The sequence below is a fragment of the Amycolatopsis sp. lyj-23 genome, assembly GCF_046549135.1.
Classification (GTDB): Bacteria; Actinomycetota; Actinomycetes; order Mycobacteriales; family Pseudonocardiaceae; genus Amycolatopsis.
The window spans coordinates 617,556-673,457 of sequence record NZ_JAJPWN010000003.1 but is presented as its reverse complement, the minus strand read 5'-3'; the positions used below and the strand labels follow the sequence as shown (position 1 = coordinate 673,457).

General features: G+C 69.0%; 52 protein-coding genes and 1 pseudogene (2 of these 53 running past the window's edge). 23 read left to right on the top strand and 30 right to left on the bottom strand.

Features of this window, described 5'->3' with window-relative positions; all coding sequences use genetic code 11:
• From ACLJPY_RS09260 to ACLJPY_RS09245, 4 genes are all read right to left on the bottom strand, one after another.
• Window positions 1-1,711, bottom strand: partial view of an oxidoreductase gene (locus ACLJPY_RS09260; protein ID WP_410587583.1) — the 5' portion only. It extends 605 nt beyond the left edge of the window; the window shows 1,711 of its 2,316 coding nt (coding positions 1-1,711); its start codon is at window positions 1,709-1,711; its stop codon lies off the left edge, out of view.
• Window positions 1,712-1,792: 81 nt separating this feature from the next.
• Window positions 1,793-2,566 (bottom strand): amino acid ABC transporter ATP-binding protein, encoded by a 774-nt coding sequence (locus tag ACLJPY_RS09255; protein WP_410587582.1) that lies wholly within the window; start codon window positions 2,564-2,566, stop codon window positions 1,793-1,795.
• On the bottom strand, window positions 2,563-3,465 hold the full coding sequence (locus tag ACLJPY_RS09250) for an amino acid ABC transporter permease (RefSeq protein WP_410587581.1): 903 nt from the start codon (window positions 3,463-3,465) through the stop codon (window positions 2,563-2,565). Before ACLJPY_RS09250 ends, ACLJPY_RS09255 begins: the two co-directional genes overlap by 4 nt.
• Before the next feature lie 59 nt (window positions 3,466-3,524).
• On the bottom strand, window positions 3,525-4,466 hold the full coding sequence (locus tag ACLJPY_RS09245) for an ABC transporter substrate-binding protein (RefSeq protein ID WP_410587580.1): 942 nt from the start codon (window positions 4,464-4,466) through the stop codon (window positions 3,525-3,527).
• A gap of 146 nt (window positions 4,467-4,612) precedes the next feature.
• Between ACLJPY_RS09245 and ACLJPY_RS09240 the strand changes: the two genes are divergently transcribed.
• From ACLJPY_RS09240 to ACLJPY_RS09230, 3 genes are read left to right on the top strand one after another with little or no spacing between them, the layout of a single operon-like run.
• Window positions 4,613-6,262 (top strand): circularly permuted type 2 ATP-grasp protein, encoded by a 1,650-nt coding sequence (locus ACLJPY_RS09240; RefSeq protein WP_410587579.1) that lies wholly within the window; start codon window positions 4,613-4,615, stop codon window positions 6,260-6,262.
• Between the two features lie 11 nt (window positions 6,263-6,273).
• Entirely contained in the window at window positions 6,274-7,221 is a 948-nt protein-coding gene (locus ACLJPY_RS09235; protein WP_410587578.1) for an alpha-E domain-containing protein, read from the top strand.
• Complete coding sequence (locus ACLJPY_RS09230) at window positions 7,218-8,060, top strand: transglutaminase family protein (protein WP_410587577.1); 843 nt, start codon at window positions 7,218-7,220, stop codon at window positions 8,058-8,060. Before ACLJPY_RS09235 ends, ACLJPY_RS09230 begins: the two co-directional genes overlap by 4 nt.
• On the opposite strand, the gene ACLJPY_RS09225 is transcribed toward ACLJPY_RS09230, so the two are convergent.
• Complete coding sequence (locus tag ACLJPY_RS09225; RefSeq protein WP_410587576.1) at window positions 8,057-9,061, bottom strand: hypothetical protein; 1,005 nt, start codon at window positions 9,059-9,061, stop codon at window positions 8,057-8,059. The two genes, ACLJPY_RS09230 and ACLJPY_RS09225, sit on opposite strands and share 4 nt — an antisense overlap.
• 80 nt (window positions 9,062-9,141) lie before the next feature.
• Between ACLJPY_RS09225 and ACLJPY_RS09220 the strand changes: the two genes are divergently transcribed.
• Entirely contained in the window at window positions 9,142-9,714 is a 573-nt protein-coding gene (locus ACLJPY_RS09220; RefSeq protein WP_410587575.1) for a TetR/AcrR family transcriptional regulator, read from the top strand.
• A gap of 5 nt (window positions 9,715-9,719) precedes the next feature.
• On the opposite strand, the gene ACLJPY_RS09215 is transcribed toward ACLJPY_RS09220, so the two are convergent.
• Window positions 9,720-11,138, bottom strand: a complete 1,419-nt coding sequence (locus tag ACLJPY_RS09215) for a M20/M25/M40 family metallo-hydrolase (protein WP_410587574.1) — start codon at window positions 11,136-11,138, stop codon at window positions 9,720-9,722.
• A gap of 358 nt (window positions 11,139-11,496) precedes the next feature.
• Between ACLJPY_RS09215 and pdhA the strand changes: the two genes are divergently transcribed.
• The 5 genes from pdhA to ACLJPY_RS09190 all read left to right on the top strand — a co-directional run bounded on the left by pdhA (window position 11,497) and on the right by ACLJPY_RS09190 (window position 17,701).
• Window positions 11,497-12,702 (top strand): pyruvate dehydrogenase (acetyl-transferring) E1 component subunit alpha, encoded by a 1,206-nt coding sequence (gene pdhA / locus ACLJPY_RS09210; protein WP_410587573.1) that lies wholly within the window; start codon window positions 11,497-11,499, stop codon window positions 12,700-12,702.
• Window positions 12,702-13,694, top strand: coding sequence for an alpha-ketoacid dehydrogenase subunit beta (locus ACLJPY_RS09205; RefSeq protein WP_410587572.1), 993 nt, complete (start codon window positions 12,702-12,704; stop codon window positions 13,692-13,694). Before pdhA ends, ACLJPY_RS09205 begins: the two co-directional genes overlap by 1 nt.
• A 16-nt stretch (window positions 13,695-13,710) precedes the next feature.
• A complete protein-coding gene (locus ACLJPY_RS09200) occupies window positions 13,711-15,003 on the top strand; it encodes a dihydrolipoamide acetyltransferase family protein (RefSeq protein ID WP_410587571.1) in 1,293 nt (430 codons plus the stop codon).
• Between the two features lie 146 nt (window positions 15,004-15,149).
• Complete coding sequence (locus tag ACLJPY_RS09195) at window positions 15,150-15,734, top strand: TetR/AcrR family transcriptional regulator (protein WP_410587636.1); 585 nt, start codon at window positions 15,150-15,152, stop codon at window positions 15,732-15,734.
• Between the two features lie 20 nt (window positions 15,735-15,754).
• Window positions 15,755-17,701, top strand: coding sequence for an ABC transporter ATP-binding protein (locus ACLJPY_RS09190; protein ID WP_410587570.1), 1,947 nt, complete (start codon window positions 15,755-15,757; stop codon window positions 17,699-17,701).
• On the opposite strand, the gene ACLJPY_RS09185 is transcribed toward ACLJPY_RS09190, so the two are convergent.
• On the bottom strand, window positions 17,698-18,597 hold the full coding sequence (locus ACLJPY_RS09185) for a quinone oxidoreductase family protein (protein ID WP_410587569.1): 900 nt from the start codon (window positions 18,595-18,597) through the stop codon (window positions 17,698-17,700). The two genes, ACLJPY_RS09190 and ACLJPY_RS09185, sit on opposite strands and share 4 nt — an antisense overlap.
• 80 nt (window positions 18,598-18,677) lie before the next feature.
• Here ACLJPY_RS09185 and ACLJPY_RS09180 point away from each other — a divergent pair, with 80 nt between their 5' ends.
• Complete coding sequence (locus ACLJPY_RS09180; RefSeq protein ID WP_410587568.1) at window positions 18,678-19,229, top strand: TetR/AcrR family transcriptional regulator; 552 nt, start codon at window positions 18,678-18,680, stop codon at window positions 19,227-19,229.
• On the opposite strand, the gene ACLJPY_RS09175 is transcribed toward ACLJPY_RS09180, so the two are convergent.
• Window positions 19,210-20,379, bottom strand: a complete 1,170-nt coding sequence (locus ACLJPY_RS09175; protein ID WP_410587567.1) for a hypothetical protein — start codon at window positions 20,377-20,379, stop codon at window positions 19,210-19,212. The genes ACLJPY_RS09180 and ACLJPY_RS09175 overlap by 20 nt on opposite strands.
• Before the next feature lie 215 nt (window positions 20,380-20,594).
• On the opposite strand from ACLJPY_RS09175, the gene ACLJPY_RS09170 reads away from it, so the two are divergent.
• Complete coding sequence (locus ACLJPY_RS09170; RefSeq protein WP_410587566.1) at window positions 20,595-21,062, top strand: FxsA family protein; 468 nt, start codon at window positions 20,595-20,597, stop codon at window positions 21,060-21,062.
• A 76-nt stretch (window positions 21,063-21,138) separates the two neighbouring features.
• On the opposite strand, the gene ACLJPY_RS09165 is transcribed toward ACLJPY_RS09170, so the two are convergent.
• A complete protein-coding gene (locus tag ACLJPY_RS09165; RefSeq protein ID WP_410587565.1) occupies window positions 21,139-21,597 on the bottom strand; it encodes a very short patch repair endonuclease in 459 nt (152 codons plus the stop codon).
• Between the two features lie 53 nt (window positions 21,598-21,650).
• Here ACLJPY_RS09165 and ACLJPY_RS09160 point away from each other — a divergent pair, with 53 nt between their 5' ends.
• Window positions 21,651-22,943, top strand: coding sequence for a DNA cytosine methyltransferase (locus ACLJPY_RS09160; RefSeq protein WP_410587564.1), 1,293 nt, complete (start codon window positions 21,651-21,653; stop codon window positions 22,941-22,943).
• On the opposite strand, the gene ACLJPY_RS09155 is transcribed toward ACLJPY_RS09160, so the two are convergent.
• From ACLJPY_RS09155 to ACLJPY_RS09145, 3 genes are all read right to left on the bottom strand, one after another.
• Window positions 22,936-24,636, bottom strand: a complete 1,701-nt coding sequence (locus ACLJPY_RS09155) for a DEAD/DEAH box helicase (RefSeq protein WP_410587563.1) — start codon at window positions 24,634-24,636, stop codon at window positions 22,936-22,938. The genes ACLJPY_RS09160 and ACLJPY_RS09155 overlap by 8 nt on opposite strands.
• A 126-nt stretch (window positions 24,637-24,762) precedes the next feature.
• Window positions 24,763-26,172: a transcriptional regulator gene (locus ACLJPY_RS09150; RefSeq protein ID WP_410587562.1), complete on the bottom strand. Its 1,410-nt coding sequence runs from the start codon at window positions 26,170-26,172 to the stop codon at window positions 24,763-24,765.
• A 62-nt stretch (window positions 26,173-26,234) separates the two neighbouring features.
• Window positions 26,235-26,879 carry a hypothetical protein gene (locus ACLJPY_RS09145; RefSeq protein ID WP_410587561.1) on the bottom strand — a complete coding sequence of 215 codons (645 nt, stop codon included), beginning with the start codon at window positions 26,877-26,879 and terminating at the stop codon, window positions 26,235-26,237.
• A 1,085-nt stretch (window positions 26,880-27,964) separates the two neighbouring features.
• On the opposite strand from ACLJPY_RS09145, the pseudogene ACLJPY_RS09140 reads away from it, so the two are divergent.
• Window positions 27,965-28,057: pseudogene (locus ACLJPY_RS09140) on the top strand (hypothetical protein); the annotation flags it as partial.
• A gap of 942 nt (window positions 28,058-28,999) precedes the next feature.
• Here ACLJPY_RS09140 and ACLJPY_RS09135 read toward each other — a convergent pair.
• Window positions 29,000-29,554, bottom strand: a complete 555-nt coding sequence (locus tag ACLJPY_RS09135) for an SCP2 sterol-binding domain-containing protein (RefSeq protein WP_410587635.1) — start codon at window positions 29,552-29,554, stop codon at window positions 29,000-29,002.
• A 61-nt stretch (window positions 29,555-29,615) separates the two neighbouring features.
• On the bottom strand, window positions 29,616-30,278 hold the full coding sequence (locus tag ACLJPY_RS09130) for an SCP2 sterol-binding domain-containing protein (RefSeq protein ID WP_410587560.1): 663 nt from the start codon (window positions 30,276-30,278) through the stop codon (window positions 29,616-29,618).
• A 126-nt stretch (window positions 30,279-30,404) separates the two neighbouring features.
• Here ACLJPY_RS09130 and ACLJPY_RS09125 point away from each other — a divergent pair, with 126 nt between their 5' ends.
• Window positions 30,405-31,061, top strand: coding sequence for a TetR/AcrR family transcriptional regulator (locus ACLJPY_RS09125; protein ID WP_043787198.1), 657 nt, complete (start codon window positions 30,405-30,407; stop codon window positions 31,059-31,061).
• On the opposite strand, the gene ACLJPY_RS09120 is transcribed toward ACLJPY_RS09125, so the two are convergent.
• Window positions 31,053-31,895 carry a MaoC family dehydratase gene (locus ACLJPY_RS09120; protein ID WP_410587634.1) on the bottom strand — a complete coding sequence of 281 codons (843 nt, stop codon included), beginning with the start codon at window positions 31,893-31,895 and terminating at the stop codon, window positions 31,053-31,055. The two genes, ACLJPY_RS09125 and ACLJPY_RS09120, sit on opposite strands and share 9 nt — an antisense overlap.
• Window positions 31,896-31,897: 2 nt before the next feature.
• Window positions 31,898-33,232: a 3-oxoacyl-ACP reductase gene (locus tag ACLJPY_RS09115; RefSeq protein ID WP_410587559.1), complete on the bottom strand. Its 1,335-nt coding sequence runs from the start codon at window positions 33,230-33,232 to the stop codon at window positions 31,898-31,900.
• 93 nt (window positions 33,233-33,325) lie between these two features.
• Here ACLJPY_RS09115 and ACLJPY_RS09110 point away from each other — a divergent pair, with 93 nt between their 5' ends.
• Window positions 33,326-34,615 (top strand): acetyl-CoA C-acetyltransferase, encoded by a 1,290-nt coding sequence (locus ACLJPY_RS09110; RefSeq protein WP_285987386.1) that lies wholly within the window; start codon window positions 33,326-33,328, stop codon window positions 34,613-34,615.
• Between the two features lie 54 nt (window positions 34,616-34,669).
• On the opposite strand, the gene ACLJPY_RS09105 is transcribed toward ACLJPY_RS09110, so the two are convergent.
• A complete protein-coding gene (locus ACLJPY_RS09105; RefSeq protein WP_410587558.1) occupies window positions 34,670-35,215 on the bottom strand; it encodes a DoxX family membrane protein in 546 nt (181 codons plus the stop codon).
• Window positions 35,216-35,386: 171 nt separating this feature from the next.
• Here ACLJPY_RS09105 and ACLJPY_RS09100 point away from each other — a divergent pair, with 171 nt between their 5' ends.
• The 5 genes from ACLJPY_RS09100 to ACLJPY_RS09080 all read left to right on the top strand — a co-directional run bounded on the left by ACLJPY_RS09100 (window position 35,387) and on the right by ACLJPY_RS09080 (window position 39,654).
• Window positions 35,387-36,115: a MerR family transcriptional regulator gene (locus ACLJPY_RS09100; RefSeq protein ID WP_410587557.1), complete on the top strand. Its 729-nt coding sequence runs from the start codon at window positions 35,387-35,389 to the stop codon at window positions 36,113-36,115.
• Between the two features lie 155 nt (window positions 36,116-36,270).
• The gene (locus ACLJPY_RS09095) at window positions 36,271-37,461 is read left to right on the top strand and encodes an AAA family ATPase (RefSeq protein ID WP_410587556.1); all 1,191 of its coding nucleotides are present in this window, start codon (window positions 36,271-36,273) and stop codon (window positions 37,459-37,461) included.
• A 259-nt stretch (window positions 37,462-37,720) separates the two neighbouring features.
• Complete coding sequence (locus ACLJPY_RS09090) at window positions 37,721-37,870, top strand: hypothetical protein (protein ID WP_364275848.1); 150 nt, start codon at window positions 37,721-37,723, stop codon at window positions 37,868-37,870.
• Between the two features lie 217 nt (window positions 37,871-38,087).
• Complete coding sequence (locus tag ACLJPY_RS09085) at window positions 38,088-39,014, top strand: GNAT family N-acetyltransferase (protein WP_410587555.1); 927 nt, start codon at window positions 38,088-38,090, stop codon at window positions 39,012-39,014.
• A 46-nt stretch (window positions 39,015-39,060) separates the two neighbouring features.
• Entirely contained in the window at window positions 39,061-39,654 is a 594-nt protein-coding gene (locus ACLJPY_RS09080; protein ID WP_410587554.1) for a hypothetical protein, read from the top strand.
• On the opposite strand, the gene mctP is transcribed toward ACLJPY_RS09080, so the two are convergent.
• On the bottom strand, window positions 39,651-41,306 hold the full coding sequence (gene mctP, locus ACLJPY_RS09075) for a monocarboxylate uptake permease MctP (RefSeq protein WP_410587553.1): 1,656 nt from the start codon (window positions 41,304-41,306) through the stop codon (window positions 39,651-39,653). The genes ACLJPY_RS09080 and mctP overlap by 4 nt on opposite strands.
• Window positions 41,303-41,581 (bottom strand): DUF3311 domain-containing protein, encoded by a 279-nt coding sequence (locus ACLJPY_RS09070; RefSeq protein WP_410587552.1) that lies wholly within the window; start codon window positions 41,579-41,581, stop codon window positions 41,303-41,305. Before ACLJPY_RS09070 ends, mctP begins: the two co-directional genes overlap by 4 nt.
• Window positions 41,582-41,769: 188 nt before the next feature.
• Here ACLJPY_RS09070 and ACLJPY_RS09065 point away from each other — a divergent pair, with 188 nt between their 5' ends.
• Complete coding sequence (locus tag ACLJPY_RS09065; protein WP_410587551.1) at window positions 41,770-43,389, top strand: alpha/beta hydrolase; 1,620 nt, start codon at window positions 41,770-41,772, stop codon at window positions 43,387-43,389.
• Window positions 43,390-43,503: 114 nt separating this feature from the next.
• The gene (locus ACLJPY_RS09060; protein ID WP_043787181.1) at window positions 43,504-43,776 is read left to right on the top strand and encodes a helix-turn-helix domain-containing protein; all 273 of its coding nucleotides are present in this window, start codon (window positions 43,504-43,506) and stop codon (window positions 43,774-43,776) included.
• Here ACLJPY_RS09060 and ACLJPY_RS09055 read toward each other — a convergent pair.
• From ACLJPY_RS09055 to ACLJPY_RS09005, 11 genes are all read right to left on the bottom strand, one after another.
• Window positions 43,773-44,351, bottom strand: coding sequence for an EndoU domain-containing protein (locus ACLJPY_RS09055; RefSeq protein WP_410587550.1), 579 nt, complete (start codon window positions 44,349-44,351; stop codon window positions 43,773-43,775). The two genes, ACLJPY_RS09060 and ACLJPY_RS09055, sit on opposite strands and share 4 nt — an antisense overlap.
• A gap of 31 nt (window positions 44,352-44,382) precedes the next feature.
• Window positions 44,383-45,663 (bottom strand): hypothetical protein, encoded by a 1,281-nt coding sequence (locus tag ACLJPY_RS09050; protein WP_410587549.1) that lies wholly within the window; start codon window positions 45,661-45,663, stop codon window positions 44,383-44,385.
• The gene (locus tag ACLJPY_RS09045) at window positions 45,657-46,262 is read right to left on the bottom strand and encodes an ATP-binding cassette domain-containing protein (RefSeq protein ID WP_410587548.1); all 606 of its coding nucleotides are present in this window, start codon (window positions 46,260-46,262) and stop codon (window positions 45,657-45,659) included. Before ACLJPY_RS09045 ends, ACLJPY_RS09050 begins: the two co-directional genes overlap by 7 nt.
• Window positions 46,259-47,134 carry an LLM class F420-dependent oxidoreductase gene (locus tag ACLJPY_RS09040; RefSeq protein WP_410587547.1) on the bottom strand — a complete coding sequence of 292 codons (876 nt, stop codon included), beginning with the start codon at window positions 47,132-47,134 and terminating at the stop codon, window positions 46,259-46,261. The genes ACLJPY_RS09045 and ACLJPY_RS09040 overlap by 4 nt, the downstream gene beginning before the upstream one ends.
• A 14-nt stretch (window positions 47,135-47,148) precedes the next feature.
• On the bottom strand, window positions 47,149-47,991 hold the full coding sequence (locus ACLJPY_RS09035; protein ID WP_410587546.1) for a TIGR03621 family F420-dependent LLM class oxidoreductase: 843 nt from the start codon (window positions 47,989-47,991) through the stop codon (window positions 47,149-47,151).
• An 83-nt stretch (window positions 47,992-48,074) separates the two neighbouring features.
• A complete protein-coding gene (locus ACLJPY_RS09030; protein WP_410587545.1) occupies window positions 48,075-49,895 on the bottom strand; it encodes a phosphoenolpyruvate carboxykinase (GTP) in 1,821 nt (606 codons plus the stop codon).
• Between the two features lie 294 nt (window positions 49,896-50,189).
• On the bottom strand, window positions 50,190-50,885 hold the full coding sequence (locus tag ACLJPY_RS09025) for a hypothetical protein (protein ID WP_410587544.1): 696 nt from the start codon (window positions 50,883-50,885) through the stop codon (window positions 50,190-50,192).
• A 101-nt stretch (window positions 50,886-50,986) separates the two neighbouring features.
• Window positions 50,987-52,816 carry a dynamin family protein gene (locus ACLJPY_RS09020; RefSeq protein ID WP_410587543.1) on the bottom strand — a complete coding sequence of 610 codons (1,830 nt, stop codon included), beginning with the start codon at window positions 52,814-52,816 and terminating at the stop codon, window positions 50,987-50,989.
• The gene (locus ACLJPY_RS09015; RefSeq protein ID WP_410587542.1) at window positions 52,813-53,199 is read right to left on the bottom strand and encodes a nucleotide exchange factor GrpE; all 387 of its coding nucleotides are present in this window, start codon (window positions 53,197-53,199) and stop codon (window positions 52,813-52,815) included. Before ACLJPY_RS09015 ends, ACLJPY_RS09020 begins: the two co-directional genes overlap by 4 nt.
• A gap of 47 nt (window positions 53,200-53,246) precedes the next feature.
• Complete coding sequence (locus tag ACLJPY_RS09010; RefSeq protein WP_410587541.1) at window positions 53,247-53,894, bottom strand: hypothetical protein; 648 nt, start codon at window positions 53,892-53,894, stop codon at window positions 53,247-53,249.
• Window positions 53,895-53,953: 59 nt separating this feature from the next.
• A complete protein-coding gene (locus ACLJPY_RS09005) occupies window positions 53,954-55,468 on the bottom strand; it encodes a dynamin family protein (RefSeq protein ID WP_410587633.1) in 1,515 nt (504 codons plus the stop codon).
• A gap of 218 nt (window positions 55,469-55,686) precedes the next feature.
• On the opposite strand from ACLJPY_RS09005, the gene ACLJPY_RS09000 reads away from it, so the two are divergent.
• A protein-coding gene (locus ACLJPY_RS09000) for a sensor histidine kinase (protein WP_410587632.1) crosses the window boundary here: on the top strand, window positions 55,687-55,902 show its beginning. Its footprint extends 939 nt past the window's final position; only the first 216 of its 1,155 coding nucleotides appear in the window; its start codon is at window positions 55,687-55,689; its stop codon lies beyond the right edge, outside the window.

Genomic DNA, 55,902 nt, shown 5'->3' with positions numbered 1-55,902 from the left:
CCTTCTTCAACGCGTCGTAGCGGAAGTCGTCCAGCTCGATGCCCTCGGACGCGGCCCAGAACTGGTTGTTGTCGCTCAGCGTTCCGCAGTGGGCCCGGCGCAGCACCACGCGGCCGGCCGGTGGCGAACTCGGCGTCAGGACGAACTCGTCCGCAGCGACGTCGCCCGCGTCCAAGGCCACGCCGAACGGCGGCAGCGAGCCCAGCTGGGAGCCGCGCAGGTCGACGCGCCGGGCCACCTGGGCGCCGTCGAGGTTGACGCCGCCCTCCGCCACGAACGGGCGGCCGTTGTTGTCCCGCAGCGTCAGGTCGCGGCCGACGCGGCCGGTCCGGACGTCGAGGGAATAACTGCTGGTCGCGCGGCGGCCGGGGTCGGTCAGGCGGGTGCCCGCCAGGTTGATGCTGCCGCCGACGTCCACGCCCTGCAGGCGCAGCGTGCCGTGGATCGTGGCGTCCGTCAGCTGGAAGTTGCCCGCGATCTTCGACCGGCGCGCCGAGAACACGTCCCGGCCGGGGTGGCGGAACATCGAGTTCCAGGCCAGGAAGTTGCCGCCGATCGTGACGTCGGCCAGGCGCAGCTGGCCGGCCGGGACGCGCAGGCTCGTCGCCTCGATGTCCCCGCCGATCTCGGTGCCGTCCAGGTGCAGGGCGCGGTCGTAGTACGGCACGGTTTTGCCGCGCTCGACGCGGATCTCCGCGCCGGCCAGCCGCAGCGAGCCGCCGATGCGGGCGTTGACCATCCGCAGCGTGCCCAGCGCCTGCAGGCCGTCGGACAGCTCGACGTTGCCGTCCACGCGCATCCGGTCGGCGACCAGCGCCGGGCGCGGGTCCAGGTACGGGTCGTTGGACTTCCAGGCGTCGACGGCGATCGGGCCGTGCTGGGACACCGTCAGCTTCGCCTCGCGCAACGAGATGTCGCTGTCCACCGTCGCGCTCGGCAGGTACATGATCCCGGTGGCGGAGAAGCGCTTGCGCTGGCTCGCGGGCCCGTAGTTGTCCACCTCGCACAGCAGGCTGCCGCCGATGTGCAGGCCGTTGCCGTTGAGCGCGAAGCCGTCCGGGTTGTTCAGCGTCGCACCCGAGAAGTTGACGTTACCGCCGGTCCGCACGCCCGGGAGCCGGACTTCGCCGTTCGCGACCATCCGGTAGGCCAGCAGCGCGCCGGTCAGCACGAGCCGGTCCGCCTGGATCGCCTTGCCGTGCGGGTGCGAGATCACCGTGCGGGTCAGCACCATCGACCCCTCGATGACCGCGTCGGTCAGGTTGACCGCGGCGTTCGGCATGCCGCGCTCGCGGTCGTCGCCGCGCTGGACGGTCGTCTCCTCGATCTCCCGCCGGTCGCCGTCGACCTGCACGACGCTGCGGATCAGCCGGACGTCGTTGCGGCTGCGCATGTTGCGGGCCTTGAGCCCCGGCAGCCAGCACTTGCGGAACACGAGCCCGAGCAGGTTCGCCTCGCGCACGTCCGGCGGCTGCTCGAACCGGCACCGCTCGAACCGGAACAGGTACTTCAGGTCCGCGGCCCGCAGGTCCAGCGTCCCGGTGATGTAGGCGTCCTCGACGTAGACGATCGGGGCGTTCGTGGCCTGACGCCGCCAGCGCATCAGGCCCGCGTTGCCGGGTTTCAGCAGTTCGGAGGCCTTGACCTCGTACCGGCGGTCCGGGATGCCCGCGAAGGGGTCGAGCGGCGGCAACGCGCTTTCCGTCGACATGACCCCTCCCTCACCCCGCCATCAAGGTAGCGAAAAAACGGCGGAAACGGTGCCGGAACACCGTTTCCGCCGTCGGGCTCCTCAGGCGTTGGGGTTGAGCACGCGGGCGAGGAACGACTTGGTCCGCTCCTCCCGCGGGTCCCCGATGACCTGGTCGGGCGGCCCCTCTTCGACGACGACGCCGCCGTCCATGAACAGGACCTTGTCCGCCACCTCGCGCGCGAACTGCATCTCGTGCGTGACGACGACCATGGTCATGCCGTCCTTGGCGAGCTGCTTCATCACGCCCAGGACGTCGCCGACGAGCTCGGGGTCCAGCGCGGACGTCGGCTCGTCGAACAGCATCAGCTTCGGCTGCATCGCCAGCGCCCGCGCGATCGCGACGCGCTGCTGCTGCCCGCCGGACAGCTGCGCCGGGTAGTTCTTCGCCTTGTCGGCGAGCCCGACGCGCTCCAGCAGCTCCAGCGCACGCTGCCGGACCTGGGCCTTCGGCTCGCGCCGGACCTGGATCGGCGCCTCCATGACGTTCTCGAGCGCCGTCATGTGCGGGAAGAGGTTGAAGCGCTGGAACACCATGCCGATGTCCTTGCGCTGGAGCGCCACCTCCTTCTCGCGCAGCTCGTGCAGCTTGTCACCGCGCTGCCGGTAGCCGACCAGCACGCCGTCGACGTAGAGCCGGCCGGCGTCGATCTTCTCGAGGTGGTTGATGCAGCGCAGCAGCGTCGACTTGCCCGAGCCGGACGGCCCGATCAGGCAGAGCACCTCGCGTTCGTGCACCTCGAGGTCGATGCCCTTGAGGACGTCGACGCTGCCGAAGCTCTTGCAGATCTTCTGCGCGGAAACGACGGGGGTCATGCGGTCCCTCCTCCGCCCCGGCCGAACAACCGGCTGCGCAGGCCGGTCCGCGGGGTGACGTCGCGCGCGGTACCCCGGGCGAAGTACTTCTCGATCTGGATCTGGACGAGCGTCAGGATCGACGTCATGAACAGGTACCAGATCACCGCGGTGAGCAGCAGCGGGATCGTCTTGAAGTTCTGTGCGTAGATGGTCTGGACGGCGACCATCAGCTCGAAGTAGCCGATCGCGACCACCAGCGACGTGGTCTTCAGCATCGCGATGGTCTCGTTGCCGGTGGGCGGCACGATCACCCGCATCGCCTGCGGCAGGATGATCCGCCGCAGCGTGGTCGTCCGCTTCATGCCGAGCGCGGACGCCGCCTCCAGCTGACCGCTGTCGATCGACTGGATGCCGCCGCGCACGATCTCCGCCATGTACGCGGCCTCGTTGAGCCCGAGGCCGAGCAGCGACGCCGTGAACTGGTTGATCAGCGTGTTCGTGTCCCACGAGACGAACTCCGGCCCGAACGGGATCCCCAGGCCGAGCCGCGGGTAGGCGAACGCGAGGAAGTTCCAGAACACGAGCTGGGTGATCAGCGGGGTGCCGCGGAACAGCCAGATGTAGATGCCGGCGGCGCCCTTGGTCAGCGGGTTCGGCGACAGCCGCATCACCGCCAGCAGGACACCGCCCACGATGCCGATGAGCATCGAGATCACGGTCAGGATCAGGGTGTTCTGCAGACCGCGCAGCACGCGGTCGTTGAACATGTAGTCCCAGACGACCGGCCAGCCGAGGTTGTCGTTCGTGACGATGCTTCGAACGACGATGAAGGCGACGAAGAGGACGACCACCCCGGCCGCCCAGCGCCCGTAGTGGCGCACCGGGACGGCCTTGATGGGTTCGGTGTCGACGGGCACCCGTTCACCAGGGGGCGCGTCGGGGGAACTGGACACTTGCTGAGCCCTCTCTGCCCGGCTCAGGAGGCCGCCGGGTTGAGTTCCGACTTGGTGACCGCGCCGGCCGCCGACAGGCCCCACTTGTCGAGGATCTTCTTGTAGGTGCCGTCGTCGATCAGGGCCTGGACGGCGCTCTGGACCGCCTTGGCGTAGTCGCCGCTGCCCTTCTTCAGGATGATGCCGTAGGGCGCCGTGTCGTACGGGTCGCCGACGACCTCGAGCTGCCCATTGGTCTGCTTGACCGCGTAGTCGACGACCGGGGAGTCGGCCAGCTCGCCCTGCACCCGCTTCGCGGTCAGCGCGAGGTTCACGTCGGTCTGGGCCTGCAGCTGGGTGACGTCGATCGCCGGCTTGCCCGCCGAGGTGCACTTCTGCGAGCGGGTCTGCAGGTCGTCGACCTGCGTGGTGCCCTTCTGGACACCCATCTTCTTGCCGCAGAGGTCGTCGACGTTCAGCTTGTCGGGGTTGCCCTTGAGCACGCCGAGCGACGTCCCCGCCTTGTAGTAGCTGACCATGTCGACGATCTGGAGCCGTTCGGCGTTGACGCTGAACGACGACATCGCGAGCTCGTACTTGCCGGCCTGGATGCCCGGGATGATCCCGTCGAAGGCGGAGTTCTGGAACTCCATCTTCAGGCCCAGCTTCTGCCCGATCGCGGTGCCGAGGTCGACGTCGAAGCCGGTGACCTTGCCGCTTTCGTCCTGGAACTCGTTCGGCGGGTAGCTCTGGTCCTGGCCGACCAGGATCTTGCCGTCGGCCTTGATCGCGTCGGGGACCATGGCCGCCAGCTTGTCGTCCTTGGCGACCGTGCCGATGTCACCCGATCCGGTGCCCGGGGCGGCCGCGGAGCTGGAGCTGACGTTGCCCGCGCCACTGCCTCCCGCTCCGCACGCCACGGTCAAGCCGACCAGGGCGAACGCCGGCAGCAGGGCGATCGCCTTCAGCTGGGTTCCTCGGGCCACGTCGTCACTCCTTGTAGTTCTCAGGTTCTGAGAGCACGCATATTGCCACTCATCCATACCAAAGCACAGCACCGTGAAGTTACAGCGGTGTTTACAGCAGCGCGCGAGTGTCGCGTCCGAAGCACACGGTGAGCGAGGATGCGTCCATGAACGCCACCCCGCCGCGGCTGCCCCCGTCCGGTCGACGCGCGAGGAAGGCGGCGACCAGCCGGATCACCCGTCCGGGCGCCCGATTCGACGGATATCTCTCGCCCGAGCGGCCGCACGCCGGCGCCTACGACGAGATGTTCGCCGCCGACGGCACGGTCCGCGGCCCGTACCGGGCGCTGTACGAGTCGATCGCGGCCCTCGACGCGCACGACCTGCACTCGCGGGCGCAGGCGCTGGACCGGGCGATGGTCGACCAGGGCATCACGTTCTCGCTGTCCGGCCAGGAGCGCCCGTTCCCGCTGGACCTGGTGCCGCGGGTGATCCAGGCGGCCGAGTGGGCGAAGCTCGAGCGCGGGGTCGCCCAGCGCGTCCGCGCGCTCGAGGCGTTCCTCGCCGACGTCTACGGCGACCGGCAGATCCTGCGCGACGGCGTGCTGCCGCGGCGGCTGATCACCTCGTGCGAGCACTTCCGCCGGGAGGCCTTCGGCATCACCCCGCCGAACGGCGTGCGCATCCACGTATCCGGAGTGGACCTCGTGCGTGACGAAGAGGGCACGTTCCGCGTGCTGGAGGACAACCTGCGCAACCCGTCCGGGGTGTCGTACGTGATGGAGAACCGGCGCACGATGGCGCGGGTCTTCCCGGACCTGTTCGCCCAGCACCGGGTGCGCCCGGTCGGCGACTACGCGTCGCACCTGCTGCGGGCGCTGCGCGCGGCGTCCGCGGCGAACGTCGCCGACCCGACGGTCGTCGTGCTCACCCCCGGCGTGCACAACTCGGCGTACTTCGAGCATTCGCTGCTGGCCCGGCTGATGGGCGTGGAGCTCGTCGAAGGCCGCGACATGTTCTGCCGCGACAACGTCGTCTACCTGCGGACCACCGAGGGCGAGCGCCAGGTCGACGTCATCTACCGGCGGATCGACGACGAGTTCCTCGATCCGGTGCACTACCGGCCGGACTCCGTGCTCGGCGTCGCGGGCATCCAGAACGCGGCCCGCGCGGGGAACGTGGTGATCGCGAACGCGATCGGCAACGGCGTCGGCGACGACAAGCTCGTCTACACCTACGTGCCGGAAATGGTGAAGTACTACCTGAACGAGAAGCCGCTGCTGCCCAACGTGGACACCTTCCGGTGCTGGCTGCCGGAGGAGTTCGACCACGTCATGGCCCACCTCGACGAGCTGGTCGTGAAGCCGGTCGAAGGCTCCGGCGGCTACGGGATCGTGTTCGGCCCGGAGGCGACCCCGGCGGAGCTGGCGACGCTGCGCCGCAAGGTGCGCGCGAACCGGCGCGGCTGGATCGCGCAGCCGGTGGTCCAGCTCTCGACCGTGCCGGCCAAGGTGGACGACCGGCTCGCGCCGCGGCACGTCGACCTGCGGCCCTTCGCGGTCAACGACGGCAAGGAGATCTTCGTGCTGCCCGGCGGCTTGACACGGGTGGCGCTGCCGGAGGGCAGCCTCGTCGTGAACTCCTCGCAGGGCGGCGGTTCGAAGGACACGTGGGTGCTGGCGTCCCGGGCGTCGACGGCCGAACGCGAGCTGGAGCAGCCCGCGCTCGGTGCGGTGTCCACTTTGGACGGGCTGGCCGCCGAACAGGGGCCCGAGCTGACGACGTCCCAGCAGCAGCAACAGCAACAGCAGAGTTAGGGAGGGTACGCATGCTCGCGCGCAACGCGGAGTCGCTGTACTGGATCGGCCGGTACGTCGAACGCGCCGACGACACCTCCCGCATCCTCAACGTCTCGGTCCACCAGCTGCTCGAAGACGCGACCGTCGACCCGGACCACGCGAGCCGCCAGCTGCTGGCCGTCCTGGGCATCGACCCGGCGGGCACCGAGTCGCTCGACGTGTGGAAGCTGACCGAGCTGGTGGCGTACGGGAAGGACAACCCGGCGTCGATCGTCGGCTCGATCAACTCGGCGCGCGAAAACACGCGCGGTGCCCGCGAAGTCGTCTCGACCGAGCTGTGGGAGTGCCTGAACGCGACCTGGAACGCGGTGCCGGACCGGCAGCGCTACGCCCGGCGCGCCGACCCGCACGCGTTCCTGTCGTTCGTCGAGGAGCGCGCGGCGATGTTCGCCGGGCTGGCCGACTCGACGATGAGCCGCGACGAAGGCTGGCTGTTCATGGTGCTGGGCCGCTCGATCGAACGCGCCGACATGGTGGTGCGGCTGCTGCTGTCCCGGGTCGCCGACCGCGCGTCTTCGCCCGGCTGGATCACCGTGCTGCGCTCGGCCGGCGCGCAGGACACCTACCTGCGGACGTACCGGGGTGCCTTGGACGCCGGGCGCGTCGTGCAGTTCCTGTTGCGGGACACGCTGTTCCCGCGTTCGGTGTTCCACGCGCTGCGCCAGGCCGAGGAGTGCCTGCAGCGGCTCGACCCGGGCGGCGGCTCGCGCGGCAACGAGAAGTCCGAGGCGCTGCGAGAACTCGGGCGCGCCCGCAGCGAGCTGGAGTTCCTCCGCCCCTCGGACCTGCTCCCCGACCTGCCGCGGCGGCTCGGGGCGTTGCAGACGTCGATCCGGGAGATCGGGGAAGCGGTTTCGTTGCAGTACTTCAGCACGTCCCCGTGGGTGGCGTGGAGCGGCGCGGAGGTTTCGCTGTGACGTGGCAGCTGCGCGTGGCGCACCGGACGGGCTACCGGTACGCGACCCCGGCGACGCAGTCGTACAACGAAGCCCGGCTGACCCCGCGTTCCGACCGCCGCCAGACGACGGTGGCCACGCGCATCGAGACGACCCCGGCCACCCGCGCCTACCGGTACACGGACTACTGGGGCACGGTCGTGACGTCGTTCGACCTCCACGCGCCGCACACCGAGTTCACCGTCCTCGCTACCTCCGTCGTCGAGACCGCGGACGAGGCCGAACCGATCCGGACGGCGTCGTGGAAGGACCTGCGGTCCGAGACGGTGATCGACCACCGCACCGAGTACCTGACCCCGACCGACTACACCCCGCGAGACCTCACCCTGGCCCGCGAGGCCCGGGCGCTGCGGACGGGCCTCGACCCGGCGGACGCGGTGCTCGCGGTGTGCGAGTGGGTCAACGAGCAGCTCAAGTACCAGCCGGGCACGACCGGCGTCCACTCGACGGCGACCGACGCCTGGCAGGCGCGCGAAGGCGTCTGCCAGGACTTCGCGCACGTCACGCTGGTGATGCTGCGGGCGATCGGCGTCCCGGCCCGGTACGTGTCCGGTTATCTGCACACGAACCCGGAGGGCAAGCTCGGCGAGGTGGTCGAGGGCGAGTCGCACGCCTGGGTCGACGTCTGGACCGGCGGCTGGTGGGCGTACGACCCGACGAACGCCATCCCGGTCGGCCCGCGGCACGTGTGGGTGGCGATGGGCCGGGACTACGCGGACGTGGCGCCGCTGAAGGGCATCTTCACCGGCGGCGGGCAGTCCACTTTGGACGTCTCGGTGCACCTGACGCGGCTGGCTTAGAGCAGGAAGGTCCCGCCCGCCGCCTCGGCCAGGCCGGCGCCGAAGACCGCCGCCGGCGTGTACGCGCCGGGCTTGCCTTCGCCGCGCGCGAGGCGGGCCGCGGTTTCGGCCACGACCGCCGCGGTGAAGTCCATGGCTTCGTCCGCGCGGAGCCAGCCTTCGCGTGTCGAGCCGTCGGGCCAGGCGATGACGGCACGGCCCCACGTGTGCGTGCGGGGGCGGGGTGCCGCCTTCGTCCGGACCGCGGCGAGCCGCCGGACCGCGAACCGGCGCACGGCCGGGATCGACACCAGCCGCGCGAGCAGCGGAAGCAGGGCACGGACCACCGGGGCGGTCGGGGCGAGCCCGGAGAAGACCGTGACGTCCGCCGCGCCGCTCGCGCGCCGCGCGGCGATCAGCTCACCCGAGTCGACACCCGCCACCTTCGCCGTCTCGCCGTCCGACAGGACGAGGGTGCGCGGCTTCGCCCCTCTGGCCGAGACCGCGGTCACGGCGTCGACGATGCTGGCGGCCAGCGCGGCCCCCACGGCCCCCTCTTCGGCGGCGACGGAAGCCAGCGCGTCGACCTCCACACGACTCGGCGTGTCACGCCCCTCGCACAGCTTCGCGACGACGGCTTCGGTGGCCAGCACGCCGAACCCGGCCCCGGTGACGAACGTGCTGCCGCCGGCCAGGGCCTCGTCGTGCAGGTCGAGCAGCCGCCGGACCGCGAGCGGGTCCGCGGCCATGTCGACGTAGTGGCCGCCGGGCAGGCACGCCCGCGCGATCGCCGAGGCCGTGGCGGCGTAGTCGCCGATGGTGCTGATCACGACCGCCGGCCGCTGCCGCCGGATCTCCGCCGCGATCGCCTCGACGCCGTCGGCGACGACGTACTTCGAGCCGGTCGCGGCCAGCCACTCGCGATTGCGCCCGACCAGCACGGCGGGCAGTTCGCGGGCGGCCAGCTCGGCGGTGATGGCCCGGCCGGTGCGGCCCGAAGCGCCGAGTACCCAGATCTCCATGTCGACTCCCGTGACGTCTCAGTGTGTCATCACCGAGGCTAGCACGTGATGACACACTGAGACATCAGCTAGGGTGAGCCGTGGCCAGATGGGATCCCGGAACCGCGGACCGGCTGCGGAAAGCCGCGCTGGAGCTGTACGCCGAGCACGGATACGACGCCGTGACGATCACGCAGATCGCCGAGCGCGCCGGGATCACGCGCCGCTCGTACTTCCGCTACTTCCCCGACAAGCGCGAAGTCCTCTTCGCGGGTGCGGAACAACTGCCGCCCGCGGTCGCCGAAGCCGTCCTCGCGGCCGAAGAAGGCGAGTCGCCGCTGAGCACGGCCCTCGCCGCGCTGGCCGAGGTCGGGACGCGGGTCACGCAGCTCATCGACCCGTCACCGGAACGCCGGGCGGTCATCGCGGCCACGCCCGAACTCGGCGAACGCGAGCGCAGCAAGGCGGCCGCGGTCACGACCGCAATCCGCGAAGCCCTCGAACGCCGGGGCACCGCGCCCGAGCTGGCGAAACCGGCAGCCCAGGTCGCGGCGATCATCCTCGGCGACGCCTTCGACCGCTGGATCGACACGGACGGCGCCCAGGCTTTTCCCGCCTACCTCGACGCCGCCACCGCGGCCTTCCGCGACGCCTGCGGCGTCGCTTTACCGTAAAGCGGTCAGCCGCGGGCGTGCGCGTCCAGGATGTGCGCGACGGCCTCGGTGACCTGCTGCGCGTACTCCAGGTGCAGCCACTCGTCCGGGACGTGGATGTTCGAGTCGGCCCCGCAGGCCCCGGTGACCAGGAACTGCGCGTCCGGGTACTTCTGCGAGAGCAGGCCCATGAACGGGATCGAGCCGCCCATGCCGGTCGCGCGGTGCGGCTGGCCGAAGACCTCGTCGCCGACCGTGCGCAGGGCCGTCGTCAGCCACGGCGACTCGGTCGGCGCGTTCCAGCCGTTCTCGGCCTGCGGCGAGTCCAGCGTGACCTTCGCGCCGTACGGGACGTCGGTGGTCAGGGCGTGCTTCACGACTTCGAGCGCCTTCTCGGCGTCGGCCGTCGGCGGGAGCCGGAAGCTCAGGGTGAGCGTGGTGCTCTCGCGCAGGACGTTGCCGGCGTCGGCGGGCTTCGGGAAGCCGTCGGCGCCGATCACCGACAGCGTCGGGCGCCACGCGTTGTTGAGCATCAGCTCCAGCGCGTCTTCCGTCATCACCCGCCCGCCTTCGACCAGCGGGAACGCCTTCGACAGCGCCTCCGGGAAGTCCTGCGAGACGGCCTTGAGCTCCGACAGCCGGTTCGCCGGCACGTCCACCTTGAGCTCGTCCAGCAGCAGTTCGCCGGTCGCGCTGTCCTCGAGGCGCTCGATCAGGTGACGCAGGATCCGGAACGAGCTCGCGACGACACCGCTCGCGATGCCCGAGTGCTGCGCCGACCCCAGCAGCTGCACGGTGACGTCGAGGTGCAGCATCCCGCGCAGGCTGGTGACCAGCCACAACCGCTCGTAGTCACTGCCGCCGGCGTCGAGGCAGATCACCAGCGACACCGCGCCGATGCGGTCGGCCAGGTGCTCGACGTAGGCGGGCAGGTCGGGACTGCCGGACTCCTCGCCGGTCTCCAGCAGCAGCACGATGCGGGCGTGCTCGCCGCCGGCCGCGTGCACGGCTTCGACCGCCGTGGTCGCCGCGTAGCCCGAGTAGCCGTCGTCGACGGACCCGCGGCCGTACAGCCGGCCGTCGCGGATCACCGGCGTCCACGGGCCGAGGCCTTCGGACCAGCCGCCGACCGGGGGCTGCTTGTCGAGGTGGCCGTACATCAGGACGGTGCCCTTGTCCGCCGCGCCCGGGGTCGCCGGGACGTCGACGAGCAGGACGGGGGTCCGGGCTTCGAGCTGCACGATCTCGAGGGTCGCGCCGGGCAGGTCACGCCCGGCGATCCACTCGCGGACGTGCTCGACGGCGGCGGCGAGGTGCCCGCTCTTGGCCCACTCGGCGTCGAACGCCGGGGACAAGGCGGGGATCGCCACCAGCCCGGACAGGCTCGGGATGACATCGCTGGTCCAGGACGCCACTACGGATTCACGCACGGATTTCTGCTCCACATGGCCATCGTGCCACGGGGGTCCGGCAGTGCCGCACATCACAACGGTCCACCCGAGGCGGGTGATCACGCGATCACCCGGCCGCACCACGCCTGGTGAACGCGCGCGTCGATTCCCTACTCTCGTAGGTCCGATGCTCGGGCTTCCTAACGTTTTCCCTGTTCAGAGCGGGTTTCTCAGCAACAAATCAGCAACCGCGTCTGACCAAAGCGCTGACCTTCGTGCCAGGATGTCGGCGTGAACCGTCAACGCCGACGGTGACCGAGCGCTTCGGACCCGATGCGCTGGTCCCCGCCGGTGCAGTCGCTGTGGTCGCCACAAGCGGCCGCCAGAGGCACCGACACGAGGAGTACTGCGCATGCCGTCCGAACAGTGGACGCACCCGGAACCTGGAGACGGGCCGGCCGCCGTAGCGGCCCAGCCGTCGCCCGAACAGGTGATCGCCGGACTGCGAGCGACCAGCGAAGGTGGCGCTGAGCTGACTCAGCTGCTCACCCCCGAAGGCGAACGGGTTCCGTCGCCCCAGTTCGACAAGTACGTCGACGACGTCGACGCCGAAGCACTCCGCGGCCTGTACCGCGACATGGTGCTCGTCCGGCGGGCCGACCGCGAGGCGAATGCCATGCAGCGCCAGGGCCAGCTCGGCATCTGGGTCCCGCTGCTCGGCCAGGAGGCGGCGCAGATCGGCTCCGGCCGCGCCCTCAAGGCGAACGACATGGCGTTCCCGAGCTACCGCGAACACGGCGTCGCGTACGCGCGCGGGGTCGACATGAAGGACCTGCTGGGCATCTTCCGCTGCACCGACCACAGCGGCTGGGACTACCAGGGCCACGGCTTCCACCCGTACACCATCGTGATCGGCAACCAGGTGCTCAACGCCGCCGGGTACGCGATGGGCCAGAAGTTCGAAGGCAAGGTCGGCGACGACGACGGCGAAGCTACGATCTGCTACTTCGGTGACGGCGCCACTTCGCAGGGCGATGTCCACGAAGGATTCGTTTGGGCCGCCGTCTACGACGCGCCGCTCGTGTTCTTCTGCCAGAACAACCAGTGGGCGATCTCCGAGCCGACCGAGCGCCAGTCGCGCCTGCCGCTGTACCAGCGCGCCCGCGGCTACGGCTTCCCCGGCATCCGCGTCGACGGCAACGACGTCCTGGCCTGCCTCGCGGTGTCCCGCTGGGCGCTCGACGAGTGCCGCCACGGCAACGGACCCGTCCTGATCGAGGCGTTCACCTACCGGATGGACGCGCACACGACGACCGACGACCCGACCCGCTACCGCCTCTCCGACGAGCTGGAGGAGTGGAAGCTCAAGGACCCGATCGAGCGCGTCCGCGCGTACCTGGCCCGCAACGGCCACGCCGACCAGGCGTTCTTCGACAGCGTCCAGGCCGAGGCCGACGCGTTCGCCGCGGACCTGCGCGAGTACACGTTCAACATGCCGGAGCCGCCGCCGGAGCGGATCTTCAGCAACGTCTACGCCGAGGGCAACCCGGTGCTGGACGCGCAGCGCGAAGAGTTCCTGTCCTACCTCGACGGCTTCGCCACGGCGGGTGAGCACTGATGAGCGACCTCCAGAAACTCACCATCGGCAAGGCCCTCAACCTCGGCCTGCGCCGGGCCATGGAAGAGGACCCCAAGGTCCTGATCATGGGCGAGGACGTCGGCAAGCTCGGCGGCGTCTTCCGGATCACCGACGGCCTGCAGAAGGACTTCGGCGAGCAGCGCGTGCTGGACACTCCGCTCGCGGAGTCCGGCATCATCGGCACCGCGGTCGGCCTGGCCGTGCGCGGCTTCCGGCCGGTCTGCGAGATCCAGTTCGAGGGCTTCATCTTCCCCGGCTTCGACCAGATCTCCTCGCAGCTGGCGAAGCTGCACTACCGGACGCAGGGCAAGATCAAGATGCCGGTCGTGATCCGCGTGCCGTTCGGCGGCGGGATCGGCGCGGTCGAGCACCACTCGGAGTCGCCGGAGTCGCTCTTCGCGCACATCCCGGGCCTCAAGGTCGTCTCGATCTCCAACGCCGTCGACGCCTACTGGGGCATCCAGCAGGCGGTCAAGTCCGACGACCCGGTGCTGTTCTTCGAGCCGAAGCGGCTGTACCACTCGGGTGCGCTGCGGGCCGAAATCGACGTCGCCGGGACGCCGTCCGAGGTGTTCTCCTCGCAGGTCGTCCGCGAAGGCACGACGGCGACGGTCGTCGCGTACGGCCCGTCGGTGAAGGTCGCCCTCGACGCGGCCGCCGCGGCCGAGGACGAAGGCAAGTCCCTCGAGGTCATCGACCTGCGCACGCTCTCGCCGCTGGACCTCGGCCCGGTGTTCGAGTCGGTGCGCAAGACCGGACGGCTGATCGCGCTGTCGGAAGCGCCGTCGGAGTCGTCGCTGACGTCGGAGATCGCCGCGCGCGTCCAGCAGGAGTGCTTCTACTCGCTGGAAGCGCCCGTCCTCCGGGTGACCGGGTTCGACACGCCGTACCCGCCGGCCAAGCTCGAGGAGCACTACCTCCCCGACCTGGACCGGGTGCTGCACGCCGTCGACCGCTCGCTCGCCTGGTAAGGGGGATTTCCGCGCCATGCCCACGTACAAACAATTCCCCCTGGCCGACACGGCGGAGGGGCTGACCGAAGCCGACATCCTGTCCTGGCACGTCAAGCCGGGCGACACCGTGACGGTGAACCAGATCGTGGTCGAGATCGAGACCGCGAAGGCCGCCGTCGAGCTGCCGATCCCGTGGGCCGGGGTCGTCACGGAACTGCACGTCGAGCCGGGCCAGACGGTGGAGGTCGGCACGCCGATCCTCACCATCGACGTCGACCCCGGTGGTGCTTCGGCCACTCCGGAACCGGCTGTGGAACCAGCCGAAGAAGAGATGAAACCGCTGGTCGGGTACGGCTCGAAGACAGTGGTCACGCAGCGGCGCGCCCGCAAGGGTGCCGAACCCGTTCCGGTTGCCGCGGTCGCCACCCCGGCGGTGACACCTGCTCCGGTGGCACCTCGCGGCGGATACGTCCCGCTGGCGAAGCCGCCGGTTCGGAAGCTGGCAAAAGACCTCGGCGTCGACCTCCACTCCTTGACCGGAAGCGCGGACGGCGGCGTCATCACCCGCGAAGACGTCGAGCGCGCCGCCAACGGAACTCCGGTCATCACACCCGTGGTGGACAGCGGGTCCCGCGAGCGGCGCGTGCCGATCAAGGGCGTCCGGAAGATGACCGCGGCGGCGATGGTGCAGAGCGCGTACACCGCTCCGCACGTCACGGAGTTCCTGACCATCGACGTCACGCCGATGATGGAGTTCCGCGAGAAGCTCAAGAAGTCGCGTGAGTTCGCCGGGGTCAAGGTCACGCCGCTGACCTTCGCCGCGAAGGCCGTGTGCCTGGCGGCGAAGCGGACCCCGGACGTCAACGCGGTCTGGGACGAGCAGGCGCAGGAGATCGTCTACAAGGACTACGTGCACCTCGGCATCGCGGCGGCGACTCCGCGCGGCCTGATCGTGCCGAAGGTCCGCGACGCCGACTCGATGTCGCTGAAGGAGCTGGCCCAGGCGCTGACCACGCTGACCGACGTCGCCCGCGAGGGCAAGACGTCGCCGGCCGACATGGCGAACGGCACGTTCACGATCACCAACGTGGGCGTGTTCGGCGTCGACACCGGCACGCCGATCATCAACCCGGGCGAGTCCGCGATCCTGTGCCTCGGCGCGATCAAGGACCAGCCGTGGGTGGTCGACGGCGAGATCAAGGTCCGCAAGGTGCTCCAGCTGTCGCTGAGCTTCGACCACCGCGTGGTCGACGGCCAGCAGGGCTCGGAGTTCCTGGCCGACGTCGGCGCGCTGCTGGCCGACCCGGCGATGGCCATGACGTACTGAGTTTCCGCAGGTAGAGGGCCGTCCCGGGGTACCGGGGCGGCCCTCTCCGGTTTCGCCGTCGGCATATTCATTTGACGGAGTGAGCACTCACTCCGCACACTGGTGGCATGACCCCAGCTTCCGAAACCCGGCGAAGAGCGCCGAGCATGAGCCCCGAAGACCGGCGCGCCATGATCGTGCACGCGGTGCTGCCGCTCCTGATGGAGCACGGCACGGCGGTCACGACCAGCCAGATCGCCCGGGCCGCCGGCATCGGCGAGGGCACCATCTTCCGCGCGTTCAAGGACAAGGACGAGCTGTTCGACGCCTGCACCGCCGAGGTGCTGCGCCCCGACCACGTCCTCGACGCGATCGCCGAGATCCCCATCGAACAGCCCCTGGAAGACCGGCTCGTCGAGGCCGCCGAAGCGCTCGGCGCGCACTTCGAGCGGATGGGCGCGCTGATGGGCGCCCTGCACGCGACCGGACGGCACAAGCAGCGCGACCCCGAGCAGCGCCTGAAGAACCGCACCATGAAGGGCGGCCGCAGCGAGTCGATGAGCGCCATGCGCGCCGCGATCACCGAGCTGTTCGAGCCCGAGAAGGACCAGCTGCGGCTGCCCCCCGAGCAGCTGGCCGCGTTGTTCCTCACCCTGTTGTTCGGCGGACGGCGGATGGCGCCGGACGACAACGCCGCCACCACGCGCCAGGTGGTCGACGTCTTCCTGCACGGCGCCGTGGAGGCCAAGTGATCCCGGGCGGTGGGGGCGGCATGGAGTTCATGCTGGCCCGGCGCGGAAGACGACGGCACGCCGTCACGGTGCCGGAAAGCGGGCTGACCGGGCCCGTCGACATCCCCGAACCGAAGCAGGACGACCAGCCGAAGGACCTGCGCTCCCGGCTGAGCCGGGCGAAGACGTCCGTGGCGGGCACGGTCCGCGGCCTGCCCAAGGTCGTCAAGCTGACCTGGCAGGCCAGCCCGGTCCTGACGATCCTGCTGGCGCTGATCACGCTGCTGTCCGGCCTGCTGCCGACGGTGACCGCGTACATCGCGAAGCTGCTGCTCGACTCCGTCGTCGCGGCGATCCAGCACAAGGGCACCACGGGCGACATCGTGAACGTCGCGCTGTTCCAGTTCGGCGTGCTGGCCGCGACCGCGATCAGCAGCGCGCTGACGTCGATCGCGCAGTCGCTGCTGCAGGAACGCATGACGCTGACCATCCGGCACCAGGTGATGGCGCACGCGAGCGAACTGCACCTGGCGTACTTCGAGGGTTCGGCGTCCTACGACATGCTGCGCCAGGCCGCGCAGGAGGCGCCGACGCGGCCGCTGTCGATGATGAACTCCGCGCTGGGGCTCGTGCGGACGCTGATCACGTTCGGCAGCATGATCGCGCTGCTCGTCTCGATCAGCCCGCTGCTGGCGCTGGTCGCGCTGGTGGCGCCGATCCCGGCGTTCATCTCGCAGTCCAAGTACGGCTCGCGCGCCTTCTGGCTGACGTTCCTGATGTCGCCGATCAAGCGGCGGATGGACTACCTGTCGTCGCTGGTCACGACGGACACCTACGCCAAGGAGACGAAGCTGTTCGGGCTCGGCCCGTACTTCGTCGACCGGTTCCGCCGGCTCGGCACGGTTTCCTACGAGCGGCAGCGGAAGCTCACGATCAACCGCAACGTCAGCTCGACGGCCTGGGGGCTGCTGAGCACGTTCGCGGGCTCGGCGATCGCGCTGTACATCGCGCTGGAGGCGGTCGGCGGCCGGCTCACCCTGGGTGACCTGGCGCTGTACACGGCCGCGGCGACGTCCGTGCAGACGTCGGTGTCCGGGCTGTTCACGGCGTTCTCGGGAATGTACGAGAACAACCTGTACCTCGATACGCTGTACCGCTTCCTGGACACGAAGCCGGAGATCACCGCACCCGTTTCGCCGCGGCCGATGCCGTCCACTGTGGAGGGTCACATCGAGTTCGACTCGGTGACGTTCGCGTACCCGGGCTCGGAGGAGCCGGCGCTGGAGGACGTCAGCTTCGAGATCCGCCCGGGCGAGACGGTGGCGGTCGTGGGCCGCAACGGCGCGGGCAAGTCGACGCTGTTCAAGCTCCTCTGCCGGCTGTACGACCCGACGGCGGGCCGCATCCTGCTCGACGGCGTCGACATCCGCGAGTACGACCCGGACGAACTGCGCACGCGGATCAGCGCGATGTTCCAGGACTACGTGACGTACCAGGGAACGGCGGCGGAGAACATCGGCTTGGGCGACCTGACCCGCCTGGAAGACCGCCCGCACATCGAGGACTCGGCCCGCCGGGCGGGCGCGGACGAGCGCATCGAGCGGCTGCCGTCCGGCTACGACAGCCCGCTGGGAAGGTGGTTCGACCAGGGTGTCTCCCTGTCCGGCGGCGAGTGGCAGAAGATCGCGCTGGCCCGGGCGTTCCAGCGGGAGGCGCCGATCTTGATCCTCGACGAGCCGACGTCCGCGTTGGACGCGCAGGCCGAGCACGACCTGTTCTCGCGCCTGCGTTCGCTGTCCGAAGGGCGCACGACGCTGTACATCTCGCACCGGTTCTCGACCGTGCGGCAGGCGGAGCGGATCCTCCTGCTGGACCACGGAAAGGTCGCGGAGTACGGCACGCACGAGGAGCTGATGGCGGCGAAGGCGGGGTACGCGGAGTTGTTCACGCTGCAGGCGCAGGCGTACCTGGACGAGGTCCCGAGCTAAGGGACGAGCACGACCTTGCCGGTACCTTCGCGGCTCTCGACGCGCGCGTGCGCGGCGGCGACGTCGGCGAGGGGGTAGGCCCGGTCGAGCACGGGGGTCAGCGTGCCGTCCGCGACGAGGCCGAGCGCCTCGGCGCGGACGGCCGCGACCCGCTTCCCGTAGGCGTCCGGCCCACCGAAGCCGATCAGGGTCAACCCGCGCGGAATGAGGTCGGCGACCGAGAAGACCGGCAATTCGCCGCTGAGCATGCCGAAGGCGAGGATCCGGCCGAAGAAGGCGAGTTTGGCGGTGAGCTCGGCGGCGCGCGGGCCGCCGATCGCCTCGAAGACGACGTCGATCCCTTCGGGCACCTGCTGCCGCCAGTCCGGATCGTCGTGGTCGATGTCGGCTTTGCCCTGGCCGGCGGTCGCCACGACTCGAGCGCCGTTCCGCTCGGCCAGCCGGGCCAGGTAGCCACCGATGGCCCCGGAGACGGCCTCGACCAGCACGGTTTCCCCGGCTTTCACGTTCGCGGCGTCCATCAGACCGAGCGCCACGGAGGCCGGAACGGCAGCGGCGACGGCCTGTTCGGCGGTGATGCCGTCGGGCACGAGGCTGTACTGGCTCGCGGCGACGACCTCGGCGTACGCGCCCCCGGTGAAGGACATGGTGACGACTCTTTTGCCCAGCAGGGCGGGATCGTCGGCGTCGAGGACGATCCCGGCGGCCTCGTGCCCGAAGACCGCCGGCGCCGGACCGGCCGGGATCTGCCCGGATCGCATCTGCGTCTCGTAGAACGGCACCGCGATCGCCTCGGTCCGGATGAGCACGTCGCCGGAGTTCCGCGTCGGTTCCGGCCGGTCCTCGAGTTCGAGCACTTCCGGACCACCCGTGCCGTGCTGCACCACTGCTCGCATGACTCTCCCCTAAATGGACCGTCGGTCAACTTACGATCGCCTACTATATGGACCGACGGTCAACTTGTCGAGGAGTCTGCATGGAGCGCGCCGACGCGGCCCGTAACCGCCAGGCGATCCTGCGCGCGACGGAGGAACTCCTGGCGTCGCACGAGGTCTCAGAAGTATCGATGGACCGCGTCGCCGCGGCGGCCGGCGTCGCCAAGGGAACGGTGTTCCACCGCTTCGGCAACCGCGAAGGCCTGATGCGGGCACTGGTGGAATCGCGAGTCGAGTCGCTGTCGTCCGCGATGGCTTCGGGACCGCCACCGTTGGGCCCGGGCGCACCACCGGCTGCGCGCTTGGCGGCGTTCTTCGACGCGGTGGTGGAGCTGGCGACCCGCAACGTGAAGGTGATGGCGGCGTTCGAGCAGGCGTCGACGGACCGCCTGAACAGCCCGGTCTACCTGGCGTGGCACGCACACGTGTCGGGGCTGATCGCGGCCGCGTCATGCGGGCTGGACGCGGACCTGACGGCGCACTTGCTACTGGGCTCGCTGCACAGCGATTTGATGTTGCACCTGCTGCGCACGGGCGAAACCGAGCGGCTGGCAGCGGGCCTGCGGTCGCTGGTCAGGACGATGCTGGGCTGACGACCTCCGTGTGGTGGGACGGCAGCAGGGTGCCGCCACGCAACTCGACCTGCTGCCACGGGAGCTGCACCGGCTCGTCGTCCCGATCGACGAGGGTCACGGTGTCGAGCGAGCAGCCGGTGAGCCGCACCTGCCGCGCGACGTGGCTGAGGTCGAGGCGGCACCGCTCGAACCGGCAGTTCTCGGCGAGCACGGGCAGCGGGCCCGGGTCGTAACCGTGCTTGCTCGAAAGGTCGAGTTCGAGGTCCGCGAAGTCGCAGCGGTCGAACACCAGCCGGCCGAACGAGAAGTCGAGCTGCGAGAAGTCGACCACGGGTGCGCCGAACCGGCAGCGGAAGAAGGCCATCGAGGAGGACTCCAAGAGCGCGTCGGCCACGTCGAGCTTGTCGCCGGTGAATTCCGCGCCGACGAATTCGGCTTTGCCTCTGGCGAGGGTGATCCCGGCGAAGTTCGTCTCGGCCGCGGCGAAACGGGCGCCGTGGAAGCTCAGCAACCGCCCGAACACCGTGCCGGCGAAGGAGGCCACCCCGCCCACGAACTCAGCCCCGTCGAACAACACCTCGCCGCGGAACTCCAGCCGGGCGAAGTCGGCGTTCTCCAAGGTCACACCGGTGAAGTCGAAGTCGAGCGCGGACCAGGAAATCCTCGCCGATGCCCGCGTGTGGTCGCGCACCATGCGCAGGATCGCCTCCCGCACCTCGGTCTCGCCGTCGCGTTCCTGGCGGATCCGCAGGTAGCCGCAGAGGACATCGACACAGACTTGACGCTTGTCGGCCCAGTCGTCGGCAAGGCCGGCCATCGCATAAACGCCGGCGAGCCGGACTGCCGGGCTCTCGTTGGCGAGCTGCTCGGCGGCACTCCCGAAGCGTTCGTTGAACTTCTGAACGACTTCGCGTTCAGCACGCTGGACGGACAGGGCATGTTCGTCCTCAGCCACCCGCTGCTTCCGGTACCCGACGGCAAGTAGCACGACCCCACCGAAGCCGGCGACCACGGAGAGGGCGATTTTCAACAGGTCGAGCAGCTCCCCGACGTCGAAGGCACCGGCCCGCGGAAGCCGCGGCCAGCCGAGGAACCAGAGCAGGCCACCACCGGTGGCACCGGCCACGAGCAGGGCCACGAACAGCCAGCCGAGGACGGAAACGGCCATCCCCCGCCGCCAGGGCGCCGGAGGCCGCGGCTGCCGAGTCCGGCTGACCCCGCGGACCACGAACTGTCGACGGGAGCCTTGCCGGATCAGGAGCGACGCCACGAGCAGGCACAATGCGATCAAGAGCCAGCGGAGCCAGTCGGACACGGTGCGTGAGACTAGCCGGTGGGTGCTCGGCCCGGGAGCAAATCGGACAGGTCGTTCGTTGAAGGGGTATGGCTGTCGCGTTCCTGCTTTACGTCTTCGCCGAGATCGCCGCGATCTGGGCGGTGGGTTCAGCCGTCGGCGTGCTCGGCACGCTGGGCCTCCTCCTGGCGGGCGCCGTCCTGGGCTCGTGGCTGGCCCGCCGCGAGGGCGGCAAGGCGATGCGGGCGTTCACCTCGGCGGCCCGGTCGGGGAGACCGGCCGAGAAGGAACTGACCGACGGGATGCTGGTCGGCCTGGGCGGGGTACTGATCCTGGTGCCCGGGTTCGTCAGCGACGTGCTCGGGTTGCTGCTGATCCTCCCGCCTTCACGGGCGGTGGCGCGCCGGCTGTGGTTGAAGCGGATGGAGAAGAGGGCGGTCCGGTTCGCCAACCGCCGGCGGGGGCCGGTGATGGTGGTGGACAGCGAGGTCGTGTCCCCGGACGAACCGCGGCGGGAGCAGCCGCCGGTCATCGAGGGTCGCGTCGTCGAGGGCTGATCAGCGGCGACGACACGCGAACTGATGCTGCTAGGCGTTTGCACGTGCAGTCTCTAAGATCGAACGCGTGTTCGTGCTACGAGATCGCGGCCTCGACAGCCGAGACGGCGTCACGCAGCGGCACGTGTTCCCAGATGCGGACCACTCGCCAGCCCGCGTCTACAAGCGCTTCGGTAACCAGCTGATCGCGGCTCATGTTGCGCCGGAGCTTCGGCGTCCAGTACCACTCATTGCTGGTCGGGTGGCGACCGTGCTCCGGGCAGACGTGCCAGAAGCAGCCGTCGACGAAGATCGCGACCTTTCGCTTGGTGAAGACGATGTCCGGCCGAACACGCACACCTTCGAGCACTATCGGCAGGTCCTTGCGGTACCGATAACCAAGCCGATGCAGCTCCTTACGAAGAGTCACCTCGGGCTTGGTGTCAGTGCGCCTGTTGGCTCGCATGTTGCGAGAGCGGCCCTCGTTCGCGGCAGCGGGATAGGGCTTCGGCTTCGCTTTTTCATCAGCCGACGGGGGTGTCACGCGGCGCGCCATGCGCCAGATAGTCTCAGGCGCCACCTCGCCACGCCACCCTGGGAAGGACTCCAATGACCGGCGCAACCGACGACAGCTCCTTCGAAGTCGTTGAGCTCTGCGCTGGCGCAGGAGGCCAGGCGCTCGGCCTCGAGCTCGCCGGCTTCAAGCACCGGCTCGCTGTCGAGCTGGACCCGAACGCTTTTCAGACCCTGAAGAAGAACCTCTCCGGCTTGATCGAAGTCAACGAGGAGTTGCGGCCGGTCGTTCAGATGGGCGATGTGGCAGATCCCGAGGTCTTCAACCCCGAGGATCACCGGGAGGTTGCTCTTCTGGCGGGAGGTGTCCCGTGCCCGCCGTTCACCATCGCGGGGAAGCAGCTCGGCGCAAACGACGAACGGGACTTGTTCGCCTGGGCCGTGGAGCAGGTCGACAAGGTCCGGCCGCGCGCGCTCATGCTCGAGAACGTCCGTGGTCTCAGCTTGCCGCGCTTCTCGGGCTATCGTCAGTACGTCCTGGACCGCCTCGCGGAGTTCAAATACGTTGCTGAGTGGCGCCTGCTCAACGCCAGCGACTTCGGTGTTCCTCAGCTTCGGCCACGTTTCGTCCTGGTCGCCATGCAAGAAGATGACGCCAAGTACTTCAAGTGGCCTGAGCCCGACCCCGAGACGCTGACCGTCAGCGGCGCCATCTCCGACCTCATGGGCGTCAACGGCTGGGAAGGTCTTGCGGAGTGGCAGAAGCTTGCCAACAAGATCGGCCCCACGATCGTCGGCGGATCCAAGAAGCACGGTGGGGCAGATCTCGGCCCGACCCGTGCCAAGCGCGCGTGGGCCGAACTTGGCGTCGATGCCATGGGCGTTGCCAACTCCGCCCCAGCGAGAACGGACAAATTCCCAGCGCCTGGGCCAAAGCTGACGAACGAGATGGTTGCCCGCATCCAAGGCTGGCGCCCTGAGTACAAGTGGGAGTTCACGGGCCTGAAGACGTCCCGGTATCGCCAGATCGGGAACGCGTTCCCGCCTCCGGTTGCCAAGGCCGTCGGCTCGGCGATTCTCAGGGCACTCAAGCACGAAGGGGACGTGGTCGCCCGGGACAACCCGAGCCATGATCCCGTATACAAGGTACTTCGCGAGCAGGGCGGCCTTGTGCCCGCCAAACTCATCGTCGACCTGGCCGGGCTCCGGAACGGCATCCCGGAACTCGAGGAGAGAATCGCGCAGCTTGGCCGGGACTTCCATATTGAATCCAAGCCCACCAGCGATGACACGCTGGCATATCAACTTGGCGAATTCAAGGCATTCATCGGCCAGGAAAACCATGAACGACACGAGAAGTTCATTCAGAACCGGTCAAAGATCAGTTAGGTCGCGGCTTCTGCACATGCTCGAGCAGCGCCCTGACGTCCGCCGCATCCATACCGGCAACTGCTGACTGTTCTTCGAATGGATCCCCGAGCTTCTGAACCGAAGAATCATCGAGAAGCTTACCCATGAACTCAAGCTTTTCATTAAGCCGCTTTGCCACCACCTCATCAACTGTGCGCCTGGTGGCTAAAACAGTCACCCTAGTCTCCGCATCCGGCGCAAGACCAAGGCGGTGAATCCGGTCCAGGCTTTGCAGGAACCGGCCTGCCTGAAAATCACGATCGACATACACGGCATCGTGGCAGACCTGATGAAGGCTGATTCCCTCACCAAGGGTCGCCGCATTAGAAATGAGCACCAAGCAGTCCGGATCGTTTCGGAAACGATCGATCTGCCCCTCGCGCTCCGCAGTGCCTCCGTGCACGACAGCAGGCTGGAAGTCCTCCAGGAGCCTCTCGAGGGTACTGATGCTGCGGACAAAGCTGGCCCATACCAGAGTTTTCCGTCCCTTCGCCGAATTCTCCTTCACGATCGCGAGCACTTCTTGATACTTCGGCGGCATCTCGTATTCCGAAAGCGAGCCTAGCAAGCTGTACAGTGGATCGTCCGCGGGTATCTCCAAGGGTGGTACCTGAAGGGAGAGAGGCTCGTATCTCGTGGCTCCTTGAGCAAGAAGAGCCGGGCTGGTAGCAGCCATGATCAGCCGGAGCACGGTCTTGCCGATCGAGTCGAAGTCCGACTTGCTTCGCGCGGCGCGCATCGTGAATCTCCCGACGATGGCGTCGTAGATTTCCCGATGCAGAGGCGGGAGGTCGACCATGCGCATCTTCACCGATACCGGCGGTAGTCCGAGTTCCTGCTTGGTCGTCCTGGTGTAGAGCGGTTTGAGAACCCGGCTGGCATGAACCAGGTTTCCACCGCCTACTGCGTCATTGACCACACGTTTCCCACGTCCCGGCCAGACGAAAGCGAACAAGCTCTCGAGGTCCTTTGGACCATTTGGAGCGGGAGTCCCGGTCAGGATCATCCTTTTCGTGCTCAGCGGACCGAGAGCCATACACGCAGCTCCGTAGACTCCTGCACTACCAAGCTTCATGCGATGCGCCTCGTCGAGGATCATCATCGTCGGCGCAGACTCGAGCCAACCGGTAATCACACCGAGCGATCGGTCAAGTCGTTCATAGTTCACCAGCAACACGTCCGCCGTGAGCGAGTCCCTGCCGTCAAACACCTGGACATCCAGCCCGTCGGCGAAGCACTTTTGGCTTTCCTCCTGCCACGCTTCGTAAGCCGACTTCGGGCAAACGACCAGCATCCGCGTCACGTGGCCCCGCCGGCGCAGGATCGAAAACTCTGCTAACGCCACTCGCGTCTTGCCGGCACCAGGCACTGAGAAGTTCGCGCCGTGACCGAGCGAGACGAGCTTCGCTACGTCTCGGCGCTGGAAAGACGTGAGATCCCCGGACCACGTGGGCTCAAGGGCGTCTGCGACCTCGCTGTCACTTACAACCAGTTCGTCCACTTCGCCGGAGAGGAGACGCTCGGAGCGTTCTGCGTCTGCGATCATCTCCGTGGCGAGGACCTGGAAAGACTGTTCCCATGCGACGGAGTCGGGTTCGGGCCACTCGGCCAGAGCTTCAATGTTCCCGATGAACTCGTCGATCGGGACAGCGGCCGCCAGCCGTTCCGTCATCTGACCACCGGGAAACCCCGCCAGGAGGGTGGCGAGGTCTTCCCTGCGACGGCTCACGGTCTCCAGCCGCGCCTGAGTCCTCGTCAAATCGAACCCGATGATCAGGCTTGGCCCGCTTCGATGCACTCAGGTCTCCAGTTCAAGCACTTGCCGCAGCCAGTCGACGCCTTCACCCGGCTCTTCCACAGTACGGGCCGCTTCGACCGCTAGGCTGCGCAAGCTGCGACGGAAGCCCATCACGGCATCATTGAACGCTTCCTCATCCAGCGCTCGTGATGCCCGCGACATGACCAGCTCAGTAACACACTGATCGATCTCCGCCCGTGCGGTGTTCAGGCGATCTGGCGCCGCTTGTTTCCGCTTCTGAAGCTGCGCCTGGCGCCCGGCCAGCCGGATCGCTTCGTTCACTGCCACCTTCAGCTCACCGATCGGCTCAGCTGTCTGACCAGTCTCCAGCCCGGACGAGCTGATCTCCACGGCCCGCGCTTTGAGCACCGTGTTTGTCAGCTCCTTGGCGTTCGCGACCTCATTAGAGGAGCCCTTCACGGAGAGACCCAGGCCTGGAATCGCGACTTTCTGCGACGACGGCTTCCCGGGCTTGAGCTTGGCGGGCAGCGCGTCGTTCAAGTAGCGAGACTGGAAGTCTGCCTCGATGAACCTGACATCGGTCTTCGAGAAGCCGAGCATGATGGCCGCCAAGCGTGACTCTTTGGTCAGCTCGGCGCGATCACCGCTCGTTGCTTGATCCTTCTGGTAGCGGCGATGCAGCTCCTTGAGCTTCTCCTGGTGATCTTCGAACGCGATGAGCGGAATCCGGCGACCGCCCACCTCGCTGCGCTCGATCATCGACTTGATGCACGAGAAGACCCACTGATCTTGTTTGCAAGCTGCCACCGTCGTCCGGAAGATGCCAGCGATCTTCGGCAGTGGCAGACCCTGGCTCACCAGCTCGTCGATGGCAAGCAGGCGGTTGATGTACGAGTAGTCGCGGCGGTGTTCCTTCCTGAGCTGCAACGACAGCTCGACGTCCCGGATGTCTGGCCAGTCACACGAGTCAGGCAGAACAGCAACCCGGATGGGTTGTTGCGGGCCTCCCGTCTTCAGCAGGGCGGCCCGGCGCGTGTTGCCATTGACCAGAATGCCTTCCCGGGTGATCAGCCCAGGCTCAGTCTGCTCGTACTTGCGGAGACTCTCGAGAAGTTCCGTGAAAGTTGGGTCGGTCCTGCCGGGATCCGAGGGCAGCGCTTGCAGCAGGTAGCCGAGGTACTCCTGGCTCTCAGTGCTCCAAGGGGCCTCATCGACCAGGCGGTCACGCTCGGGGTCGTGGCTGCGCTGCGCACGAACCCGATGGGTCGCCGGGTTGTAATAGAGGTCGCCCACGGGCATCTGGATCACGTCCAGATGCACCTGGTTGCCACGCCAGTCGATGCTCTGCGTTTCACGAGCGCCGCCTCGGGCATCGATCTCCTTGAGACGGCGCTCTACAACAGCGCGGTTCTCATCGGCTCGAGGCGGCCGACCATAGTCCTTGATCATGCATTCTCCCGTACCACCGACGCGCCACCGACGAAGAACGATAACCGGAGCCGGCACACAGCTCAGGCCAAGCCCAAGAACTCGCGCAGAGCTGCACGAGCGTCAGCAGGCAAGGCCCGGTATTCGGCCCAGACTCGTTCCACGGGGCTGAACGGCCGCTCGTCCGCATCCATCCAACCAGCAAGAAGCTCGCGATCGTCCGAGCTCAGCGCGCCGGCCCGATCGATTACGGCGGACAGGTCCGCGGTGAGGTCCTTCGCGCCAACCCGGCATCGGTTGCACTCCGTGATCAGCTGAACGTCACTGGCCCCCCCAGGCAACCGGACCTCGCGGCGGGCAATATCAAGCTGTGCCCCCTCGAAGGTGCCCGCGTAGAGCTGGCCGGGCGTGATTCCACACGACCGGCACATATTGCTGTCACCGGAGATCACTTCGCGTCGCCGAACCGCGCCGATAGCCGGCGCCGATGCAGGCCGTGAAGCCATTCCCTTTTCCCAGACAGGCTGTCCGCGCGTCACGAAACGCTGCTGCGCCGAAGTGAGGCGGGGATCCTCCCGGTTGGTATCGATACGCCAGCCGAAACTCCGCAGGTCACGCATCCGGCGATCGATCTGCGAAACCCCGGGAAAGGCAGCACGCATCTGCTCCTTGGTGAACTCGTTCCCCTCGCCCACCTCGGAAATCAGCCACAAGGCAACGCGCTTCATCGTCCCGAGGTTCGGGTCTTCCCACGACGGCAGCAATAGCTTTCCCTTACTTTCGGTGCGCGCACACTAGCTGAGAGCACACGGCTCGGCTGAGGTGTACACGCGGCCGGACACTGTTAGCCCTTTGTAGCACAGAAGCGGCGGCACGCCGCGCCGATGGTGTTTACAGAATCATCAGGGCGAGCGAACGGAAACCCGAGCCTACTGGCGGTTAGTCATGATCATTTTAGCTCGCCTATTTGATTGAAGGCTCAATCAAATAGGCGGGGTTCCAGTCAAGAGCGAGCTGGCATGCGCGGACTCTCCCGGCCATGACCTGCATATTCTCGTCTTCTGCAACCCGAACCATGCCCATCAGCATCGCGTTTGTAGATTGTCAACAATCTACAAACGCGATGCTGATGCTGCAAGCGAGGCTCAGCGAATAACTCTTCGTCGCTTCAGCGTGCCGAGGACGCAACGCGCCGAGAAGCGACGAGAGCTCCGCGACGCCACAGCCTGCGGTAGGCTGCCTGAGGCTCAGCTGTTCATAAAGTGCTTAGCTGACACGAAAGGAGCAACGTCTGGGACGGCCCCCGCCGGGAGGCTCGCGAGACGCACGAACCCCAGGCACACCCCCTGGTCAACAACTTCACCACGCATGCGCGGGGCAGCAGCCCGGACAAGTAATCCCGCCAAGCGACAGGCGAGCACCAACCGTTGCTCGCTTCTATTGAGCACGCTCGAAATACGGTGGAAATCATGAGATTAGGTCACGTGGGAGGGCGATACCCCGCGGATGCCACAGCGGCACAGCGACAACTTGCCGACGTCCTTTTGTCACTGTGCCGATGCATGGCACCTCGGACACAAGCGGAGAGAGCAGCGAAGATCTGGGTTTCCACTCCGGCGCTCTCGCTCTACGTCAACGCGCACAGGGTCCCATCCATCACGGTATTGCGATCGATGTATGAGGTGGCAGCGGAGAGCAACGAAGGCCGCCTGATCTGCACCTGGGATGAGCTTACCGAACTGCGCACGCTTGCGAAGCTGAGTTCTCAGAAGGGGCGCTCCCAGAGGGAGCGTTCCCAGGAGCTGGTTTCACAGGAGCGGAGTTCACAAGAGCAGAGTTCACAAGAGCAGAGTTCACAAGAGCGGAGTTCGAGGAAGCCGGGCTCCCGCCAGAAGGTCAGGCATAAGGCCTCGTGATGCACCATGCATCAGGGACCGGCGCAACACGATTCAGCCAGGCAAGCCGACCGGCGCAACGTAAAGAGCACCTTGCCGCCTCTGCCGACACGCGTAGCGGCAAGTTCGCCGCTCGGCATCTGCACCCGGTGCGTCAAACGCCACACGACCACCAAGGGACAGCCACCGAAATGACGACTGCACAAAGAGCGGTCAGGAGAGTTGAAGTGAAGTGACATCACGCTGCCTTTGGAAGGGCTGCTGGGCCTCAAGACGGACCTGTCAATGCGATGTGCCGCACAGCGATGCTGGTGACTCGTTGATGCTGGTGACTCGATGCTGATGACTCGCCACGCCGCTGCCTGCCGCGTCGAACTACCGGTTTCGGCCGCGGATCGTCACACAAAGTAACACAACCGCGTAACACAACCGCAAGTAACACAGCCGCGTAACACAGCCGCACGTTAGTGAGGTGAACATGTGGAGTAGCCGGGCCAGGCACCCAACGTCCAGGACGCGCCTTCGGCCACACAGCATGCGAGCTGGTCCTAGCGGGCCAAAACGCAGAAGCAATCCAGCGATGAGACGCGATCGTCTGGGTGCAATCGGGGAAGGCCAGCCGGCCATGCCGGACAGCAGTCACCGGCAGACCTTCCCCTTCCAGGAACCCCTCGACCTGCCTGAACAAGTAAGGAGCCCTGTTGGCTAAGTCTACGGGCCAGATGCGGAGGCTGCGCCTCCATACGTCGATCATCACGCGTTCTGGTAAGCGGACATCGCTCACCAGAACGGGGCACGAGGCGAGCCCCGCGCCCCGGGAGCCGAGCTGGCCGAAAATTCTCGTCCGCGGAGCGTGCTCCGGGCTGGGCAAGGCCGTCGCAGAGTGGGTAATCCACGCCGTCTCGTCGCTCTGGAGCTGAACAGGACAGGTAGGGCCGCCGCAGCCGGCGGCCCTACCTGTCCACCGATGGCTTCGGGATGTCGAAGTAGCTCGAGAACCGCACTGCCGGGGCGTACTCGCCCTTCACCTTCACCCGGCCCGTCACGAACATCGCCGCCACTGCCGCATTGCCGGTGGCCATGCGAATGAAGTCGTCCACGGACAGGGTGATCGTCGTGTCCGGGGTTCGGGACAAGTCCGCTGAAGACACGCACACCCCGTCCTCGATCACCGTCTGGAAACGGTCGTAGCCGTCCTCGCCTGAGCCTTCCGAGAAACGCCAGGAAACCACGAAATCCACGTGGCGCGCGCGTTCCGGTGAGAAATGCTCCGACATTCGGCGGAATATCTCGTCCAGGAACACCGACCGCAGCTCCGCATGAGAAGCGATCGCCTTCAACTGCTCGCGGGAGGCTCGGCGGACGACGTCCACCAGGACGTCCGTCGACAGTGAGCTCAGCTCGATCCCCGCACCCGTGGCGCCCAGCATGTGCAGGGTTTCCAGCACCTGGATGAACTGCGCGGGCGTCAGGCGGCCGATGACCAGCTTCTCCGCGAACGCGTTCACCACATGACTGCCGCGGAACGTGCGGGGGCGGCGCCATTTCGGCTTACGGGACACGCGCGGACTATACGGGGTGGGGGAGGTCGAAGTACCCGATGAGACCCGCCGCGAAGGCCAGGTCGCCTTTTACCTTGATTCTTCCCGTTACGAACAACACCGCCGGGGTTGCCTGGTGCGTGATGAGCCGGAAGAAGTCGACCGGGGCGATCGTGATGGTGACTCGCGCCGACGAATGCATCTCGCGGCTCACCGTGCACGCTCCGTGCGAGATCGCCGTTTCGTAGCGGTCGTAGCCGCCTTCGCCTGCTCCGCCCGACAGGCGCCAGTGGACCACCGCCTGCAGGTTGCGGGCGCGGTCCGGCCGGATGTGCGCGCCCATGCGGGCGAAGATCTCGTCCAGTACGCGCTCGCGCAACGCTCGGTCGGCGACCACGCTCTCCAGCTGCGCGCGCGACGCCGAGGCCACCAGGGATGCGAACCGGGCCGGCTCCACCTTGCTCAGGTCGAACGCCGGGGCCTGGGCGCCCAGGCGCAGCAGGGCGCTCAGCAGCCGGCGAAAATCATCCTTGCGGAGCTCGGCGGGGTCGAGGCCCTCCGCGAGGGCGTTGACGTCGAGGGCGTGGGCCTCCGGGCCCAGCGGGTCGAGCCGCTCCAGTGCGTCCAGCAGCGCCGCTCCGCGGAGGTCCGCGATCCGATCGGCGCTGGTCATCCCGGCGTTTTCGGCCATGGTCACCCCTCTCCGGTTACTCGTGCGTAAGGCTACCCGCCAGTAGGTAGGCGGGCAAGCGTGCCGAAATCACCCGCGCGGGGCAACGCCCGGTACCGTCTCCGGGCAGCAACGAGGAGGTCCAGCGTGTCAGAGGAAGATCAGCGTCCGCCCGAACGGGCCAGGCGGCTGCCGCGTGCGGTACGCGAGCGGCAGATCCTGGACGCGGCCGTCCAGGTCTTCTCTCGGCACGGCTACCACGCCGCGTCGATGGACGAGATCTCCGACGTCGCCGGCGTCTCGAAGCCGATGATCTACACCTACCTCGGCTCGAAGGAAGACCTCTTCGGCGCGTGCATCCGCCGCGAGGCGACGCGCCTGCTCGAGGCCATCCAGGCCGGCGTCCAGCCCGACCTGCCGCCGGACATGCAGCTCTGGCACGGCCTCCGGTCCTTCTACCGCTTCGTCGCCGAGTACCGCGAGTCGTGGACGGTCCTGCACCGCCAGGCCCTCACCGTCGGCGGGGCCTTCGCCGCGGAGATCACCGACATGCGGGCGCGGGCGATCCAGCTCGTCGCCGCGCTCGTGGTGTCCGCCGGCACCCGCAAGGGCGTCGGCGAGCAGGCCGAGTTCTCCGGCGAAGGCCTGGCCGCGTCCCTGGTCGGCGGGGCCGAGTCGCTGGCCGACTGGGCCCTCGACCACCCCGACATCTCCGACGGCGTCCTGGCTTCCTGGCTGATGAACCTCGTCTGGCTCGGGTTCAACGACCTCATCGAAGGCGCGGTCTGGAAGCCGTCAGAGTGAGCTGATCGTGCCCTCCAGGTGCGGCTTCGACCCGCTCCACAGCTCGAAGGCCCAGCCACCGTCCACCGACCACGACGTGAAGCCCGCCTTGGCCGGCAGCAGCACCGGCTGCTTGAAGCGGACGTCCACCGTGAACGCCTCCGGCAGCCGGCCCTCGAACGCCGCCAGCGCGTGGGCCTTCGTCCACATGCCGTGGGCGATCGCGCGGGGGAAGCCGAACAGCCGGGCCGTCAGCGGGTGCAGGTGGATCGGGTTGCGGTCGCCCGAGACCTCCGCGTAGCGCCGTCCGATGTCACCCGGGACGCGCCAGATCGCGTCCGGTGTCGGCGGGGCCAGCTGGTCCCGGCGGCCGGCCGGGCCGGACGAAGAGCCGCGACGCAAGTACGTGCTGACGTCGGACCAGACGAGGTCAGCATCGACCCACGCTTCGCTGACGACGTCGAACTGACGCCCCTTCTCGTGCGGGCGCAGGTTCTCCGCCCGCACGCGCACGGTCAGCGGCTCGCTCACCCGCAGCGCGCGGTGCTGGGTGATCCGGTTGGCCACGTGCACCATGCCGAGCAGCGGGAACGGGAACCCCGGCTCGGTCATCAGCGCCATCTGCAGCGGGAACGCCAGCATGTGCGGGTACGTCGCCGGCAGCTCGTCGCTCAGCCGGAAGCCGCACACCGTGTTGTACGCCGCCAGGTGCGCCGGGTCGACGACGACACCCGTGCGCACCAGCTCGGTGTCGGGCAGCGAAGAGCCGGACGGCTTGCGCAGGACGCCGCCGAGCAGCGCCTTCGGGTACAGCGTGGCCAGGCTCGGCGTGCTGTCGAGTTCGCGGATTGCCACGGTCACGCCCCCAGCAGGGCCTGGCCGCAGACGCGGACCACGTTGCCGTTCACCGCGGCCGACGCCGGGTTCGCGTACCAGGCGATCGTCTCGGCGACGTCGACCGGCAGCCCGCCCTGGCCGAGGCTGGACAGCCGCCGCCCGGCTTCGCGGATGAACAGCGGCACCGCGGCCGTCATCTTGGTCTCGATGAACCCGGGCGCGACCGCGTTGATCGTGCCGCCGTACGCCGCCAGCTGCGGCGCGCCGACGTTGACCATGCCGATCACGCCCGCCTTCGACGTCGCGTAGTTCGTCTGGCCGACGTTGCCGGCGATGCCCGCGATCGACGAGACACCGATGATGCGCCCGTTCTCGTTCAGCACGCGGTCGGCGAGGAGCTTGTCGTTCACCGCGAGCTGCGAAGCGAGGTTGACGGCGATCACGGAGTCCCACGCGCTTTCGCTCATGTTGCCCAGCGTCTTGTCGCGCGTGATGCCGGCGTTGTGCACGACGATGTCGACACCGCCGTGCCGCTCCTTCAGGTACTCCGCGAGCTTCGCGGGCGCGCTCGGCGAAGTGATGTCGAGCTGCAGCGACGACCCGCCGACCTTGTTGGCGACCTTCGAGAGGTCGCCGCCCTGGGCCGGGATGTCGAGCGCGACGACGTGCGCGCCGTCGCGGGCCAGCACCTCGGCGATCGCCGCGCCGATGCCGCGGGACGCGCCGGTGACCAGCGCGACCTTGCCGTCCAGGGGCTTCTCCCAGTTCGCGGGCGCGGACGCCGTCTTGCCCTCGGTGCCGATCCGGATCACCTGCGCGTCGACGAACGCCGACTTCGCCGAGAGCAGGAACCGCAGCGTCGACTCCGTCGCCTCTTCGGCGCCGTCGGCGACGTACACGAGCTGGGCGGTCGCGCCGCGCTTCAGCTCCTTGCCCACCGATCGGATGAACCCTTCGAGGGCGCGCTGCGCGATCCGCTCGCGGCCCTCGACCTGCTCGGGCGGCGTGCCCAGCACGACGACCCGGCCGGACGGGCCGACGCTGCGGATCACCGGGTGGAAGAAGTCGTAGACCTCGCGCAGGCGGGCGGGGTCGGTGACGCCGGTGGCGTCGAAGACCAGCGCCGCGTGCCGGTCGGCCGGGCCGGTGATCACCTCGATGCCCGCGTCGGCCAGCTGGTCGCGGAGGGTTTTCTCCAGCCGCCCGCCGGGCGCGGCGCCGAGAAGTGCGGGACCCTCGAGGGCGGGCTGCCCGGGCTGGTACCGGCGCAGTGTCGCGGGATTGGGCAGGCCGAGCTTCGGCACCACGAACTTCCCCACCGGGGTTTTCGTGAACTGCTGGTACCTGTCAGCCATCGGTTGCCTCCCGTGCCGTCTGCGTCACGTCGCAGTCTAACCTACTCCTCAGTAGGTTACAGTGTGCAGGAGCCGACCAGAGAGGTGGAGTTCATGCCGCCGAAGAAAACGCCCGCCGTGCGCAAGGTCGCGATCATCGGCGGCAACCGGATCCCGTTCGCGCGGTCCAACGGTCCGTACGCGAAGGCCTCCAACCAGGACATGTTCACCGCGGCGCTCGACGGCCTGGTCAGCCGGTTCTCGCTGCAGGGCGAGGTGATCGGCGAGGTCGCCGCCGGCGCGGTGCTCAAGCACTCGAAGGACTTCAACCTGGCCCGCGAGAGCGTGCTGGGCAGCAAGCTCTCGCCCGCGACACCCGCGTCCGACGTCCAGATGGCGTGCGGCACCGGCCTGCAGGCGATCGTCAACGTCGCCAACAAGATCGCGCTCGGCCAGCTCGACTCGGCGATCGCCGGCGGCGTCGACACGACCAGCGACGCGCCGCTCGCCGTCAACGAGGACCTGCGCCAGATCCTCATCCAGCTCAACGCGGCCAAGACGCTCGGCGACCGCCTCAAGCTCGTCGCGAAGATCCGGCCCGGGCACATCGTCCCGGCGATCCCGCGCAACGAGGAGCCGCGCACCGGCCTGTCGATGGGCGAGCACGCCGCGTTGACGGCGAAGGTCTGGGAGATCACCCGCGAGGCGCAGGACGAACTCGCCGCGAGCAGCCACCAGAAGCTCGCCGCCGCCTACGACCGCGGGTTCTTCGACGACCTCGTGACGCCGTTCCTCAAGCTCGCGCGGGACCAGAACCTGCGGCCGGACTCGACCGCGGAGAAGCTCGCCAAGCTCAAGCCGGCGTTCGGCGGCCCGGACGGCACGATGACCGCGGGCAACTCGACGCCGCTGACCGACGGCGCGTCGACCGTCCTGCTGGCCACCGACGAGTGGGCGAAGGCGCACAAGCTCCCGGTGCTGGCGTACCTGACGTTCTCGCAGACCGCGGCCGTCGACTACGTCCACGGTGACGAGGGCCTGCTGATGGCGCCCGCCTACGCCGTGCCGCGGATGCTCGCGCGGGCCGGGCTCTCGCTGCAGGACTTCGACTTCTACGAGATCCACGAGGCGTTCGCGTCGCAGGTGCTGGCCACGCTCAAGGCGTGGGAGGACCCGGCGTTCGCCAAGGAGAAGCTGGAGCTGGACGAGCCGCTCGGCGCGATCGACCGGGCGAAGCTCAACGTCAACGGCTCGTCGCTGGCGGCCGGGCACCCGTTCGCCGCGACCGGCGGCCGGATCGTCGCGACGCTGGCGAAGCTGCTGCACGAGAAGGGATCCGGCCGCGGCCTGATCTCCATCTGCGCGGCCGGCGGCCAGGGCGTCACCGCGATCCTGGAGAAGTAACCGCACGAAAAAGGGCCGTCCCTCGCGAGGGACGGCCCTTTCGTGTCAGGTGGGTCAGTTGGGGAGGGCCTTCTGGGCCCGCTTCGCGAGCTTGTTGGCCCGCTTCTGGCCCTTGCGGCTCAGCTTCCCGGCCGCGGCGCCGACGTCCTTCGCGGCGTGACGCGCGCGCCAGGCCGCCGACGGCTTCCCGTGCGTGTCGCTGACCGCGAGGAGCAGGCCACCGGCCAGGCTCGCGTTCTTGAAGAACTGGATCTGCTGCTGCTGGCGCTCGCCCGGGTCCTTGAGGGTCCAGAAGCTGTGCGTCGAGAGCGTCGTCGGCACCAGGCTGCCGAGCAGCAGCCCCGCCGCGAGCCGCGGCGCCTTGCCGGCCGCGAGCGCGAGCCCGGCGCCGACCTTCACGGCGGCGTCGATCCGGACGAGCGTCACCGGGTCCCGCGGGACCTGCGCCGGGAGTTTGTCGCCGAACTTGTCGAGCGCGCTGTTGAGGAACGGTTCCGCCGCCTTGGCGTGGCCCTCGGCCTGCCTCAGCGCATTGATCCCGCCCGTCACGAAGATCGTGGCGAGCAGGGGACGTGCCACTCGACGGAGTATCACGGTCATAGCCTTCCTCGTACGGGCCGGTGCCTGGTCGAACCTACTCCGTGGGTGCCCGCTCGGCCCGGGCTCGAATCCTCATCGCCCTTTCTGGCTGTTTATAGTCCTGCTGCTAGAGAGCGCTATAAAGCGTTAGCGGTTGACTTTGACGCTGCGTCAACTTCTATCGTCGAAGTCATGGAGTGGTCGATCCAGGACATCGCCCGGACGGCGGGGACCACGAGCCGGACGCTGCGGCACTACGGCGCGGTCGGCCTGCTCGAGCCCAGCCGGATCGGCGGCAACGGCTACCGCTACTACGACGAGCAGGCGCTCGTCCGGCTCCAGCGGATCCTCCTGCTGCGCGAACTCGGCCTCGGCCTGCCGGCGATCGCCGAGGTGCTCGACGGGCAACGCGACCGCGCCGCCGCGCTCGAAACCCACCTGGAGCTGCTCGAACGCGAGCAGCGGCGGATCGGACGGCAGATCGAGTCGGTCCGCACGACCCTCCGGAAGCTGAAGGGAGGTGAACGACTGATGGCAGAAGAAGTCTTCGACGGCTTCGACCACACCCGCTACGAGGAGGAGGTGACTTCCCGCTGGGGCGCCGACGCGTACCAGCGTGGTGACCAGTGGTGGAGTTCGCTGTCGGCCTCGGAACGGGAGGCCCACCAGCAGGAGCAGCGGGACATCGCGGCGGCGTTCGGGGCCGCTTCCGGACTGGCTCCGGGCTCCGACGAGGTCCAGGCGATCACGCGGCGGCTGCACGAGTGGCTGCGGCCGGCCGTGTCGTCGGTGTCCGCGGGGTACTTCGCGGGCCTGGGGCAGCTGTATGTGGACGACCCGCGCTACGGGTTCGAGGGCGAAAGAGCGGAATTCGTCCGGGACGCGATGAAGATCTACGCGGAACGGAACCTGAGCGAGTAGCGGTGCGTCGTACGGGCGCACTGGGGGTAGAGCCGAGCAGGGCTGCAGACCTGTTCGGCTCTATGTACGGCCAACCGGTCGAACCCGCGCGACACGCGCTAGCCGTCTATGGCGGAATATCGGGCCCACGCTAGAAACGCCGATAGCTTGGCAGAGTGGACCCCATCCGCAACCCCTTCGCGCCGGGCGCCGGGCAACGGCCGCCCGAGCTGGCCGGGCGCGAGCGTGAGCTCAAGGCGTTCGAAGTGGTGCTGGAGCGGGTGGCGCGGGGGAGACCCGAACGCAGTCTCGTGCTCACCGGGCTGCGCGGGGTCGGCAAGACCGTCCTCCTCGGGGAGCTGCGCGCGATGGCCGTGCGGCACAAGTGGGGCGCCGGGAAGATCGAAGCGCGGCCGGACGCCGAGCTGCGGCGGCCGCTGTCGGCCGCGCTGCACCGGGCCATCCGGGACCTCGCCGTGCGGCACCGGGCGCCCGACCGCGTCGAAGAGGTGCTCGGCGTGCTCAAGGCCTTCGCGCTGCGGGCCAACAAGGCCGACGCCAAGCTGCGCGACCGCTGGCAGCCGGGCATCGACGTGCCCGCCGCCCAGGGCCGCGCGGACTCCGGGGACATCGAGATCGACCTCGTCGAGCTGTTCACCGACGTCGCCGAGCTGGCCGCGGACGTCGGCACCGGCGTCGCGCTGCTCATCGACGAGATCCAGGACCTGCAGCCGGACGACGTCTCGGCGTTGTGCGCCGCCTGCCACGAGCTCTCGCAGTCCGGCGCGCCGCTGGTGGTCGTCGGGGCCGGGCTGCCGCACGTGCCCGCCGTGCTGTCGGCGTCGAAGTCCTACTCCGAGCGGCTCTTCCGGTACGCGCGCATCGACCGGCTCAGCCGCGAGGACGCCGACTTCGCCGTGCTGGCACCGATCGAGCGCGAAGACGCCGGCATCGAGCCGGAAGCCCTCGACGCGCTCTTCGACGCGTCCGGCGGCTACCCCTACTTCATCCAGGCTTACGGCAAGGCGGCCTGGGACGCGGCGCCGTCCGACCCGATCACGGTCAAGGACGTCCAGGTCGCGGCGCCCGAGGCGGAGTCGGAGCTGGCTGTCGGCTTCTTCGGCTCGCGCTACGAGCGGGCCACGCCGGCCGAGCGGGAGTACCTGCAGGCGATGGCGTCGCTCACCCAAGGCCGCGACGAACCGGCGGGCACCGCCGACGTCGCCGTGTTCCTCGGCCGGAAGCCGTCGTCACTGTCGCCCGCGCGCGACAGCCTGATGAAGAAGGGGCTCGTGTACTCCGCCGAGCGGGGGCAGATCGCCTTCACGGTCCCGCACTTCGGGCACTACCTGCTCGGCCGCGACTGACCTGCGGTTTTCCTGCTGTCTCGCGGTCTATGAGCGTCGCTACGGTTTTATAGCACTATTTCTATATCGCCGTAGAGAGTCTTAGCGGGTTGCTCTTCAGTGACCGCGACCACCCTCGATCTCTCCGGCGCATACCCAAGTTTGCCGATGATTCATCGGCTAGTGCGCCACATCACCGGATATTCATTGGCTTCCTTGTGAAAAAAGGCGCATACTGGAACCCAAGCCACCAAGACCCTCGAAGGGGATGCAGACACCGATGAACAACATCGCCGCCAAGCTCCGTGCCCGTCGCGCCGAGGCTCGCACTCGCCGGGCGCTGAACCGGGCGATCGACACCGCCGCCACCGCGACGGTCCGTCAGGAACTCATCGCGATCTCGCAGGCTCGCTCGGGCTACATGCGCTGATCTTTCTCACCCCGTGGCGGTCGCCCATCCGAGTGACCTAAGCCACATCGAGCGCATGGTGTAACGCCGCCCGGAGGGGCGTCGATACCCAGTACGACCCCGTGATGCTGGCGGACCCCCGACCTGGCAGCATCGCGGGGTTTCCCATTTTCTCCCTTGCCTTGACCGGCTTCCCGAGTAATCTTTGACTTCGTCAACGAACTTGTTGAGGTGGTCAATGAACGAGGCTCTGACCGCGGACCGGGTGGCCGCGGTTCGCGCTTTCAACCGGCTCTACACGTCCGTCATCGGCGTGCTCGACGAAGGGCCGGCGGACGCCGAGTACTCGCTGCCGGAGGCCCGCGTCCTGTTCGAGCTCGCCCACCAGGACCCGCTTCCGGTCACCGACCTGCGGAAACGCCTCGACCTCGACGCCGGCTACGCCAGCAGGCTGCTCAGCCGCCTCGAGTCGCGCGGGCTGGTCGTGCGCGAACGGTCGGACGAAGACGCCCGCCGCCAGCTCGTGCGCCCGACCGCCGCGGGCCGGGACGCGTTCGCGGTGCTGAACCGCCGGTCGGCCGACCAGATCGGCGGGCTGCTGCGCCGGTTCGCCGACGAAGACCAGCAGCGCCTGCTGAGCGCGATGCGCACGATCGGCGACCTGGTCGGCGACCGCCGCCGCGACCCGGCACTCGTGCTGCGCCCGCCACGACCGGGCGACCTCGGATGGGTGGTGGAACGCCACGGCGCGTTGTACGCCCGCGAGTACGGTTTCGACGCCCGGTTCGAGGCACTCGTCGCCCGGATCGCCGCGGACTTCCTCGACGGCCACACCGACCCGGGACAGGCGTTCTGGATCGCCGAACTCGACGGCGAGCGCGTGGGCAGCATCGGCTGCGGCCGTGCCGACGCGGACACCGCGAAGCTGCGGCTGCTGCTGCTCGAGCCGTCGGCGCGGGGGCACGGCGTCGGCAAGCGGCTGGTGACCGAGTGCGTGGCGTTCGCCAAGGCCCACGGCTACCGCGCGATGGAGCTGTCGACGGTGTCGGTCCTCGAAGCGGCGCGGGCGCTCTACCGCGCGGCCGGGTTCGAGCTGATCGCCGAAGCGGACTTCGACGACTGGGGGCCGAAGCTGACCGACGAAACCTGGCGCCTGGAGTTCTAGCGCAGCACCCGGCCGAGCCGGAAGAAGACCGTGGTTGGGTGGTCGCGTGACGGACTACGTCGACGGGTATTGCGAACGCGTTGCGCCCGGGCTCTGGGGTGAACCGCTCAACAGTCTCAGCAACCTCGCGTTCCTCGTGGCCGCCGTGCTCGTGTGGCGGTTGGCCGCGGGCGATCGCGTCGGGCGGTTGCTGGCCGGGCTCATCGGACTCGTCTTCGTCGCGAGCACCGTTTTCCACCTGCTGGCGACGCGCTGGGCCGCCGTCGCGGACTCGGTCAGCATCCTCGCTTTCGTGCTCGTGTACGCCGCGTTGTTCCCACGGGTGTTCTTCGGGTGGCGGCTGTGGTGGCTCGGACCGCCGGTGTTCCTCGCCCTGACCGTCGTCACCGCGCTGCTGGGCGGCGGGCTCTACCTCTCCGCGCTTATCGGGCTCGGGCTCTGCGCCGCGATCCTCGCCTTCGCGCGTGACGCGTCGTGGCCGCACTTCGCCGTGGCAGGCGCGGTCTTCGCGCTTTCGCTGAGCCTGGGCACGCTCGACCGGGACGTTTGCGACTACGTCCCGGCCGGCACGCACTTCCTCTGGCACCTGCTCAACGGCGTGGTGCTCTACCTCGTTTCCCGGGCCGCCGTCCGTCCTTAGTGGACGCCGATCGGGCGGAGGTCCTTGTCGTGCTCGTCGGCGTGGTAGTCCTCGGGGTTGGTGTCGTCCGTGCCGTTGAACACCTTCAGCTGCCGGGCGATCACCGTGACGATCGCCGCGATCACCAGGTTGCCGATCAGGGCGACGAAACCGACGTAGATCTGGACCGCCGAGCCCGCGAACGGGTGCCAGCCGAAGATCGACAGGTTGCCCAGTGACAGCGCCGAGCCGCCGAAGTGCTGCTTGCCGTTGGCCGGGTTGGGGATGCCGTACAGCATGATCAGGCCCCAGCCGATGCCGACGACCCAGCCCGCGACCAGGCCCCAGCGGTGGAACCAGCGCGTGTACAGCGCCAGCGCGACCGCCGGCAGCGTCTGCAGGATCAGCACGCCGCCGATGAGCTGGAGGTCGATCGAGAACTGCGGGTCGATCAGGATGATGACGGCCACCGCGCCCAGCTTCACAACCAGCGAAGCCAGCTTCGCCTGCTTCGCTTCTTCCTGCGGCGTCGCGTTCTTGCGGATGTACTCCTTATAGATGTTGCGCGTCCACAGGTTGGCCGCGGCGATCGACATGATCGCCGCCGGCACCAGGGCGCCGATGCCGATCGCGGCGAACGCGATGCCGGCGAACCAGGACGAGAACTGGCTGTCGAACAGCACCGGGACGATCGTGTTGCCGTCCACCTTGCCGGTCGCCGCGTTCGTCAGCGGCTTGACCCCGGCGGTGATCGCCACGTAACCCAGCAGCGCCAGCAGGCCCAGCACCAGCGAGTACGCCGGCAGCGCCACCATGTTCTTCTTGATGACGTTGCGCCCGCGCGAGGCCAGCACGCTGGTCAGCGAGTGCGGGTACAGGAACAGCGCGAGCGCCGAGCCCAGCGCCAGGGTCGCGTACTGCAGCTGGTTGTTGGCGGTCAGCAGGATCGAGCCGGCCGGCTTGCCCGTGGCCGGGCTCTTGGTGCTCAGCTTCGCGGCCGCGGTGTCGAAGATGTGCGACCAGCCGCCCAGCTTCGAGGGCAGGTAGATGATCGCCACCAGGATCACGATGTAGATCAGGATGTCCTTGACGAACGCGATCAGCGCGGGCGCCCGCAGGCCGGACTGGTAGGTGTAGAACGCCAGGATCACGAAGGCGACCAGCAGCGGCAGGTGCCCGACGATGCCGCCGCCGTTGATGCCCATCGTCCGCAGCACGGCTTCGAGGCCGACCAGCTGCAGCGCGATGTACGGCATGGTCGCGACGATGCCGGTGATCGCCACCAGCAGCGCGAGGATCGGCGAGCCGAAGCGGCCGCGCACGAAGTCGGCCGGGGTGACGTAACCGCGCACCCGCGAAACCGACCACATCCGCAGCGCCGGGAGCAGCACGATCGGGTAGACGACGATCGTGTACGGCAGCGCGTACAGGCCGAGCGCGCCGGCGCTGAACACCAGCGCGGGCACCGCGACGAACGTGTACGCCGTGTAGAGGTCGCCGCCGAGCAGGAACCAGGTGATCCACGAGCCGAACTTGCGGCCGCCGAGGCCCCATTCGTCCAGGTGGTCCAGCGTGCTGCCGCGCTGCCAGCGCGAGGCCATGAAGCCGAGCACGGTCACCAGGGCGAAGAGGACCGTGAAGATGATCAGCTCGGGCCACTGCAGGTTGCTCATCGAGCGTCCCCCTCGTCCAGGTCGTCGACGCTCAGCCGGTCCGGTGCGTCAGCGGTCGGCTTGTCCCGCGTCATCAGGTAGACGATCCAGGTGGAGAGCACCCCGACCGCCACCATGACGAACTGGAACCAGTAGAAGAACGGCATCCCGAACAACCGCGGACCGTCCATGTTGAACAGTGGCGTGACCAGGACCAGCAGCGGGACGATCAGGAGCAGGTTCCACGGGCTGAATCGAAACCCGCGCACCTTTCCGTCGTGCTTCGCAGTCGACATCGGACCTCACCTAACACTCCCGTAACCGACTGCATGACCTTAGAACCTGCGTGACAGCGAGTCACGCTTGTCCGATATCGATTTGATCGCCACGGTCCGCGATGCCGACCAACGTCGGTTGCCCCACCCCCACCGGCCCGATATCAATAGCCGACTCCGCACGCGCAAAACCCAAAAGGGGCAACTGTATGACACGACTCCGCTACGCGGTGGTGATCCCCGCGATCGCGGGCACCCTGCTGGCCGGGTTCACTCCTGCGTTCGCAGGTCAGGAGGTCGCGGCCGGTAAGCAGCCGCTGAACTCCACGAACATCCCGCCGCAGTACGCGAACCAGAAGCTGGACTGGCACAAGTGCGCCGTCCCCGCCGAGCTGCCGACGGCTCCGCCCGCGGGCGCCGAGGACATGGAGTGCGCGACCTACAAGACGCCGCGCAACTGGTACCAGGCGAACGCCCAGATCGACCTCACCATCGCCGTCAGCCGGCTGAAGGCGACCAAGGACGCGACGGCCAGCGTCGTCACCAACCCGGGCGGCCCGGGGGCGCCCGGGCGGAACTTCCCGGCCCGCCTGCGCAACCAGCCGAAGCTGCGTGAGCACCAGGAGATCGTCGGCTTCGACCCGCGCGGCACCGGCAAGAGCACCAACATCACCTGCGGCGGCGCCATCGGCACCGGCTCGGACCTCGACCCGCGCGACCGCAGCAAGCAGAACCTGAACCTGATCCTCCAGGCGACGAAGTACGCGGCGCTGTCCTGCCAGCAGAAGTCCGGCGAGCTGGGCCCGCTGATCAACACCGACCAGACGGTCAAGGACATCGACCTGCTGCGCGTGCTGCTCGGCCGCGACAAGATCAACTGGGTCGGCTACTCGGCGGGCACCTGGATGGGCGCGCACTACGCGCAGGCCTACCCGACGCGCACCGGCCGGTTCGTCCTCGACTCCTCGACGGAGTTCACGACCACCTGGCAGAAGTCGTTCGACTGGCAGCCGCTCGGCTTCGAGCGCCGCTTCCGCCAGGACTTCCTCCCGTGGGTGGCGAAGTACGACAAGCTCTACCACTTCGGCACCACCGGCGAGGCGGCCCGCCAGACCTACGAGCAGGTCCGCTACGCCCTGACCCAGGGCGCGGTCACCCTGCCCGACGGTTCGAGCGTCTCGGCGAACGGCCTCGACTCCTTCATCGCGTCGAACATCTACTCGAAGCGGTCCTTCCCGGGCCTGGCCGACTACCTGGTCAGCGTCCGCACGCTGACCCAGGGCACCGCGTCGGCGCAGGCCAAGTCGTCGGCCGCGCAGAAGGTCAAGGCCGCGGACAAGAGCACCGAGACCTCCGGCGCGCAGCCGCTGATGGTCCCGACCGACGGCGACGCCTACGACGCCAGCTTCTGGACCATCCCGTGCAACGAGGGTCCGTGGACCGGCTCGACCCAGAGCGCCATCAAGCAGTCGCAGAAGCTGATCGACCAGCAGCTGCCCCTGCTCGGCGCGGGCTGGTTCATCCAGCCGTGCCTGTTCTGGAAGAAGCCGCCGTCCCCGCTGCCCGTCCTGGACGGCAAGGGTGTCCCGCCGGTGCTGATCGTCGAGTCGGAGCACGACCCGGCGACGCCGATCGAGGGCGCGCGGCGCGCGCACAAGGCGTTCGCGGGTTCGCGGATGCTGACGATCACCGGCGAGGGTGACCACGGCATCTACGCCGGCGGCAACGCGGGTGTGGACAAGGTCGTGGAGGCCTACCTCGTCGACGGCGTGGTGCCGAACGACCAGAGCCTGCCCGGCATGCCACTTCCGGTGCCCGCGGGCGCCTGACACCACAAGGTGTAGTGGAGGCCCCGCCGAACGGACGTTCGGCGGGGCTTTTCCACACCTGTGCACAGAGTTGTCCACAGGCAGTGGACAACTGGTGGTATTAGAATCCCGCTCATGGTGCGTGTACCGCTGACGGATGAAGAGCGCGAGCGAGGCGAACGCCTCGGCCAGGCGCTGCGGGCGGCGCGGGCCGGCCGGAGCATGGTCGACGTCGCCGCGGAGGCCGGGATCTCGGTCGAGACGCTCCGGAAGATCGAAACCGGCCGCATCCCGACGCCGGCGTTCTTCACGGTCGCGGCCATCGCCGACGCCGTCGGCCTGCCGCTGGAGGAGCTGCGCGCGGCCGTCACGCCCGCCGCGTCACCGCCGCTTTCCCAGGCGAGTTAGAGCGGCCGCAGCTGGTTGAGGATGTGCTCGCGGTCGTTGAGGAACGCGCAGCCGGGCACCGGCAGGTCGTAGCTGTTGAGCAGCTTCTCGAAGTCGGAGAACTCGTCGGCGGAGAAGCCGAAGCCGACCCGGTACGCGTGCGCGGACAGCACGTCGGCCAGTTCCTCCCACTCCCCGGCCCACAGCAGCGTGCGGTAGTGCGTGTAGTCCTCCGGGGAGAGCCGGTTGCCGATCGTGGTCAGCACGCTGTCGGCGAAGAAGCTGATCCGGTTGCCCTTGAGGTCGGCGACCGTCGGGTTCGCCGGGTCCCGCGCGGTGTCCGGGTTGCGGACCACGCCCGGCCCGGCCACCGGGTAGGCGGTGTGCACGTGCCCGTTCTCTTCGACCAGGACGATCAGGTGGACGTTGAACCGCTCGCCGGCACAACGCCACCGGCCGTTGCGCTGCTGCCGCCGGGCCTCGCTGGGGTCGTTGGCGACGTCCTTGACCACGGAGATGATCTGCTCGTCGGTCCAGCCGGCCGGGAACTCGCTGGTCGCCCTGCGCCCGGCGCCCGGTGCGTGCCCGCCGCCCACTCGCTGCTCCCTTCGTCGCAACGAGGGTAGGTCAAACGGCGGCGGCGAGCACCACCATGCCGACGACCTGGAGGTCGAGACCGCGGAAGAGCTGGCGGGCGAGGTTGCCGGGCATCGGGCCCATCGGGGTGTCGACGAAACCGGGATTCGCGTAGTCAACGGCGGTCCGGGTGACCGTGCGCAGGATCGAGAGGACCGACAGCGGCACGGCGAGCCACGCGCTCGCGGGGAACGACGTCCCACCCGCGAGGGTGACCACCAGGAGCACCGCCGCCCAGAGCAATCCCGCTCCGGCGAGCACCAGGCCGTGGGTCAGCACGAGCTCGCGGTCCGCCGAGCCGAGCCACCGCCGGCGTCCCGGGTTGCGCCAGAGCTCGCCCAGCCCGGCGCCGAACGGCGTCAGCGCGACGTACGCGCCGATGCCGACGAGCACCGCGCCCGGCACCGTCGGCACCGCGATGTGCGCGACGACGACCGCGAGGCCGACCAGCAGCGCGGCGCCCGCGTACCGCGACCGGCCGAGCGTGCCCGCCCAGGCCAGCCGCAACGGCGTCGGCCGGCGCAGGGAAAGCCCGCCGATCGGCGCGGACGGCGGGAGCAGCATCATCGGGTCGAGGAAGGTGACGGCGACCGAGCGCAGCACCCGCCCGTCCCACCCGGCCAGCAGCGCGGACCGGCCCGCGCGTGACACCGGTTCGCCGCCGAAGGCCAGCGGCAAGGCCGCGACCAGCACCCCGGCCGCGACGAACTGGACGGTCGCCGGGCCGAGGCCGAGTGCGGCGATACCCAGGCCCAGTACCGCGAGCACCAGCGGACCGAGCGCGTCGAGCCGCAGCGACGTCCGCCTCGCCGTCGCGAAGGCCGCCACCCCGGTCGCCGCGACGATCGCGACGGCCGCCCGCCACTGGTCCAGCCCGGCGCCGCCGACGGCGAGCAGCAGCGCGGCCAGGTAACCGGTCACCGCGACCACGCCGGTCCAGCCGCCCAGCAGCCGGAGCGTGACGACGCGGCCGCGGTCCACCGGGGCGAAGTCGAGCCAGGTCAGCTCCGCCGGTTCGACCCACGCGAACCCGCGTCGCAGCAGGCCGCGCCAGCCGACCGCGCAGCAGAGCGTCAGCAGCCCGAGCACCGCCGGGAAGTCCACGACGGACGAGCCGTAGAGCGCGGGCCGCCAGCCGTCGACGTGGAAGAACGCGGTGAACAGGAACCCGAAGCCGAACAGGAAGACGAAGGTGGCGGTGTCGCCGCTGAAGATCCCGCCGAACCGCTTGCGTCCCGGGATCCGCATCCGCCGCGGTGCCAGTGTCACCACAGTTCGAGCACGCTGTCCGCGGCCTCCAGCAACGGCGGGTGGTGGGTGGCCACCACGACCGCCGCGCCGGCCGCCGTCGACCGGGCGATCACCTCGACCAGCCACTCCTTGCCCGCCGTGTCCAGCGCGCGTTCCGGCTCGTCCAGCAGGAGGACCCGGTGCGGCCGCGCGGTGACGCCGAGCAGCAGCAGGCGACGGCGCTGGCCCGCGGAGAAGTGCCCGGCCGTGATGCGCATCCGTTCGCCGAGCCCGGCGTCGCGCAGCAACTCCTCGTGATCGCCCAGATCGGCGCCGAACGACCCGGACAGCAGCTCGAGGTGCTGCACCGGCGTCAGCTCCGCGAAGAAGTCGGAATCGTCGAACAGCACCGACACCTTGCGCCGGAACTCGACGTCCCGCTCGTCCGGCACCTTGCCGTCGACCAGCACGCGGCCCCGCTGCGGCTTCTGCATGCCGTAGAAGCAGCGCATCAGGGTCGACTTGCCGGCACCGTTGGGCCCGACGATCGCCGCGCACTCCCCGGGGTCGACGGAGAAGTCGAGGTCGTCGAACAGCCACAGCTCGCCGGCCCGGACGCCGAGCGCCTTCGCGTCGATCATCGGAGGGCTTCGAGCACCGGGGCGAACTGGTCCATGTTGTGCTCCAGGACGGTGTAGTAGGTCAGGCCGAACCGCTCGCGGTGCGCGTGGAGCTGCTCGGCGACGGCGGCGGGCGAGCCGACCAGCGCGGTCGGGACCTCGGCGAGCTGGTCGACGCCCAGCAGGCCCTGGGTCAGCTTGGCGAGCTCCTCGAGCGCGCCCGCGCGGTCGTCGGTGATGTTCACGAAGTGGCAGAGCAGGTTGAACTCGGCTTCGCGGTCGCCCAGCTTCTCGCGGACGAACTTCACGCGTTCCTCGATCTCCTCGGCGCTCGCCGGGGCCAGCGCGGCGCCGTCCGGCGTCTTCGTCGTGCCGGTGAAGCCGATGATGTCGGCGTGCTCGGCGGCCAGCGTGAGTATCCGGTCGCCGCGGCCGGCGAGCAGCAGCGGCGGTCCTTCGGGGCGCGTGGGCGCGGGCTTGTGCTCCGGGTCGGCGTACAACCGCTCGAGCTCGATGATCGTCCGTTCCAGGTGGTCGACGCGCTCGCGGGCGGACGGGAACGGCATCCGGGCCGCTTCGAACTCCGCCTTGACGTACCCGGCGCCGAGGCCGAGCTCCAGCCGTCCGTCGGTGAACTGGTCGGTGCCGGTGACGTCACGGGCGAGCAGCACCGGGTTGTAGAAGGGGGTGTTGAGCACGAAGGTGGTCAGCTTGACGTGCGAGGTGACCTCGCCGGCCAGCACGAGCGCCGGGAACGGCGGCGCCATGCCCAGGTGGTCGGCCGCGCACAGGACGTCGAAGCCCAGGTCCTCGGCCTTGCGGCACTTCTCGACCCAGGCGGCGCGGCTGTCCGGCACGATCATGTTGACGCCGAAGCGGAAATCCCCAGTCATGACCACCAAGGTACTCAGCGGAGCTTTTCGATCACCGGGGCGAGGGCGGTCAGGTCGTCTTCGAGCACCGTGAAGTAGCTGGTGCCGAGGATCTCGCGGGTGCGCTGCAGCTGCTCGGCCGCGGCTTCCGCGGAGCCGGCGAGGACCGTGGCCAGCGCGCCGAGCTCGTCGACGTCGAGGTGCGGCACGAGCTGGTGGGCCTCCTCCAGCGCCGCCCGGCGGTCGTCGGCGATCCGGACGAAGTGGACCATCAGGTTCAGCTCGGTGTCCCGGCCGTCGAGCACCCGCCGCACGAACGCGGCGCGTTCGGCCAGCGCGGCGGAACTCGCCAGGGCCAGCCGTCCCTCGGCCGCGCCGGGCGCGGTGCCGGTCAGGGCGATGGTGTCGGCGTGCTGAGCGGCGAAGGTCAGCATCCGGTCGCCGCGGCCACCGAGCAGCAGCGGCGGCCGCGGCCGGTCGGTGAACGCGCGCTCGATCTCGGTGACGACGTCGACGACCCGGCCGAACCGGCGCCCGGGCGTGCCCCAGTCCACGCCGGCGGCCTCGAACTCCGCGCGGACGTACCCGGCGCCGATCCCGATCTCCACCCGGCCGCCGGTGAATTCGTCGAGCGCGGTGACGTCCCGGGCCAGGAGCACCGGGTTGTGGAAGCTCGCGTTGAGGACGTAGGTGTTCAGCCGGATCCGTTCGGTGGCCTCGGCGGCGAGGAGCAGCGCGGGCACCGGCGCGACCCGGCCGAGGTGGTCGACCACGCCGACGACGTCGTAGCCGAGCTCCTCGGCCCGGCGGCACTTCGCCACCCACTCGGCGCGAGAGCCGGGCACGTACATCGCGACGCCGAAGCGGAACGGTCTCATGGCCGCGAAGCTACCCGGGAAAACGGAAGAAGGGGACGCCTCCCGGATGCGGCCGGAAGGCGTCCCCTTCTGTCTGGGGGGAACTACGCGAGGCGCTGGGCCAGCGCGTCGAGCTCGTCACGCAGCGACGTCGGGACCTGGCCGATCTTCTCGAACCACTCCTCGATCAGCGGCAGCTCTTCGCGCCACTCCTCGGGCTTGACGTCCAGGGCGGCCTGGATGTCCTCGAGCGGCTCGGTGAGGCCCTCGGTGTCGAGGTCCTCGGCGCGCGGCACGAACCCGACCGGCGTCTCGACGGCGTTGCCCTTGCCCTCGACGCGCTCGACGACCCACTTGAGGATCCGCGAGTTCTCGCCGAAGCCCGGCCACAGGAACCGGCCGTCGTCGCCGCGGCGGAACCAGTTGACGTAGAAGATCTTCGGCAGCTTGTTCGCGTCGGCGTTCTTGCCGAGGCTCAGCCAGTGCTTGAAGTAGTCACCGGCGTGGTAGCCGAGGAACGGCAGCATCGCCATCGGGTCGCGACGGACGTTGCCGACCGCGCCGGCCGCGGCAGCGGTGGTTTCCGACGACATCGTGGCACCCATGAAGACGCCGTGCTGCCAGTCGCGGGCTTCGTTCACCAGCGGAACCGTCGTCTTGCGGCGGCCGCCGAACAGGATCGCCGAGATCGGCACGCCCTTCGGGTCGTCCCACTCCGGCGCGAGGATCGGGCACTGCGACATCGGCGCGCAGTAGCGCGAGTTCGGGTGGGCCGCCTTCTCGTCCGAGTCCGGCGTCCAGTCCTGGTTCTTCCACGAGGTCGCGTGCTCGGGCCGGTTCTCCATGCCCTCCCACCAGACGTCGCCGTCGTCGGTCAGGGCGACGTTCGTGAAGACCGTGTTGCCCTTCTCGATCGTGCGCATGGCGTTCGGGTTGGTGTGCCAGTCGGTGCCCGGGGCGACGCCGAAGAAGCCGAACTCGGGGTTCACCGCGTACAGGCGGCCGTCCTCGCCGAAGCGCATCCAGGCGATGTCGTCGCCCAGGGTCTCGGCGCGCCAGCCGGGGATGGTCGGCTGCAGCATGGCGAGGTTGGTCTTGCCGCAGGCGCTCGGGAACGCGGCCGCGACGTAGTGGACCTTGTCCTCCGGCGAGATCAGCTTGAGGATCAGCATGTGCTCGGCGAGCCAGCCCTCGTCGCGCGCCATCACCGAGGCGATGCGCAGCGAGTAGCACTTCTTGCCGAGCAGGGAGTTGCCGCCATACCCCGAGCCGTAGCTCCAGATCGCGCGCTCCTCAGGGAAGTGCGAAATGTACTTCGTTTCGTTGCAGGGCCAGGAAACGTCCTTCTCGCCCGGCTCGAGCGGCTTGCCGACCGAGTGCAGCGCGGGCACGAATTCGCGCTCGCTGCCGTCCGGCCCGATGAACTTCTCGAGGGCGGCCTTGCCGGCGCGGGTCATCACGCGCATCGAAGCGACGACGTAGGCGAAATCCGTGATTTCGATACCCAGCTTGGGATTGTCGTCGCCGAGCGGACCCATGCAGAAGGGGATGACGTACATCGTGCGGCCACGCATCGAGCCGCGGAACAGCTCGGTCATGGTGGCCTTCATCTCGGCCGGGTCCATCCAGTTGTTGGTGGGGCCGGCGTCCTCGGGACGCTCCGAGCAGATGAAGGTGCGGTCTTCGACGCGGGCGACGTCGTTCGGGTCGGAAGTGGCCCAGAAGGAGTTCGGCTTGGACTTGAGCTGCACGAACGTGCCCGCTTCGACCAGTTCCTGGTTGATCCGGGCGGCTTCTTCGTCAGACCCGTCGACCCACACCACGCGGTCCGGGGTGGTCAGTTCGGCGACCTCCCGGACGAAGGACAGCACGCCACTGTGCGTCGTCGGCGCGGTGTCCAGTCCGGGGATGGCGACTGCGGTCATCTCTACTCCTGACTTCCGACGACAAATGCGCCCGCACCGGAACGACGTTGTCCCGGTGCGGGCGTCATTGCCGGCGACCGAATGGCTTCGCACACCGGCTGGCGAACCGGTGTGCGTGATTTGGGATTCTTCGAGAGTAACCGCATGACCGGCAGGTAACAGAGAGCTGACGTGTACGTTCTCTCACAGGACCGATAAGGGAATCGATTCAGAAGACGGGTTTCTTTTCATTGACGACATGAAGAAAGCCCGAGGCGGAAGCCCCGGGCTTTCAAACTATGACTTGGGTCACCGCTAGTTCGGCGAGATCCACTGCCCCGTGCCGGAGTCGATGCGGGCGACACCCTCCAGCACCTGCGTGCCGGCCTCGCCCCAAGCGGCGTCGGCGGCCGGGTCGCCTTCGTTCACGAGTCCACTGGAGACCTCGGTCCACTGGCCGTGTCCGGTGTGCTCGAACGTCGTGGTCGTGCCGTCGGCCCCGGTCTGCACCGCGATGTCCGCTTCGCCGTCGCCGTCCTTGTCCGTGAAGGCGATGGTGCCGCCGCTCTTCGTCTCCACGATGGCGGTGTCGTTGTGGCCGTCGTGGTCGGTGTCGATGGTCGCGACCCCCGCGTCCACCTCGCCGTCGGGCAGGTCCGCGTGGATGTGGCCGCCGGAGCTGTCGTCGCGGCCGCCGGTGTCGGAGTGGTCGTCGTGACCGCCGGAGCCGTCCTGGACCCACTGGCCGCTGGCCTCGTCGTAGACCGCCTGCTCGACGACCTTCCCGTGCTCGTCCAGCACGGCGTAGTGGTCGGCCTCGCCGTCGTGGTTCGTGTCGATGAAGGCCTGGGCCGAGCCGTCGTCGTGCTCGATGATCGCGGTGTCGTTCACCCCGTCTTCGTTCACGTCGTAGTTGACCTCGGCCTGGTACTCCTGGCCGTCGACGTGGACGGTCATCGCGTCCGGGCTGCTCGCGTCGGTGTCGCTGCCGCCGCTCTCGTCGACCCACATGGGACTTCCCCCTTCGAACCGGGTAACACGCTCCGACCTGCTCTGTGACGGTATGACTCACCGTAGGCCCGTTCGGTTCCGCACCACAACCGGACGGGTGATCAGGCGGTTTTGTCCCGCAGTGCCCGGATCCGAGTCAGGAAGGCTTCGGCGCGCTCCCGGCCGTCGCTGACCTCTTTGAGCCGCTTCGACACGACGGCGATCTTCTTGGCGCGTTCCTGCGCACCCATCTTGATCGTCTTGTCGACTTCCTTCAGCTCGGCCTCGATCGCGTCGATGCGCCGGCCCAGCGCTTCGTCCAGCGCCATCGACAGCTGCTGCTCGGCCTCGATGAGCTGCTCGGCGACGAGCTGGTCGAGCGTCGAGCGGGCGTCCGCGATCGCCTCGACCAGCCACTGCTTCATGTGCTGCTTGTCGGCCGCGTGCTTGCGGGTGCGAGCCATCCACCAGCCCGCGCCGAGGCCGATGATGATCGTCGCGGGCAGCACGACCGGGTTCAGGATCGCGACGCCGGCCAGCGGCAGCGCGGCCACCTTCCCGGCGCCGACGCCGCCGGAGATGCCCATGAAGACGAGCAGCTTGTCCTCGGCCGTCGGCGGCTTCTTGTCCGGCGGCCGCAGCACCACCGGCGGGCCGCCGGCCCGGGCGAACTGCGCGCGGATGACGTCGAGTTCCGCAGGTGAGAACAGCTCCGACAGCGAAACGTTGGTGACCTGGTTCAGCCGCTGCGAGAGCAGCATCGAGATCCGCTGCGACGTCGTCTGCAGCGCGATGTCGACCTGCTGCGGCAACGCGGCCAGCTCGTCGCGCTTGGCGGCGTCGATCAGCTGGCGGAAGTGGGTCTGGGCGTCCCGCATCTGCCGGGCGCTCTCGTGCCCGATTTCCACGCGGGTGCGCTGCACCTCGCCGCGCAGCTTCAGCTGCCAGCCGCGGGTGGACGTCCGGCGTTCGGCCTGCAGCTGGTCACGGCGTTCACGCAGCTGCTCGGCCTCGGCCTCGCCCGCGGACAACGCGCGGCTCTCCGCCTGCAGCTTCGCCTTGAGCTCGCCCAGCGCGGTCGAGAGCGCGCGCAGCGTGTTCGCCTCGCCGAGCATCGCCGAGCGGCCGACGAGCAGCTCCTGCAGTGCCGTCTGGATCGCCGCGACGCCGGACTTCTCCCGCAGCATCGCGGCCAGCTGCTCGTTGGGCGCCTTCGCCGCGGTCTCGAACATCCGCGCCGACACGGGGTGGAAGACGGCGTCGGCGAAGCGCGGCGCGTGCTCGCGCAGCAGCCGCTTGTCGGCCTCCATGACCTCGCGCCAGCCGCGGAACATGTCCACCTTGGTCAGCGCGAAGACGACGGTCTCGACGCGCTCGCCGACGTCACGCAGGAACTGCAGCTCGGTGGCGGTGAACGGCGCCGAGGCGTCGACGACGAACAGCAGCGCGGTGGCGCCCGCCGCGGCCTCCTTGGCGAGCTCGCCGTGCAGCGAGTCGAGCCCGCCGACCCCCGGCGTGTCGACCAGCGAAAGCCGTTCGAGCAGCGGCACCGGCCCGGTGACCTCGACGTACCGCGGCGGGAGCTGGCCCGGCGGCAGCTCGTGCGCGGCGGACACCCAGTGGATCAGCTGACCGAGGTCGATCGGCACCGGCGCGAGCTGGCCGGGGTAGCAGGCCTGCGCGCCCCACGTCGGGGCGTGGTCGAACACCAGGTAGGTCGCGGTGGCCACGTCGGCGTCCACAGGGGACAGTCCCGGCATCGCCAGCAGGGCGTTGACCAGCGAACTCTTCCCGCGATTGGTCTCGCCGACGACCACGACGGCCGGTTTCTTCGGCCGCGTCTTCCGGATGTCCTCGACCCACCTGGCGACGCCGGGATCGGCGTCGCGGACGACGGTCAGCAGCTGGTCCCGGGTCGCGGCCACCTGCGCGGGCAGGGTCGGTGCGGTCACGGGGTCTTCTTCGCGTAGACGGTGACGATCGGGGCCCGCAGCAGCCGGTCGTGGTCGGCGAAGCCGGTGACCTCGGTTTCCGCGACGATGCCGTCGAGCGCCGGGTCTTCGGTCGGGACCGCACCGCCGGCTTCGTGCCGGGCCGGGTCGAACCGCTCGCCGTCGGGCCGCAGGGCGTGGACGCCGATCGCGGCGAGGCCCTCTTCCAGGCGTTCGACCACGCCGCCGCTGCGGGCGCGGTCCAGGGCGTACAGGCACATCTGGATCAGTGCCTGGCGATCCGCGAGAGCCTGCTCTAGCTCCGTGACCTGCTGCAAGGGGTGCACATCGGTGTCCGACGCGGGAGAGCCGCGGTCGGTTCCCTCCTTGCGAAACCACGCCATGGCCACAGTCTGGCGGACGCGGCCGCCCGCGCGCTCGGTTTACGGCTTCAGGCCAGGTCGTCGATCACTGTGCGCAGAACCGCTTCGAGGCTCGGGCCGTTTTCGGCGAGGCGGGAGGAGACGAGCAGCTGGTCTTCGGCCGTGCGCAGCCAGATCGAGCCGGCCACGGAGATCTCGATGACGTTCAGCCGGAAGGGGTACGCGCGGCGGCCCAGGCGGACTTCGGCCTCGCGGACCAGCTGGCCGAGCCGCTCGCCGGCGACGATCTGGCGGCGGTAGAAGCCGGGGGCCCAGGGGGTGCCGCCCGACGGCTCGCCCGCGCCGCGCAGGGCGGGGCCGCGCGCGTTCGCGAAGTGGCGGGCCGCGGCCGGGCCGAAGAACTCGAGCGCCTGCCGGATCGCCGACCCCGGCGCGAGCGCGGGCCTGCCGTAGCGGGAGCGCGAGCTGCGGGGGTCCGGGTCCTCGCGGTTGCGCAGGAAGGCCAGCAGGTCGACCCACCAGTCGGCCCACTGCGCCTGGACGGCCGCGCGGTCGATCCCGGCCGGGACGTGCACCGGGACCTGCGGCTCCACCGGCGGCAGCACCTGTCCTTCGGACACGGACAGCGCGAGGGCGTCGCGGATGTACAGCGCGGCGTCGATCTCGTTCTCGCTGCTCCAGCCCGCGCGCCACGAAGTCGTGTTTTCCAGTCGCACGTTTTCACAGTACGCGGGGAAGCGGCCCGGCCAGCCGAAGTCGGCAAGGAGAAACAAACTCACGCTTCCCGGAGCTGTTGCCAGATCAAGAAGTACGCGCGGTGGACGACGTGCGCGACGCGGCTCTGCGCCGGTGTCGCCCCGAAGGAGGCGAAGGAACGCCACCAGCCCGCGCGCTCGAGCGCGTGCGCGGTCAGTTCCGGCCGCGGGGCGCCGGGCTTGCCGAGCTGGGCGCCGATGTCGGCGTTGCTGCCGACCCGCAGCACCTCTTCCGACAGGTCCTCCGGCATGTCGACCGCGCCGGAGGCGACCAGCGTCAGCGCTTCGAGCAGCCGCAGCTGGTGGGCCTCGGGCTTGGCGAGCAGCACCTCGATGGCGTCGTGGACGCGCTGGCGTTCCGCCGGGTCGGCCGAGGCGTGCGCGAGCGCGGTCACCGAGGCCAGCGCCGCGGCCGCCTTGATGCCGTCGGCGCGCGCGGCGAACACCACCGCCAGCCGCTGCCGGACCGCTTCCAGGCCGGACGCGTCGAGCAGCGCCCGCCGCAGCGCGCCCGCCGTGATCTCCGGTTCCTTGCGGATGGCCTCGACGGCGTGCGAGACGCCGAAGAGGTCGAGCTTCTCCAGCAGCCGCAGCCGGGTGCCCGACGGGACGTCGCACTCCCAGCTGGTGAAGATGTCGGCCGAGATCAGCATGGTCTGCAGGACGTCGTCGTCGAGGACGGCGAGCTGCCGCAGGGCCTCGGCGTCGGCGGACGTGAACCCGCCGGACTCGGCGGACTCGGCGATCAGGCCGATCACCGGCAGCACGTCGGCGACCCGCGGTTTCAGCGTCGACGCCTGCTTCTCGGCCAGCAGCGTCGCGGCCTTCCAGACGTCGCCGCCGGAACCCTCGACCGACTCGGGTGCGATCGTGTCGGCCTTGTTCAGGACGGCGATCGCGTTGACCGGGCCTGCCTCGCGGCTGGCCGTGGCCGCGGTGAAGGCGGCGAGGGCCTGCTGGTCGTCCGCGCGGACGCCCTGGGTGACGACGTAGAGCACAGCCTCGGCGCCGGCCACGGCGTTGCGCGAGGTGTCGTCCAGCTCGTCCGAGCCCTCGTCGTCCTCGTCCTTGCGGTGCTTCGCCGCGCCCAGCAGCTGCTCGGTGCGGGACACCGAAGCGGCGTCGAGCGAGCCGAGACCGGGGGTGTCGATCACCGTCATGCCCTGCAGGACGGCGTTGGTCAGGTACGCCTCGATGTGCGACACCCGCTCGATGTCGACGCCCAGCTCGGCGGGGATCATGCCGTCGGCGGCGAACGGGAGCACCTGCTTGCGGCCGTCGGTGAAGACGATCTCGACGCGGTCCACCGTGCCGTACTGGAACCGGGTCACCAGCCGGGTGCACTCGCCGATGTCGGTCGGCGCGACCCGGCGCCCGATCAGCGCGTTGACCAGCGTCGACTTGCCCGACTTGATCCGGCCGGCGACGGCCACCTGCAGCGGCGCCCCGAGCCGGCGCAGCACCTCGGCGAACCCGGCGGCGGTGCGCGCGGAGACCTGCGGCTGCAGCCGGTGGCACAGGTTGGCCACCGACATCGACAGCGGGCCCGCGAGCCGGCCCTGCTCCGGTGACGTCACGGCCCCCAGCCCTCCCCCGACATGCGGACAACCCGTGCGGACAACCCCTGAATCGTGCCATGCGCCTCATCCCCAGGTCGCACCGAAGGTGGTACCGCCGACCGACGCGCGCTCCCGGCCGGGCGACCTAGTGTTGGGTGGTGCGACGGCTGAGCCTCTGGATGCGTGCCCACCCCATGGCGGGCGACACGGTGCTCGCCGTCCTGCTCGGCCTGGTCGACATGCTGCTGTTCGTGGCCGACGGCTTCGCCGAAATCGCCGAAATGCCGCCGTGGTACATCGCCGCGCCGGTGAACGTCGCCATGGTGGCGCCGCTGGTGTTCCGGCGGAAGTCGCCGCTGTGGTCGGCGTACGTCGTGCTGGTGATCGGTGTCGTGCACGGGACGCTGCAG

Bases quoted from the DNA above. Each gene is read 5' to 3' on its own strand.
- ACLJPY_RS09115 (WP_410587559.1), bottom strand. From the start codon at position 33,232: ATGGCTGACAGGTACCAGCAGTTCACGAAAACCCCGGTGGGGAAGTTC.
- ACLJPY_RS09060 (WP_043787181.1), top strand. From the start codon at position 43,504: ATGGTGCGTGTACCGCTGACGGATGAAGAGCGCGAGCGAGGCGAACGC.
- ACLJPY_RS09045 (WP_410587548.1), bottom strand. From the start codon at position 46,262: ATGATCGACGCGAAGGCGCTCGGCGTCCGGGCCGGCGAGCTGTGGCTG.
- ACLJPY_RS09225 (WP_410587576.1), bottom strand. From the start codon at position 9,061: ATGGAGATCTGGGTACTCGGCGCTTCGGGCCGCACCGGCCGGGCCATC.
- ACLJPY_RS09185 (WP_410587569.1), bottom strand. From the start codon at position 18,597: ATGCGAGCAGTGGTGCAGCACGGCACGGGTGGTCCGGAAGTGCTCGAA.
- ACLJPY_RS09040 (WP_410587547.1), bottom strand. From the start codon at position 47,134: ATGACTGGGGATTTCCGCTTCGGCGTCAACATGATCGTGCCGGACAGC.
- ACLJPY_RS09255 (WP_410587582.1), bottom strand. From the start codon at position 2,566: ATGACCCCCGTCGTTTCCGCGCAGAAGATCTGCAAGAGCTTCGGCAGC.
- ACLJPY_RS09145 (WP_410587561.1), bottom strand. From the start codon at position 26,879: ATGAAGCGCGTTGCCTTGTGGCTGATTTCCGAGGTGGGCGAGGGGAAC.
- ACLJPY_RS09100 (WP_410587557.1), top strand. From the start codon at position 35,387: ATGGAGTGGTCGATCCAGGACATCGCCCGGACGGCGGGGACCACGAGC.
- ACLJPY_RS09005 (WP_410587633.1), bottom strand. From the start codon at position 55,468: ATGTCGGTGGCCAACCTGTGCCACCGGCTGCAGCCGCAGGTCTCCGCG.
- ACLJPY_RS09035 (WP_410587546.1), bottom strand. From the start codon at position 47,991: ATGAGACCGTTCCGCTTCGGCGTCGCGATGTACGTGCCCGGCTCTCGC.
- ACLJPY_RS09170 (WP_410587566.1), top strand. From the start codon at position 20,595: ATGGCTGTCGCGTTCCTGCTTTACGTCTTCGCCGAGATCGCCGCGATC.
- ACLJPY_RS09030 (WP_410587545.1), bottom strand. From the start codon at position 49,895: ATGACCGCAGTCGCCATCCCCGGACTGGACACCGCGCCGACGACGCAC.
- ACLJPY_RS09070 (WP_410587552.1), bottom strand. From the start codon at position 41,581: ATGTCGACTGCGAAGCACGACGGAAAGGTGCGCGGGTTTCGATTCAGC.
- ACLJPY_RS09085 (WP_410587555.1), top strand. From the start codon at position 38,088: ATGAACGAGGCTCTGACCGCGGACCGGGTGGCCGCGGTTCGCGCTTTC.
- ACLJPY_RS09180 (WP_410587568.1), top strand. From the start codon at position 18,678: ATGGAGCGCGCCGACGCGGCCCGTAACCGCCAGGCGATCCTGCGCGCG.
- ACLJPY_RS09160 (WP_410587564.1), top strand. From the start codon at position 21,651: ATGACCGGCGCAACCGACGACAGCTCCTTCGAAGTCGTTGAGCTCTGC.
- mctP (WP_410587553.1), bottom strand. From the start codon at position 41,306: ATGAGCAACCTGCAGTGGCCCGAGCTGATCATCTTCACGGTCCTCTTC.
- ACLJPY_RS09165 (WP_410587565.1), bottom strand. From the start codon at position 21,597: ATGGCGCGCCGCGTGACACCCCCGTCGGCTGATGAAAAAGCGAAGCCG.
- ACLJPY_RS09130 (WP_410587560.1), bottom strand. From the start codon at position 30,278: ATGGCCGAAAACGCCGGGATGACCAGCGCCGATCGGATCGCGGACCTC.
- ACLJPY_RS09025 (WP_410587544.1), bottom strand. From the start codon at position 50,885: ATGTGGGTCGACGAGAGCGGCGGCAGCGACACCGACGCGAGCAGCCCG.
- ACLJPY_RS09150 (WP_410587562.1), bottom strand. From the start codon at position 26,172: ATGATCAAGGACTATGGTCGGCCGCCTCGAGCCGATGAGAACCGCGCT.
- ACLJPY_RS09175 (WP_410587567.1), bottom strand. From the start codon at position 20,379: ATGGCCGTTTCCGTCCTCGGCTGGCTGTTCGTGGCCCTGCTCGTGGCC.
- ACLJPY_RS09155 (WP_410587563.1), bottom strand. From the start codon at position 24,636: ATGACGGAACGGCTGGCGGCCGCTGTCCCGATCGACGAGTTCATCGGG.
- ACLJPY_RS09240 (WP_410587579.1), top strand. From the start codon at position 4,613: ATGAACGCCACCCCGCCGCGGCTGCCCCCGTCCGGTCGACGCGCGAGG.
- ACLJPY_RS09235 (WP_410587578.1), top strand. From the start codon at position 6,274: ATGCTCGCGCGCAACGCGGAGTCGCTGTACTGGATCGGCCGGTACGTC.
- ACLJPY_RS09205 (WP_410587572.1), top strand. From the start codon at position 12,702: ATGAGCGACCTCCAGAAACTCACCATCGGCAAGGCCCTCAACCTCGGC.
- ACLJPY_RS09090 (WP_364275848.1), top strand. From the start codon at position 37,721: ATGAACAACATCGCCGCCAAGCTCCGTGCCCGTCGCGCCGAGGCTCGC.
- ACLJPY_RS09015 (WP_410587542.1), bottom strand. From the start codon at position 53,199: ATGGCGTGGTTTCGCAAGGAGGGAACCGACCGCGGCTCTCCCGCGTCG.
- ACLJPY_RS09065 (WP_410587551.1), top strand. From the start codon at position 41,770: ATGACACGACTCCGCTACGCGGTGGTGATCCCCGCGATCGCGGGCACC.
- ACLJPY_RS09190 (WP_410587570.1), top strand. From the start codon at position 15,755: ATGGAGTTCATGCTGGCCCGGCGCGGAAGACGACGGCACGCCGTCACG.
- pdhA (WP_410587573.1), top strand. From the start codon at position 11,497: ATGCCGTCCGAACAGTGGACGCACCCGGAACCTGGAGACGGGCCGGCC.
- ACLJPY_RS09195 (WP_410587636.1), top strand. From the start codon at position 15,150: ATGAGCCCCGAAGACCGGCGCGCCATGATCGTGCACGCGGTGCTGCCG.
- ACLJPY_RS09200 (WP_410587571.1), top strand. From the start codon at position 13,711: ATGCCCACGTACAAACAATTCCCCCTGGCCGACACGGCGGAGGGGCTG.
- ACLJPY_RS09105 (WP_410587558.1), bottom strand. From the start codon at position 35,215: ATGACCGTGATACTCCGTCGAGTGGCACGTCCCCTGCTCGCCACGATC.
- ACLJPY_RS09110 (WP_285987386.1), top strand. From the start codon at position 33,326: ATGCCGCCGAAGAAAACGCCCGCCGTGCGCAAGGTCGCGATCATCGGC.